Below are 57,671 nucleotides of genomic sequence, written 5' to 3' on the forward strand. Positions count from 1 at the left end.
CGACGGCAGCACCCGCCAGCACGCGGCGCCAGCGGCGCTTTCCGCTCGCCGCCGGGGCCACGGCAACATCGCCCGCTGCCGCCGCGCTACCAATGCTGGTCGTTGCCGTCACCACGGCCGGAAGCGCGGCCGGCGGCGGCACTGCGACGGCGTCGACAAGCCCGGGCGGTGGTTGCAACTGGCCGATGAAGCGATAACCCAGGCCGTGCTGGGTCTGGATATAGCGCGGCTGGTGCGAATCGTCGTCCAGGGCCGCCCGCAGTTGCGCGATGGCCCTGGTCAGCACTCCGGGGGTGACATGCCGGTGTCCCCAGACGCGATCCAGCAGATCATCGCGCTCCAGCAACTCCCCCGGATGCTGCAGCAGGGCCAGCAACACCGCGAACGCCTTGGGCTCCAGGGCCACGGCCTGGCCGTCACGAACCAGGGTATGCGCCACCGCGTCCACCTCCACCCGGTCGAAGTGGAAATGCCGCCGCATCGCGGCCGCCGGGGCCGGCGGGGAGCTGCTGCGGTCGCTGTCGGTGGGCTGCATCGGCAATCCCTCATGAAAACATCACAAACCGCCGCGTTTGGTCGGCAAACGCGGTGCGGCTCCTCATGACCGGCAGTTGGCCTGAAGTCAATCTGTCGCTGCGCCGACCCCCTTGTCCGGCGCTCCCATTCCCTGGAGGCCCGTCATGTATGCACTCAACCCATCGCAATCGCCGTTGCCCGGCATCCTGCAGCAGATGCCCGTCGATGGCTTCCACCGCCGCCGCCGCATCGGCCCGTACCTGTTGGCCAATGCGCGGATGGATCATTTCAACGATCTGCTGGCCCGCCTCGGCCGCACCCAGGCCCCGCTGGACTGCGACCAGCTGGTCACCGCCGCCCGTCAGTTGCTGGACGCCACCGACAGCAATGAGACACCCGCCTGCATCGTGCAACGTATTCGCCAGGTGGAAACGGTCGCCCGAATGATCAATGACGACGAATGGCAACCCGAGCCGGCCGCGGTCCCGGTGGCCAGCCAGCTGCTGGAGTACCTGCGCAGCCGCGAACAGCTGCTGCCGGCCTGGTTGCCGCAGGTAGGCCGGCTGGACGATGCCATCGCCATCGACACCGCCTGGTCGTTGCTGGGACGGGAGGCGGAAAGCTACCGCGACTACCTGCGCCTGCGGCGCCAGCAGGCCCTTAGCCGGGGCTGTGACGAGCACGCGTTGCATTTCGACCGCCACGACTGGCTGGCGGCCCGCCGGATCGAGGCCGAATGGCTGGCACGACAGCGGCAGGTCCGCGATTCAAGCTACGCACCGGCCAGTGCCGCGATGTTCCGCGTCCATTGATCCGGTGGCTGGCTGGCCCAACCGCTGGTCGGATGAACAGACCCCCTGTCCAAGGTCATGGCGACTTCAGGCAGGCGAACCGCATCCCACCCTGGGTGAGGATGCTCATACAAGCAATGGCGGGCGCGCCAGCGCCTGCTTCCCCCGGAGAGGTGTGTCATGGCAAGCAATGCATCAAGACATCATTCGACTCAAACCACAGCGGTCGCGCCGCCGCCATCACTGGATGCCAACCCGGCTCCGGTCTCGTCCATCAATGCCGATCGCCGGCAATGGCTGCAGATGATGGCCGCTGACGAGCAATGGCAATGCAACGAGCAGGTAGGCCAATGCGTGCAGGCATTGCTGCGCGGGGCATCGGCCGGCGGTAGCCAGCGCGGGATACAGGCCGAAACACTGGCCGCGGTGGCGCACGAACTGGACTGCTATCGCGATTTCCGCCGCCTGCGTGCGCTGGAAGCCGGCCTGCGCCACTGCAGCGAACAGGATTTCCCCTTCGACCGCCAGCACTGGCAGCGCGCGCGCCAGGCCGAGCAGGCGCTGCGGGAGTACCACCGGCATGTCCGCGACGAAAGCTTCGTGCTGGCGCCGCCGGATCAGTTCCGGATCCACTGACCCGCATAACTCCAAGGACCGGTCGATGTCACCGGGCTGCCAACACCCTCTCTCGCCGCCTGCCAGGGCGGCGTATTTTTATCTGCCGCGGCGGCCCATCCGCGGCGCTGTCAAGCCTTGTCCGGCCCCGGCCTGGCCGGTACTCTGGCGGGGATTATTTCCGGATTGGCATGTCCCCGCGCTTCGTTCACCTGCACCTGCACACCGAGTTCTCGCTGGCGGATTCCATCATCCGCGTGCCCGAGAAACCGGATCAGGCCGATCCCAGGAAAGCCAAGCAGCCCAACCTGCTCAGCCGCGCGGTCGAGCTGCAGCAGCCGGCGCTGGCGGTCACTGATCGCAACAACCTGTTTGCGCTGGTCAAGTTCTACAAGGCCGCCGAAACCGTCGGCATCAAGCCGATTGCCGGCGCCGACCTGTTTGTTGCCCAGGGCGATGAATCGCCATGGCCGATCACCCTGCTGTGCCGCGATCATGAAGGCTACCTGTCACTGTCACGGCTGCTGACCCGCGCCTGGATGGAAGGCCACCGCACCGACGGTGTCGCCATCCAGCCCGAATGGCTGCAGCAGGATCATGCCGGTCTGTTCGCACTGATGGGCCGCAACAGCCATGCCGGCCGGCTGGCCGGCAGCGGCCGCCATGACCTGGCCGAGCAACACCTGGCCGATTGGCAACGGGTGTTCGACGATGGCCTGCACCTGGAGCTGACCCGCACCCGGCGCGATGGCGAGGAAGCCTTCAACGCGTTCGCGCTGCATGCCTCGGTCAAGCGTGGATTGCCGGTGATTGCCAGCAATGACGTGCGCTTCCTGGCGCCGACCGATTTTGATGCGCATGAAGCACGCGTGTGCATTTCCTCGGGACGGGTGCTGGAAGATCCCAAGCGTCCGCGCGACTACAGCGCCGAACAGTACATGAAGTCATCCGAACAGATGGCCGAACTGTTCGCCGACATTCCCGATGCCATCGACAACACAGTGGCACTGGCGCAGCGCTGCAACATCGAGATGCGGCTGGGGACTTACTTCCTGCCCGCTTATCCGGTGCCGGACAAGGAAACCCTCGACACCTGGATCCGCAGCCAGGCCCATGCTGGTCTGCAGGCACGGCTTGAAAAGAATCCGCTGGCGCCGGGCAAGACCCGCGAGGACTACCTCCAGCGCCTGGATTTCGAACTCGACACCATCATCAAGATGGGCTTCCCCGGCTACTTCCTGATCGTGGCCGACTTCATCCAGTGGGGCAAGGACAACGGCATTCCGGTCGGCCCCGGCCGTGGTTCCGGTGCCGGCTCGCTGGTGGCATGGTCGCTCAACATCACCGATCTGGACCCGCTGCCGTACAACCTGCTGTTCGAGCGCTTCCTCAATCCCGAGCGCGTGTCGATGCCCGACTTCGACATCGACTTCTGCATGGATCGGCGCGACGAAGTGATCGACTACGTCGCCCGTAAATACGGTCGCGACCGGGTCAGCCAGATCATCACCTACGGCACCATGGCGGCCAAGGCGGTGGTTCGCGACAGCGGCCGCGTGCTCGGCTATCCGTATGGCCTGGTCGATGGCGTCGCCAAGCTGATCCCCAACATCCTCGGCGTGTCACTGAAGGACGCGATGGGTGAAGGCAACAGCGAAGCCGCCTCGCAGGAATTGATCGAGCGTTACCATGGCGAAGACGATGTCCGCGACCTGATTGATCTGGCCCGGCAGCTGGAAGACCTGACCCGCAACGCCGGCAAGCACGCTGGCGGCGTGGTCATCGCACCGTCGCCGCTGTCCGACTTCTGCCCGCTGTACGCCGAACATGACGAGGGTGGCCGCGGCAAATCGCCGGTGACCCAGTTCGACAAGGACGACGTCGAAGCGGTGGGCCTGGTCAAGTTCGACTTCCTTGGCCTGCGTACGCTGACGATCATCGACTGGGCGGTTAAGGCGATCAACGTGCGCCGGGCGGAGTCTGGCGAAGCCGCGCTGGATATCGCAACCCTGCCACTGGACGACAAGGCCACCTATGACAAGGTGTTTGCCAACGGCGAAACCGGTGCGGTGTTCCAGTTCGAATCCTCGGGCATGCGCCGGCTGTTGAAGGACGCCAAACCGGACCGGTTCGAAGACCTGATCGCGCTGGTGTCGTTGTACCGTCCCGGACCGATGGACCTGATTCCCTCGTTCGTCGATCGCAAGCATGGCCGCGAGGACGTCGAATACCCCGACCCGCGCGTCGAGCCGGTGCTGCGCGATACCTACGGCATCATGGTGTATCAGGAACAGGTGATGCAGATGGCGCAGATCGTCGGCGGCTACTCGCTCGGCGGCGCGGATCTGTTGCGTCGCGCGATGGGCAAGAAGGTGCCGGCGGAAATGGCCAAGCACCGCGAGATCTTCCGAGAAGGCGCCGGCAAGGACGGCGTCGATGAACGCAAGGCCGATGCGATCTTCGATTTGATGGAGAAGTTCGCCGGCTACGGTTTCAACAAGTCGCACGCCGCCGCCTATGCCCTGGTCAGTTACCAGACCGCGTGGCTCAAATGCCACTATCCGGCCGAATTCATGGCCGCGGTGCTGTCCTCGGACATGGACAACACCGACAAGGTGGTCGGTTTCCTGGATGAGGCACGTGGGCTCGGCCTGGAGGTACTGCGACCGGAAGTGGATCATTCCGGCTACATGTTCGAGGCCACCGACCCGCGCACCATCCGCTACGGCCTGGGTGCGATCAAGGGCGTCGGCCAGGGCGCCTGCGAGGCGATTGCCGCCGAGCGCGCCAGCAACGGGCCGTTCCGGGATTTCCTCGACTTCTGCAAGCGGGTGGACTCGTCCAAGCTCAACCGGCGCGCACTGGAAGCCCTGATCAACGCTGGCGCGCTGGATGCACTGGGCAACAATCGGGCATCGCTGATGCTGCAGTTGCCGGAAGTGATGAAAGCCACCGACCAGCTGGCCAAGGAACGCGCCGCCGGCCAGAGCTCGTTGTTCGGCGGCGCCAACAACGCGCCGGCGCTGGAAGTGGTGCTGCCGCAGGTCGACGAATGGCCGCTGGCGCAGGTCCTGGCCGGCGAACGCGAGACGCTCGGGCACTACCTCAGCGGCCATCCGATGGATCCCTATCGCGACGACCTGCGCGCGCTGGTCGGCAGTGATTTGGGGGACCTGGAGAAGATCTGGAGTTCGCAGCCGGCCGGCGAGAAGAAAGGCTGGCGACCGGAAGTCAACGCGGTGGTGGCCGGCCAGGTGGTCGGCGTGCGCCGCAAGGGTGACAGCCAGGTGTTCGTACAGCTGGAGGATGGCCGCGGTCGCATCGAATGCAGTGCCTTCTCCGATGCGATGGCCGAATTCGGCCCGCTGCTGACCCGCGACCGCATCCTGGTGGTCAAGGGCGGGCTGCGCGAGGACGAATTCAATGGCGGATTCAGCCTGCGCATCCGCCAATGCTGGGACTACGCACAAATCTGCGCCCAGCACACCCAGCGCCTGGCGGTACGTGCCGACCTGCGCGAGCGCGGCCTGTGGCAGCGCGTGCAGGCCTTGCTGGAGCAGCATCGGCCCGGCGCCACCCCGCTGCGGCTGGACCTGCTGATGGCCGGCGAAGACGATGCCACCATTGCCGGCATGCTGGACCTGAACGGCAGCGAGGCGATCCGGGTCGACACCCAGCTGCTGGATGCCCTGCGCGCCCTGCCCGGCATCCGCATGGTCAAGCCGGCGTTCTACCGGCCGTGGACCAACTGAGCGGCCACCACCACCGGCGCTTCCATCGGGCTCGGTATGGTGGAGCCTGCTAAGTTAAACTGGTTCCTTTCCGGCCCACAGCCCACTGATGAATCCGAACTACCTCGATTTCGAACAGCCCATCGCTGATCTGGAAGCCAAGATCCAGGAACTGCGCACTGCCAGCACCGGCCCGGCGGTCAACGTGGACGCCGAAGTGCACGCCCTGCGCGACAAGCTGCGCATCCGCACCGCGCAGATTTTCCGTGACCTCAGCCCTTGGCAGGTCTCGCAGCTGGCCCGCCATCCGGCGCGGCCGTACACGCTGGACTACATCCGCGTGTTCTGCGACGAGTTCCAGGAACTGGCCGGCGACCGCGCCTATGCCGATGACAAGGCCATCGTCGGCGGCCTCGGCCGCATCGCCGGGCGCAGCGTGGTCATCATCGGCCATCAGAAAGGCCGCGACACCAAGAGCAAGATTGCCCGCAACTTCGGCATGCCGCGCCCGGAGGGTTACCGCAAGGCGCTGCGGCTGATGAAACTGGCCGAGCGCTTCAAGCTGCCGCTGCTGACTTTCATCGACACCCCCGGTGCCTACCCCGGTATCGGCGCCGAAGAACGCGGCCAGTCCGAAGCCATCGCCCGCAACCTGCTGGAAATGGCCGAGCTGAAGATCCCGGTGATCTGCACGGTGATCGGTGAAGGTGGCTCCGGCGGCGCCCTGGCAATCGGGGTCGGCGACCGCACCCTGATGCTGGAATACGGCACCTACTCGGTGATTTCACCGGAAGGCTGCGCCTCGATCCTGTGGAAAGACGCCGGCAAGGCCAAGGAAGCCGCAGAGCAGCTGGGCCTGACCGCCAAGCGCCTGCATGGCCTGGGACTGGTCGACAAGGTCGTGCGCGAACCCACCGGCGGCGCCCATCGCAATCCACGGCAGATGGCGACCCGGCTCAAGGCGGTGCTGCTCAATGAGCTGGATGCGCTGGACAAACTGCCGATCGACCAGCTGTTGGCCAAGCGCTACGAGCGCCTGCGTGGCTACGGCGCGTACGAGGCGGCGTAAACCGAGGGAAGCAATCCATCCTCGTCATCGAGGATGGATTGCCCGGCGTTTACTCCGCGCCGTGCGGTTCCAGTTTGAAAATGACCTTGGCGATCATTGCCTGCTGCGGAACGGCGCCGAATATACGACTGTCTTCGCTGCGATCACGGTTGTCTCCCAGCAGGAAGTAGCTCCCATCGGCGACAACATGGCGGGCGAATTCTGTTGAATAGTCTGTCTGCGTGTTCGCCGGCAGCAAGTATGGCTCGGCGACCCTTGTGCCATCGATCAACAGTTGTCCCTGATGGATTTCCAGTTGCTCTCCCGGTAATCCCACCACACGCTTTATCCAGGCGTAGCCGGACCGTGATTCACGAAAGACCACAATATCGCCGCGTTGCGGCCCATGCCTGTCGTTGTAGGCAGTACGCACCACCACGACCTGGTTGGCAACAAATTCCGGCATCATGTCACCTGCAGGTATCCGGTAAACGCTGATACCAAGGATGCGAAGACGCGGATCCAGACTTGGAACATTGCGCGGATTGATCAGATAAATCGCAATCAACCCAACCGGGATCGCCATCAAACCGAGCAGCGCGGCCCGACTCAAGCGTTGTTTCCATTGCTGCATGCAGTCTTCCCCTGCCGTCAACAAAAAGACTAGCCCGGCAAGCGCGGCGAAACCAGCAACATTGGCTACACTGCCCGGATGTTCACCCTGCCTCCCCTCCCCTTGACGTCGGTCACCGACGCGAGCATCTGGCTGGGCTTCAGCGGCGGTCTGGATTCCAGCGTGCTGCTGCATCTGCTGGCCGCCGATCCGCGCTACCGCGCAAGGCTGCGTGCGATCCATGTCCATCACGGCCTCAACCCGGCGGCCGACGACTGGGCGCGGCATTGCCAGGACGCTTGCGCCGCACTCGGTATTCCCCTGGTCACCTGCACCGTGAGCGTGCGCAGAGATGCCGGCCAGGGCCTGGAAGCGGCCGCCCGCCAGGCACGCTATGACGCCTTCAGCGCGTCCATGCGCGCTGGCGACGTGCTGGTGACCGCGCATCATCTGGACGATCAGGCCGAGACCTTCCTGCTGCGCGCATTGCGTGCTTCCGGACCGGATGGCCTGGCCGCCATGCGCGACTGGCGCCCGTGGCAGGCCGGTTGGCACTGGCGACCGCTGCTGGCCGTGGCCCGCGCCGAGCTGCTGGCATATGCCGGTCAGCAGCGACTGCAATGGATCGAAGATGCCAGCAACCTCGACCAGCACCACGACCGCAACTTCCTCCGTCGCCAGGTCATGCCGCTGCTGCAGCAACGCTGGCCGCATGCGCCCGAGGCGTTCGCCCGCGCGGCGCAGCTGACGGCGCAGTCGGTGGAACTGCTGGCGGAGGCGGACAGCCAGGCCGCCGCAAGTGCCGCGACCAGCGACCCACGGCAGCTGCAAGTGCCCGCCCTGCTGGCCTGGCCGGCGGCACGACGGGCGCGGGTGCTGCGGCAGTGGATTGAACGGCTGGGCCTGCCAGCGTTGCCGGCGCACGGCGTCACCCAGGTCGAACGCGATCTGCTTGGCGATTCGCATGACACCCAGGCCTGCTTCCGCTGGCAGGATGCCAGCCTGCACCGCTGGCGTGACCGGCTGTGGGCCGGTCGCGAGCCATCGCCACTGCCACCCGACTGGCAGGCCGACTGGGACGGCGCGTCACCACTGCCGTTGCCGGGTGGCGGGGTCTTGCAACTGCTCGGTGCAGCGGCGCTGCCGTGGGTCGCGCGGGTCAGCGGACGTCGCGGCGGCGAGCGTATCCAGCGGGCTGGCCACCGCCATCGGCATGCGCTGAAGAAGTTGCTGCAGCAGTCGGCGATCCCGCCGTGGCAGCGGGCGACACTGCCTTTGCTGTACGCGCCTGATGGCGCCTTGATGGCCGTCGCCGACCACTGGCTGGCGGACAGCCTGGAAAAGTGGCTGCTGGCTACCGGCGCACGCCTGCAATGGCGACCGCCGTCTGAATCCGCCTCGCCCGCGCGTTGACCTGACGGGCGCAGCTGCCCACACTTGTCACATGGCCAAGAACACTCCCCCCGCACCCTCGCCGGTCGCGCATTTCGAAACCTCGCTGGATGAACTTGAAGCGCTGGTCGAGAAAATGGAACACGGCGACATGAGCCTGGAAGAATCGCTCGCCGCCTACGAACGCGGCGTCGGTCTGTACCGCAGCTGCCAGATCGCGCTGGAACAGGCCGAGCTGCGCGTGCGCCTGCTCAGCGATCCCGAACAACCGGAAAAATCGCAGCCCTTCGCCGCGCTCGGCGATGACGACTGAGGCGCTGTTTGCCGCGTGGGCGGCACGTACCGAACACAGCCTGCAGCAGGCATTGCCAAGCGCCGATCAAGCGCCGCGACGCCTGCACGCGGCGATGCGCCACGCGGTACTGGGCGGCGGCAAGCGCATGCGCCCGCTGCTGGTCTACGCCAGTGGCCACCTGTTGGGAGTGGAAGAATCAGGCGTGGATGCCGCCGCCGCCGCGGTGGAACTGATCCACGCCTATTCGCTGGTCCATGACGATTTGCCGGCGATGGACGACGACGATATGCGTCGTGGCCGTCCGACCGTGCACGTGGCCTTCGACGAGGCCACCGCCATTCTCGCCGGTGACGCTTTGCAGACACGGGCGTTCGAGCTGATCGCGCAGGCCGGGGCCAGCGCCGAACTGCGCCTGCAGTGGTTGCAGCAGCTCGCCAGCGCCAGCGGCGTCGCCGGTATGTGTGGTGGGCAGGCACTGGACATCGATGCCACCGGACAACGGCAAACCCTGGCGCAGTTGCAGCACATGCATGCGCTGAAGACCGGCGCCTTGATCCTGGCGGCGGTACGCATGGGTGTGGCCGCCGGAGCAGCTGATGATGCCCTGCGCGCGAAGCTGGATGAATTCGCCCGCGCACTGGGTCTGGCGTTCCAGATCCGCGACGACATCCTCGATGTCGAGGCCAGTTCCGAGCAGTTGGGCAAGACCGCGGGCAAGGATGTGGCCCAGGCCAAGTCGACCTACCCGGCGCTGCTGGGCATGGACGGGGCCAAGGCGCGCCTGCTCGAACTCGGCCAGCAGATGCAGGATTGCCTCGGCGAGTTCGATGGCGGGCGCAGGCAACCGCTGGCCGAGCTGGCACGGCTGACCGTCAACCGCGGCTCCTGATCACGCTCGCAGTCGTCATTCGCCGCCCGCAAAAAAAATCCCGGCGACATGCCGGGATTTTTTCGTGCTCGTGGCCGATGCCTGCTATTTGATCAGACGCAGCGCGAACGGGTAACGATAGGCCACGCCGTCGTTGGCCTTGACCGCGGCAATGATCGACAGCACCAGGCATGCCAGCCAGGCCAGCATGTTGATCAGCGCACCGATCAGGATGACCGACAGGATGATGCCGATGACGTAGATGATCAGCAGCGTGATCTGGAAGTTCAACGCCTCCTTTGCCTGATCAGTGGCGAAGCTGCTGTTCGGCTTGTCCTTGCTGATCAGCCAGATGATCAGCGGGCCGAGAAAGGACGTGGCGATGCCCAGCAGGTGCGCGACCAGTGCCAGGGTACGGTCTTCCTGCGGCGGATTGCCGCTGGCCGGCGGCGGCGGTGGTGCGGTGACGTTGTCGAATTCGCTCATGTGTTTCCCCTTTTGCAAGCCGATGATTGGATAACCCGCAGAAGCGAACACTGTCGTGATGTATTGCCCCTGTCAAGGACGCAGTCACTCGGCGCCGGCCACCGTCATCCTGCCAACCAGGATCGAGCCGGTGCGTACGTGTGACCGCGGGTCGACATCGCTGCCCACGGCCTGGATGTCGGTGAAGACATTCTTCAGGTTGCCGGCGACGGTGATGCCGTCGACCGGATAGGCGATCTCGCCGTTCTCGATCCAGAAACCACCGGCACCACGCGAATAGTCGCCGGTCACGCCGTTGACGCCCTGGCCCATCAGCTCGGTAACCAGCAGGCCACGGCCCATGCCTGACAGCAGCGAGTCGAGATCGCCGGCATTGGCCTTCACCTGCAGGTTGTGCACGCCACCGGCATTGGCGGTGGTCTGCAGGCCCAGCTTGCGCGCTGAGTAACTGCCCAGCAGATAGCGTTGCAGGACGCCGTTTTCGACCAGGCTGGACCGCCGCGTCGCCACCCCTTCGGCATCGAATGCCGCCGAGCGCAGGCCGCGGCGCAGGTGTGGGAGTTCTTCAATCGAAAACCAGTCCGGAAAAATCTGCTTGCCGGCCTGATCGAGCAGGAAGCTGGCGCGCCGGTACAGCGCCCCGCCGGACACCGCGCCCAGCAGGTGGCCGATCAGCGAGCGCGCCATCTCGGCGGAAAACAGCACCGGATATTCGCCGGTGGCGACGTTGCGCGGCTGCAGGCGGGCAATCGTCCGCTCGGCGCCACGACGGCCTACCGCGGCGGGGTCCTCCAGCTCATCGCGGGACAGGCCTATGGTGTACCAGCCGTCGCGCTGCATGCCATCGCCCTGGCCGGCGATGAAGGCACAGCCCAGTGAGTGCTGGGTTTCGCGCTCGCGGCCGATGAAGCCGTGCGAATTGGCATACACCGAGAGGCTTTCACCACTGCCGACCGAAGCACCGTCGGAATTGGCGATGCGCGCGTCGGCGCGGCCGGCGGCTTCACAGGCCATCGCCATGTCGATCGCTTCGTCGGCCTCCAGCGGCCACGGGTGCCAGGTGTCCAGATCCGGGAACTCGGTCGCCATCAGCCCGGCATCGGCCAAGCCGGAGGCGTCATCGTCCTCGGTATAGCGGGCAATCGCGCAGGCCTGGGCGACGGTCGCCTCCAGGCTTTCCTCGCGCAGGTCGGCGGTGCTGGCGCTGCCTTTGCGCTTGCCGAAGTAGACGGTGACGCCGATTCCGCGATCACGGGTGGATTCAACCGTCTCCACCTCGCCCATGCGGACGTTGACGTTGAGGCCGGTTTCCTCGCTGCAGCTGACCTCGGCCTGGCTGGCGCCCTGCGCCCTGGCCTTGGCCAACAGGTGCCGGGAAAGCTCGGCCAACTTCTCCAGGCGGGCCTGGCTGTCGTCGATACGGGGGGCGGTGATGGCGTTCAATGGCTTATCCTAGTGTCCTGTATGCGAATCCCTTCGCCGGTTTCCCGCCAATCGTGGCCGGATTTCCTGAAGTTGCGATGGTGAAAGCGAGAGTGGAAGTCAATGCGCGGACGCGACCCCGAAACCGATGAATTCCTTGGCCCCAGCCGCACCCAGCAACGCCGGGAGGCGCTGGAAGTGCGCAGTCTTGCCGAACAGCTGGTGGCGCTGACGCCGACCCAGCTGGCCAAGTTGCCGATTCCGGAGGATCTGCTGGCGCACGTGCATGACACCCGCCGGATCACCTCGCACATCGCGCATAAACGGCAGTTGCAGTTCCTGGCCAAGCAGATGCGTCGCGAGGACGACCAGACGCTGGAAGCCATCCGCGACGCGATGGACGACAGTGGCGAGGCCGCGCGCCGCGAAACCGCGTTGCAGCACCGCGTCGAGCAATGGCGCGAGCGCCTGCTGGAAAACGGTGATGCCGCGCTGGCCGAACTGCTGGAGGAATTCCCATCCGCCGAGCGCCAGCGTCTGCGCCAGCTGTTGCGCAACGTCGAACAGGAACGTGCGCGCAACAAGCCGCCGCATGCGTTCCGCGAGTTGTTCCGCGAACTGCGTGAGCTGATGGCCAACGCCAGCGACGAACACGCTGATCAGGTCGACGACGAGGCCGATTGACGCCTGCGCGGCACGCGGCCTGCGCAGGTGACGGAGCGATCCCGGCGAGTGCACGCCTGCCGTCATCCGGCCTGGGTTCCACCCACGGTCAGACCGTCGATCAACAATGACGGCTGGCCAACCCCGACCGGCACGCTCTGGCCATCCTTGCCGCAGACGCCAACGCCCTGATCCAGGGCCAGATCGTGACCGACCATGCGCACCTTCTGCATGGTTTCCGGGCCATTGCCAATCAGGGTCGCGCCCTTCACCGGCGCGGTCACCCTGCCGTCTTCGATCAGGTATGCCTCGGTCGCCGAAAACACGTATTTGCCACTGGTGATATCGACCTGGCCGCCGCCGAAATTGACCGCGTACAGGCCCTTCTTGATCGAACGGATCATCTCTTCCGGATCATGCTGGCCGGCCAGCATGTAGGTATTGGTCATCCGCGGCATCGGCAGGTGGGCGAACGATTCGCGGCGACCGTTGCCGGTCGGCGCCATGCCCATCAGGCGCGCATTCAGGCTGTCCTGCATGTACCCGACCAGCACCCCATCCTCGATCAGCGTGGTGCAATGGGTGGGCGTGCCTTCGTCATCGATATTGAGCGAACCGCGCCGACCCGGCAGGGTACCGTCATCGACAATTGTCACCCCCGGCGAGGCCACCCGCTGGCCGATACGACCGGCATAGACGCTGGTGCCCTTGCGGTTGAAGTCGCCTTCCAGACCGTGGCCCACTGCTTCGTGCAGCAGGACCCCGGGCCAGCCCGGTCCCAGCACCACCGGCATGACCCCGGCCGGCGCATCGATGGCCTCGAGATTGACCAGGGCCTGGCGCAGCGATTCACGGGCCAGTTCTTCCGGCTTGCCGTCGGCAAACAGTTCGGCATAGCTGTAGCGGCCACCCATCCCTGCATAGCCGGATTCACGGCGACCATTCTGTTCCACGATGACCTGTACGTTCAGGCGCACCAGCGGGCGCACGTCGGCAGCCAGCACACCGTCGCTGCGCGCAACCATGATCGTGTCCAGTGCGCCGGACAAGGTCACCGTCACCTGCTGCACGCGCGGGTCGGCGGCGCGGATGAAGCGGTCGACCGCGCGCAGCGCGGCGACCTTGGCGTCGTTGTCCATCGCATCAATCGGATCATCGCCGCGGTACAGCGCGTGGCCGTTGCCGCGGACCAGCGCCCGCGGCGTGTGCGCGGCGCCGTCGCGGGCAATCGCCCGCGCCGAGCCGGCGGCACTCAGCAACGCAGCACTGTTGATGTCGTCGGAGTAAGCGAATCCGGTTTTCTCGCCGGAAATGGCCCGCACGCCGACGCCCTGTTCAATCGAGTGGGCGCCATCCTTGACGATGCCGTCCTCCACGGTCCAGCTCTCTCGGCGGGCATGCTGGAAATACAGATCGCCAAAATCGATACCCGGGCCCAGCAGCGTGGCAAAGGTACGGTCCAGGCCGTGCTGGTCCAGGCCAGCGGGCAACAGCAGGCGGGTTTCGGCGACGGTCAGTGATGTGGAGGTCATGGCACCTTCAGTGGGGGCTTGGCGCGCCTTATACAAGGCGCAGGGGACTGGCGGAACGCCGGCGGACGGGAAAAACCGCGGCGCTCAAGCTCATCGTGCCGGCACGATGCCCGGCTGGGCAATGGTCGAGGATGGCGACGACGCCGATGGCGGTTCCTGCTTCGAGCGCTCGCGACCCATCGTCTCGACCTGCGGATTCTTCCACGGACCGGTGACCCGATAGGTCTTGGCGCCGATTTCGCTCAATGGCTTGCGCAGCACCGCATTGGCCACCGCGCCAACCGCCGCCCCGATCGGGCCGGCGGCGACCGCTCCGACCGCGGTCAGCACGTTGCCGGACTTGGGCAGCACCTCGATGGTCTGATCAAAGCGTTCATTGCGCAGGTCGGTGACCCCGCCAATGCGGATCTCGGCAGCCGGGCCATCGACCACCAGATGATCGCTGCGCGCATTGCCATCGCCCAGCTGCACGCTGCCATCGACCTTGTTGAAGGCAAACCCCTTGGAGAAGAAATCACTGAAATCCAGGGTCAGCCGGCGCCGCACTTCAGCCACGCTCAACAGCCCGAGCACGCGCCCCGCGCCAGGCTCCAGCTCCAGCAGATGACCGTCACGCAGGGCGATGTTGGCCGTGCCATCCAGCGCCGCAAGCTGGAACGCGGCCGGTGAGCCGGGCCAGTGCAGGTCGAGCTTCACGATGCCTTCGCCGCCGCCCAGCTGGCCGGGATAACCGATGCCGGCAAACAGCGCGCCATAGTCGCGGCTGTCGATATGCGCCTGCAGCCGGGTATCGGCATTGGCACCGATGCCGCGCCAACTGCCGCTCAGATCGATGTCCTGCCCTGGCGCACGCATCTGCAGTTGTTCCAGCTGCATGCCGTCGGCCAGCGCACGCGAACGCAGATGGGTCTGACCCAGCGCCAGATCGTTGAATTTCAACTCCTGGATATCCAACGCCAACGGCGGGACGTCGGCCGGGTTGAACGGCGTGGCGTCTGTGTCTGCGTCTGCATCAGCAACGGTTTCGCCATCCGCGCTGCTGCCGGTGGCGGCCTTGCGCCAATGCACCCGCGCCAGCCGGCCACTGATGGCCTCGCCCGATGCCTTGGGAATCAACAGTCCGCCAGCCAGCGCCGGTCCCTCCAGGCTGACCGCCAGCGCCGCTGGCGCCGGTGCCAGTTGCAGGCGTGTCTGCGGAAACGCCGAGCCCAGCAAGAGCAGGCGGTCCGCGAGCACGTCGATATGCTGCAGCGCCAGGCTGCCCTGACCGCCGCCCCGGGTCAGCGCCACCCACTCCATCGCGTCCAGATCGCCGGTATGGCCGGTCACCACCAGGCCTTCCGGCGGCGGCAACTCCTGCACGCTGGCGCTGCCCAGTTCCACCCGTACGCCGGTCTTGCCCGCCTGGCTGCGCGCGCGCAATGCCAGGCGCTCACCAAAAGCAACCTCGGTCACCCCCTGCCCCAGCGGCAGCGCGCTGCTGACCCGGGTCGCCAGCGCCACGGCCTGCGGTTTGTCCAGCGGCGCAGGCAAGGTCAACGCGGTGCCGCGCAGATCCGACTGCAGGGTCAGTTGCACCGGCACCGCGGCGGCTTGGCCGACAACGGCCTCCCGGCCCACTGCAACGGCGACATCCCAGCGCGAGGTGCCATGCGCGTAAGGCCGCAGCCAGGCCATCTCCGGCGCGTGATCCAGCAGTCTGTCGACCGCCACCGGTGCCTGCAACTGGGCTTCGAACGCATGCCGCTGATCATGGGTGTCGTCGCCGGCGCGTAGCGACAACGTACCCGGCAAGCCATCGTGGCTGACTTTCAGTCCCTCGGCATGGAAGCCGTGATCGGAGTACTCGGCATGGCCGCTGACGCCGCTGAAATCCAGGTCCCAGCGTTTTTCACTCAGTCGCGCAGCGCTCAGGTCAAGGTCGCCATACAGCTTTCTGGCGGCCGCCTCATCGGCATGCATTGGCTGCAGCAGGTGGAAACTGGCGCGCACATTGCCGCGCGCCTGCAGGTTGTCCAGCGTGTCGGCGTAGCTTTTCCGCAACGGGCTGTGCTGCAGCAGCGCCAGCAGCGGTGCCGCATCCGAGCGGGTATCGGCATCCACCCGCAGGTGCGCCTGCGAGAACCGCTCGATGCCGGCCTGCAGATGATCGACGTTGACCGCCGCCAGCTTGCCGCTGCCTTCGACGTCGAAACCGGCGCCGATGAAGCGCAACCTGGCATTGAGTTGCTCCATCGCCGGCCAGTCCGGCTGGAACTTGACCTTGCCGCCGTCAATCCGCGCGGTAGCCTCGAAACGGCCGTTGCCGGCAACGAACGGCCAGTCATCCAGATCGCCGCTGACCAGGGCGCGGCCATCACGCACCTGGCCACCCTGCAGCGCGGCATTGAGCCAGTCGACCGCGGCCTTGGGCATGCTGTGGTGGATCCAGAACCCTTTGGCCGCGACCACCGGCGCGTCGTCGACGCGGGCCGCCAGATCCAGCCATGGCCGGCTGCCGTCGCCCTGGAACCACAGGCTGCCACGCGCCTGCAGGCCAACGTCTTCACCCTTGGCCTGCAATTGCGAAGTCGCAATCTGCCAACCCTGCTCGCGGCGCCAACCATTCAGGCGTCCCTGCAAGGCGAACTCGTGGCTCACGCCGAAACCGCTCGGCCAATCAATCCGCACTTTCGATTGCGGATCCAGCTGCAGCTGAAACCCTTCCGAATCACCCTCGAAAGCGCCGGCCAAGCCACTCACACCCGGCGCGTGGCCTACTGGCTGGAAATCCAGTTGCTGCAGGCGACCGCTGCCGCGCATCGCCCCGCCACGCTCGGCGGCCAGGCTCAGGCCGCTCAGGCGCAGACCGGGCCTGGCCTGCAGCAGCCAGCCGCGCAGGCCCGGCGTGAGCCGATCACTCAGGCCCAGCACCGCCAGCAGCGGCGCCGCATCCAACTGCTGCGCGTACAGCGCGTTATGCTGGCCCATCGCCAACAGCAGGCCGTCGAGCTTCTGTGCGCGTTGGCTGTCCTCGACCCGCAGGTACGGTGCATCCAGGCGCCAGCCGCCAGCGATCAAATGCCAGCGCGCACGCGCGGATAACTGCTTGAACTGCACGGTCGGGGTGAAGCTGCGCCCGGCCAACGCCAGCGGCGCGCCGCGCAGGTTGAGATCACGCAGTTGCACGTCGCTGGTCAGCATCACCACCCGATGGCGGTACAAGCGCGCCCAGCCACGCAGGCGGCCACCACCGCGGTCGACCTCGACGCCCCCAAAGCGCAGCAGCGGCGCCCATGCGCCGACATCATCGGCGTCCAGCTCGGCATAGGCGCGACCACCGCCCTGCTGGCGATCAAAATCGACATTGACCCGCAGCGGTGGCGCATCCTTGCGAATCCGGGCCAGGGTCGCCGCACGTACCCGTTGACCATCGACCCGCAGGCGCAGATCGATATCGGGCAGTTGCAGCTTCCAGTCCAGACTCGGGGCCAGGATCGACAGGCTGCCGTCGATCACCTGCAACTCGCCCAGTCCTTCCAGGGTGCGCAACGGATCGCCTCCACGCTGGCCCGGCAGACCCTGCACCGACCAGCTGCCGTCGGCGGCGCGGACCAGGGTCAGCGCCAGCTGCCGCAGGCGCAACTCGGTGAACGAACGTCGCGGCAGCAGACCGCCATACATCGATACCAGCATCTCCGCCTGGCCGATGCGTACCGCCTGCGCACCGCTGCCGATGCGCAGCCCCTGCATCTGCAGCAGCGGACCCCGACGCGTCCATTCGGTGGTCAGGGAATCAAATGCAATCGGCCGCCCGGCACGCTGGCTCAACCAAGCGGCCACCTGCTCCGGATGGCGTTCAACCGCTGGCAGCAGCTGGCTGGCGATGCCCAGCACCAACGCCATGCAGACCAGGGTCAGGGCCACGCCGTAGGCAATGCCACGACGAGCCAAACGCAAGCGTCGGCGCAACGGGGTCGGCATCAGCGGCGAGCGCGGAACTGGACGGACAGGCCGGCCGGACCGTAGCGGTCGTCCAGCTCTGCAGTATCCGCAGGCAGTGCGCGCGGGTTACAGCAGGACCACATCAAACTGCTCCTGCAGGTATTGCTCGTCGGCTTGGAACCGAATCGATTTGCCGAGGAACTCTTCCAGCTCGGCCACCGCCGCGGACTCCTCGTCAGTGATCCGCGTCACCACCTGCGGCGATGCGATCACCAGCAGCCGTGCGGCCTCGAACTGGCGCACCGCGCGGGTGATTTCGCGGAAGATTTCGTAGGTTACGGTTTCGGCGGTCTTGATGGTGCCGCGGCCGCTGCATTCCGGGCACGGCTCGGACAGCTGCCGTTCCAGACTCTCGACGGTGCGCTTGCGGGTCATCTCGACCAGTCCCAGCGGCGAGAAATCATAGACCGTGGTCTTGGCGTGATCCCGGGCCAGGGCTTTTTCCAGCGTCCGCAGCACCTGTCGCTTGTGCTCGGTATCGGTCATGTCGATGAAGTCGATGATGATGATGCCGCCGAGATTGCGCAGCCGCAGCTGCCTGGCCACCGCCTGCGCGGCTTCCAGGTTGGTGCGGTAAACGGTTTCTTCGAGGTTGCGCTGGCCGAGGAACGAGCCGGTATTGACGTCGATGGTGGTCATCGCCTCGGTCTGGTCGATGACCAGATAACCGCCCGACTTCAGCGGCACGTCCTTGACCAGCGCACGGCCGATTTCATCCTCGACCCCGTACAGATCGAAGATCGGCCGCTCACCGGAATAGTGCTCGATGCGCTCGGCCAGCACCGGCATGTACTTGGCCGCGAATGCCTGCAGGCGCTCGCTGGTTTCGCGCGAATCGACCTTGACCTTCTCGACGTCGCGGCGCATCAGGTCGCGCACCGCACGCAGCGGCAAGGTCAGGTCTTCATAGATGCAGGCACCGACGGCGGACTCGCGGCTGCGTTGTTCGATCAAGGCCCAGACCCGGGCCAGATAGGCGACATCCTCGGCCAGTGCTTCGGCCGGTTGGCCTTCGGCATTGGTGCGGATGATGTAGCCATGGCCGCCATGCTGGGTCGACAGCTCGGTGACCAGCGACTTCAGCCGCTGGCGTTCGCCCTCGTCCTCGATCCGGGCCGACACTCCGACCACCCTGGACTGCGGCAGCAGCACCAGATAGCGCGAAGGAATACTGATCTGGGTGGTCAGCCGCGCGCCCTTGCTGCCAATCGGATCCTTGACCACCTGGACCACGACATCCTGGCCGTCGCGCAGCAGATCCATGATCGGCACCGACGGCGGTGATGGTGCCGGCAACAGCGGTGCCTCTTCGCTTTCGCCACTGACCACCGGGGTCGGCCGGACAATGTCGTTGGCGTGCAGGAAGGCGGCGCGATCCAGGCCGACTTCGATGAAAGCCGCCTGCATCCCCGGCATCACCCGCTGCACCTTGCCCTTGTAGATGTTGCCGACCACGCCGCGACGCCAGCCGCGTTCGATGTGCAGTTCCTGCAGCATCCCGTTTTCGATCACCGCCACCCGGGTTTCGCGCGGGGTCACGTTGACCAGGATTTCCTCGGACATCAATGCACCCCGAACTGCCGCAGCAGCTGCATGGTCTGGTAGAGAGGCAGGCCCATCACCCCGGAATAACTGCCGGACAGATGCACGACAAAACGTTCCGCACCGCCCTGGATCGCGTAGCCGCCAGCCTTGCCCATCGGCTCGCCGCTGGCCACGTATTCGTCGATGTCAGCCGCGTCGATCTCGGCAAAGCGCACTTCCGACATCGATACCGCCTGCGCTTCGCGACCGGCATCGACCAGCGACACCGCCGAGATGACCCGGTGGGTGCGCCCGGACAGGCGTCGCAGCATCGCCGCCGCATCGGCCTGATCGACCGGCTTGCCGAACACTTCGTCGTCCAGCACCACCTCGGTATCGGCCCCAAGCACGCAGGCGCTGGCATTGCCCTGCACCGCCAACAGCCCGGCCCCGGCTTTTTCGCGCGCGACCCGGCGCACGTAATCCTCCGGCGCTTCGCCGGGCTGGCGCACTTCCGGGATGTCGATGTCCAGCAAGCCGAACGGCTGGCCGAGGCGGGTCAGCAGTTCAGCGCGGCGGGGGGATTTGGAAGCCAGATAAATCATCTGTTAAAGAATAACCCGCCACGCCTGACTGAATGCTTCTTGAGCCGGCACTTTGCCCCGGCAACCCCGCCCGGCCTCACAGCGCGTTCATCGTTTACTGAACAGGCTGGGCCATCATCGCCCGGCTTGAACGCCCCTACCGGCCACAAGGAGCCACCATGCATTCCACGTTGCGTCCCATCCTGCTCGCCCTGTCCCTTGCTCTAGGAGTCGCCCACATGCCTGCCCAGGCCCAGACCATGCCCAGCTACGCGGTATCCGCCGACGGCACGCTGTTGAATGTATCGGCGCAGGCCGAAGCCTCACGGGTGCCGGATGTGGCCACGCTGTCGGCCGGCGTGGTCACCCAGGCCGCCGACGGCAACGCCGCGATGCGCCAGAACGCCGAACAGATGAGCCAGGTCACCGCCGCCATCAAGAAGGCCGGCATCCCCGACCGCGACGTGCAGACCAGTGGCGTCAACCTCAACCCGCAATACCGCTACGCCGACAACGAGGCACCGAAAATCACCGGCTACCAGGCCAGCAATACGGTCAACCTGAAAGTCCGCGACGTGACCAGGCTGGGCGAAGTACTGGATGCACTGGCGGCGGTCGGCGCCAACCAGATCAACGGCCCCAGCTTTGAAATCGACAAGCCGGAGCCGGTCTATGACGAAGCGCGGCTGGCCGCGCTGGAGAAAGCACAGGCACGCGCGCAGACCTATGCCAGGGCGCTTGGCCTGCGGGTGCGCCGCATCGTCAGCATTTCCGAAGGTGGCGGCGGTGGCTTCCAGCCGCGTCCGATGATGATGGCCAAGGCCATGGACCGCGCCGAATCGACGCCGGTGGCGCCGGGCGAAACCACCTTGTCGGTCAACCTCGACGTGGTTTTCGAACTGGGCAAGTAAGCCGGTCCTGCGTGTTTCACTTCACAACGGCACCTGCGGGTGCCGTTGTTGTCTATGCTGTCGGCCGGGCCGCTACCAGCGGTCTGACTTGTACAGGCGCCGGCACAGGCGCAATCTGGGCTGGCGGCGGCTGCGCCCAACCCCATTGGTCGCACTGGCGCGTTGGCAAGACCATGAGCGTGATGCGCACGCTCTATCTACAACGGAGGTGGACCATGGTTCGTGCATTGCCTTTCGATTCCGAGACCCGCGTCAATCCCGGCCGCGTAATGGCCATCTTCACCGCCATCGCGGTGCATGTCGCCGCACTGCTGATGTTGCTGGTGCCGCTGGCATCGGTGCCGCCGGACATTACGCCGCGACCTGACAAACCAACCATTCGTTTCTACACCCGCCCGCTGCCACCACCGGTGGTCCCGGTGGCGCCGGCGACACCCAGACCAGTGCAGCCGGTCACCGTCGAACGCACGCAGGCCGCCACGCCGAAGCCGCCGGCGATAACGGTCAACCCAGCGGTTTCACCTGTTTTCGATGCCCGCGCGATTGATCTGCCGGCGCAGGACCCGGTCGCCGATGCCGGCCCCGAAGCGCCGGTAAGCAGTGGGCCGATAGCCGCGGGCCAACTGCAATACGTCAGCGCACCGGCGCCGGGCTATCCCCGCGATGCCCTCCGCGATCACGCGCAGGGCACGGTGATGCTGAGGGTGCTGGTGGACAGTGACGGCACGCCGCTGGAAGTCAGCATCGAAACCAGCAGTGGCAACCGCTCACTGGATCGCAAGGCACAGCAGCAGGTGCTGAAGCACTGGCGGTTCAAGCCAGCCTTCAGCAATGGACAGGCCGTGCAGTCCTACGGACTGGTGCCGATCCAGTTCAGCCTGCAATAGCCGCAATGACTGCAGGAAAAAACAAAACCCGCCGCTGGCGGGTTTTGTCCTGTATGGCTGGTAGCGAAGACACGCGCCGCGGGTGCGGGCTACGCGCGATGGTAGGGGTGGTTGGCCAGCATCGCCGCGGCCCGGTAGACCTGCTCCACTACCACCAGCCGCGCCAGCATGTGCGGCAACGTCAACGGCCCCAGCGACCAGGTTTCATGCGCGCTGGCGAGCACATCCGTGGCATGGCCTTCTGGCCCGCCAATCAGGAACGCCAGGTCACTGCCCAGACTGCGCCAGTGTTCGAGACGCTGCGAGAGTTGTTCGGACGAGTGTTGCTTGCCGGTGACTTCCAAAGCGATGACGTGTGCGTTCTTGGGCAATGCCGCCAGCACCCGCTTGCCTTCCTCATCGATGGCGCGCTGGCCATCGCGGCCTTTGCCACGCAAGCCGGGCTGCACTTCCACCAGCTCGAACGGCAACCAGTGCGAGAGGCGCTTCTGGTAGTCGGCAAATCCCTGAGCGACCCAGGCCGGGGCGCGTTCGCCAGTGGCAATCAGGCGCGCTTTCATCGTCGGCCTGCGTTCACCCCGGCGACTTACAACCGGGATTCGTCGGCGGTTTCCAGATCGTCCGGATCCTGATCACCGACCGTCCACAGACGCTCCAGCGCGTAGAACTCGCGCACCCGTGGCAGCATGATGTGGACCAGCACGTCGCCCAGATCGACCAGTACCCATTCGGCTTCGCGTTCACCTTCCACGCCCAGCGGCATGACGTCCAGCTTCTTGGCGAACTTGACCACCTCGTTGGCAATCGACTTGACGTGGCGGGTCGAGGTACCGGAGGCAATCACCATGTAATCGGCGACGCTGGACTTGCCGCGCACATCGATTTCAATCACGTCCTTGGCCTTGAGCTCGTTGACGGCGGCATGCACCGTGGCCAGCAGTTCGGGCAGCGCTGGCGGAGGACTGGGAAGACGGGTCTTGATGACGTGGGCTTGGCTGGACAAAGGCTTATCGGCTCTGGGAATGCGCGTCGATTATAACGGACTAGGATTGCGCCGACGTGAGGTAGAGCCGGTGCTGGCGGATGTAGGCGGCCACCGCTGCCGGCAGCAGCTGCTCCCAGCCTTGCCCGGCGGCGATCCGCCGGCGCACCTCGCTGGCCGATTCCGGCTGCAGCGGCTGGTGCAGGCGGTACACCCCGCCGGCCGCGGATGCCAGCAGCGCCGTCGGCGAGCCAAGCCATCTACCGTCCAGCTGCTGTTGCAGCGGCGGCCGCAGCTCACCGTCCAGCGGCGAGCCCGGCCGTGGCGCGACCACGAAATGGGTCAGGTCGAACAAGGCCCGCCACTCACGCCAGTCGGGCAGGCCGATCAGGCTGTCGGCGCCAATCAACAGTGCAATCGGTACCCGCGGTCCGACTTCGTGGCGAATCTGCCGCAGCGTGTCGATGCTGTACGAAGGCATCTGCGGCTGCGCATCGGCGCGTTGCAGCTCGCGTCGATCCAGCACCAGCCCATCGATGCCCGCGATCGCCAGCGCCACCATTTCGGCGCGCTGGCCGGCGTCGGCGCCCGGCGCTGGACGATGCGGCGGATCGGCGGCCGGCATCAGCCGGATATCGGCGCCCAGCTCGTCGCGGGCGGCGCAGGCAATCGCCAGGTGACCGTCATGGATCGGATCAAAGGTACCGCCGTAGAAGATCTGCAACGGCGATGGCCCGCGCATCGCTCAGGCCACCAGCAGGCGCAGGGCCTTGGCATCGGCCACCGCCAGCAGCAGCCGCTCCATCGCCACCCAGGGGTCTCCTGCGGCGCGGCCCTTGGCCATCCGATCCACCCGCGAGGCCTCGGCGACGAAGCGGTCCCAGCGCAGCGGGTTGGCATGTCGTTGCAGCGCGCGCTTGAACGGTGCCTGGCGGCTTTCCCAGATGCCCTGCGCCTTCATTTCCGCGCCGAGATTGCCACCGCTGGCCTGGCAGCGCGCCAGGGCGGCGGTGCGCAGCAATTCCTTGCTGATCATCGGCATCAGGCCGGCGACCATGTCGCCTTCGGCACGCAGGCCCTGGATGATGCGTGACACCTGGCCGCCCTGCCCGGCCAGCATCGCGTCGGTCAACCGGAACACGTCGTAGCGCGCGGCATCGGCGACCAGCGATTGCATCGCCTCGGCATCCAGGGTCTGTTCGCCGGCCAGCAGCGCCAGCTTGTCGATTTCCTGGGCAGCGGCCAGCAGGTTGCCTTCGACCCGTTCGGTCAGCACCAGCGCCGCCTCACGGTCGGCACGCACGCCGCGGCTGCGCAACCGGCTCTCGACCCAACCCTGCAATTCGTGTGGTTTGATCGCCCATGCCACTGCAATCACGCCGATGCGGGCGATGGCGTCGGCCCATTTGCCGTGATGGGCCTTGCTCCATTCGCCGGCGGTAATCAGCAGGATCACATCGGGTGGCGGATTGGCGCAGAAACGGCTGATGACATCGGCACCGTCCTTGCCCGGCTTGCCGGTCGGCAGGCGGATTTCGACCAGCCGCTGGCTGCTGAAAAGACTCGGTGCGTTGAAGGCCTGGTCGAGCTGGTTCCAGTCGAAATCGCGTCCCGAGGCGTCAAACACCTCGCGCTCGCTGATGCCCTGGGCACGCGCCAGGTTGCGCACGCCGTCGGCGGCTTCCAGCACCCGCAAGGTCTCCGGGCCTGCGATCAGGTAGACCGGATGCAGTGCTTCGGTTGCCGCGCGAGCTGCCAGTTGCTCGGGTTTGAGTTCCACTCAGGTCGGGTCGTCGCTGTGGGCCGGTTCAACCGCGGGGCTGGCTTCCACCGGCGCCGGCATGGCCTCGCTGGCCGCCGGCGGCTGCGCTTCCAGCTGCAGTGAGGCCGGGGCGTCGCCATCCTGCGCCGGTGCCGGCATCGTCATCTCTTCGCTGTCGCTGGTGCTGGTGCTGGTGGGAGCCGCCGGATCCTGGACCGGATTCTGCAGGCGCGCACGCACCACGCTGTCGACCCGGCGCAGGATAGAGGCGGCCATTTCGCGGCGCAGCTCTTCGGCCAGGATTTCGCGCTCGGTATCGGTACCGGTCGCGTTCTGCGGCGGCGACACGTAGTCACGCGACAGTTCAATCACCTGCTGTGGCACCAGCACGCTGCCATCGGCACGGGTCAGCATGAAGATGGCGGCGAAGCGCAGACTGTATTCCTGGGCACGGCCATTGGCGTCGATGGCAATCGCGCGATTGCCCCAGCGTTCGGAAATGATGCTCAGCGCGGCCACGTCGGTGGCGTCTTCCGGGGCGATGCTGGCACCGGAGGCGCGCAGGCCGTTGGCGACCTGTTCGGCCAGGGTGCTGTATGACGTGCGCGAGGTCACCTGCACCGGGCCGACGTCGGCCGGCAACATGATGCGGCTGCGCAGATGGAAGCCGCAACCGCTGACGATGGCGATCAGCGCGGCGAGCAGGGAAATTCGGAATAGGGTCATGGGCGAAGTCTGGACGAGCCCGGCGTGGGCGGCAAGGGCGGGAGATGTGACGGCACTGCCAGCCTGCCCGAAAGTGCGTGAACGTGGCTTGAGAGTCGCGTTCCGCACCGTCTGGCCGCCCGGCATCATGCTCACCCGGCGGCGACGATATTGACGATCTTGCCCGGCACCACAATCACCTTGCGCACGGTCAGTCCTTCCAGGAACTTGGCCGTGTTCGGTTCGTTGCGGGCCAGCGATTCGACGGTTTCGCGCGAGGCGTCGGCGGCGACCTCGATGGTACCGCGCAACTTGCCGTTGACCTGCACCGCCAGGGTCAGCGAGTCACGCACCATCGCCGCCGGGTCGGCCTGCGGGAACGGCACGTCTTCGAGCAGGGTTTCGGGGTGGCCCAGGCACTGCCACAAGTGGTGGCTGGCGTGCGGGGTGATCGGGTTCAACAGCAACACCGCCGCTTCCAGTGCTTCCTGGCGCACCGCGCGTGCCTGCTCGCTGTCGTCCTCGAACTTGGCCAGCGCATTGGACAGTTCCATCACCGCGGCGATGGCGGTATTGAAGCTGTGGCGCTTGCCGTAGTCGTTGCCGACCTTGTCGATGGTCTCGTGGGTCTTGCGCCGCAGCGCTTTCTGATCGGCATTCAGCGCGCCGATGTCCAGCGTGACCACGCTGCCCTCTGCCACATGCTTGTTGACCTGCACCCACAGCCGGCGCAGGAACCGGGCCATGCCTTCGACCCCGGCCTCGTTCCATTCCAGCGACTGCTCCGGCGGCGCGGCGAACATCGAGAACAGGCGCACGGTGTCGGCGCCGAACTTGTCGACCATCGCCTGCGGGTCGACGCCATTGTTCTTCGACTTCGACATCTTCTCGCTGCCGCCAACCAGCACCGGCTGGCCGTCGCTGCGCAGGGTCGCGCCGATGACGCGGCCCTTGTCATCGCGCTGGACGTCGACATCGGCCGGGTTGAACCACTCCTTGCCGCCAGCGCTGCCGTCTTCGTTATGCACTTCGCGGTAATAGGTATCGGCGATCACCATGCCCTGGCACAGCAGGTTGAGCGCCGGCTCATTGCTGTCGACCATGCGCGCGTCGCGCAACAGCTTGTGATAGAAGCGGAAATACATCAGGTGCAGGATGGCGTGCTCGATGCCGCCGATGTACTGATCAACCGGTAACCAGTGATTGCCGCGCTTGTCGACCATGTCGCGGGCGCCGGGCGAGGTATAGCGGGCGTAGTACCAGCTCGATTCCATGAAGGTATCGAAGGTATCGGTCTCGCGTTCGGCGGCGCCGCCACATTCCGGACAGGTGGTCTTGCGCCATTCCGGATCCGCCTTGATCGGCGATTTGACCCCGTCCAAAACTACGTTTTCCGGCAATACCACCGGCAGTTGCTCTTCCGGCACTGGCACCGCGCCACAGCTTTCGCAATAGATCACCGGGATCGGACAACCCCAGTAACGCTGGCGGCTGACACCCCAGTCACGCAGGCGGTAATTGACCCGGCGCTGGCCGCGGCCCTGGCGCTCGAAACGCTCGGCGAAGGCTTCAAATGCGCCCTGGTAATCGAGGCCATCAAACTCGCCGGAATTGACCAGCTGCAGATCCTTGCGGGTCTTGTCGGCGTACCAGTCGTGCCACTGGTCGGGGTCGTAGTTCCGCTCTTCCTCGTTCTGTGGCGAGGTCAATGCAATCACCTGCCGGATCGGCAGCTGGTATTTGTGTGCGAATTCGAAATCGCGCTGGTCATGGCCCGGCACCGCCATCACCGCGCCGGTGCCATAGCCCATCAGCACGAAGTTGGCGACCCACACCGGGACCTTGTCGCCGGTAACCGGATGGATGGCTTTCAGGCCGGTGTCCATGCCGCGCTTTTCCTGGGTTTCCAGCTCGGCCTCGGAGACCCCGCCCTGCTTCAGCTCGGCCAGGAAGCTGGCCAGTTGCGGATTATTGGCGGCGGCCTTGTGCGCCAGCGGATGTTCGCCGGCAATCGAGACGAAGGTGACCCCCATCAGCGTGTCAGGACGGGTGGTGAATACGTTCAGCACGTCGCTGCCGCCTTCCACCGCGAAGCTGATTTCCAGGCCTTCGGAACGACCAATCCAGTTGCGCTGCATGGTCTTGACCGAGTCCGGCCAGCCGTGCAGTTCGTCCAGGCCGTCCAGCAATTCCTGCGCATAATCGGTGATGCGCAGGAACCACTGCGGGATCTCGCGCTTTTCCACCAGCGCGCCACTGCGCCAGCCACGTCCGTCGATGACCTGCTCGTTGGCCAGCACGGTTTGATCCACCGGGTCCCAGTTGACCACCGAATTCTTGCGATAAGCCAGGCCCTTGCGCATCAGCCGGGTGAACATGCGCTGCTCGTGCACATAGTATTCCGGGGTGCAGGTGGCGAATTCGCGCGACCAGTCGATGGCGTAACCCAGCGACTTGAGCTGGCTGCGCATGTGTTCGATGTTGGCGTAGGTCCACTTGGCCGGCGCGGTCTTGTTCTTGATCGCGGCATTTTCGGCCGGCAGGCCGAAGGCGTCCCAGCCCATCGGCTGCAGCACGTTCTTGCCGGTCATCCGCTGGTAGCGGCTGATCACATCGCCAATGGTGTAGTTGCGCACATGGCCCATGTGCAGCGCGCCGGATGGATACGGCAGCATCGACAGGCAATAGAACGTCGGCTTGGCCGATGTTTCGTCCACCTCGAACGCCTTGCGCCCGTCCCAGAAGGACTGGGCAGCGGATTCAATGGCTTGCGGGTCGTAGGCGGGGATTTCGGCGGCAGCGGACATGGGGGCGGGCAACGTTACGGCAGCAAAGCCTGCAAGGTTACCGCAGCGCACCACGCGCCGCCATGGATAGGCAGTACGATGGCCCGCATGTCAATCGGGGAATCGCATGTCAGCACGCCTTGTCGCCCTTGCCCTGGCCTGTCTGGCCCCGCTGCCGGTGATGGCCGCCGAAACGGCCGCGCCGGCCACCGTGGCCCTCCATTGCGAGAGGCTGTTCGATGCCCGCAGCGGCCGCATTCTCGGCGAACACACCGTGCTGGTGCGTGATGGCCGCATCGCCGAGGTGCTGCCGGGCCGGGCCAAACTGGCCGCTGCCGAGTCGGTGGTCCTGGCCGGCCACACCTGCCTGCCCGGCTGGACCGACCTGCACGTGCACCTGGATGGCGAATCCAGCCCGCAGAGTTACTCGGAGGGTTTCCGGCTGGATCCGGTGGATTTTGCCTATCGCTCGGTCGGCTACGCCGAAAAGACCCTGCTGGCCGGGTTCACCAGCGTGCGCGACCTCGGTGGCGAGGTGACCCTGCATCTGCGTGACGCGATCAACCAGGATCTGGTGACCGGTCCGCGCATTTTTGCCGCCGGTACCGCGATCGCCACCACCGGCGGCCACGCCGACCCGACCAATGGCTACAACACCCACCTGTCGCACCTGATTGGACCGCCCGGCCCGACCGATGGCGTGATCAACTCGGTCGACGAGGCCCGGCAGGCCGTGCGCCAGCGCTACAAGGACGGCAGCGACGTCATCAAGATCACCGCGACCGGCGGCGTATTGAGCTATGCCAAATCCGGCGATGCGCCGCAGTTCACCCTCGATGAAATCAAGGCCATCGTAGATACCGCCAACGATTACGGTTTCCGGGTCGCCGCGCATGCGCACGGCAGCGAAGGCATGAAGCGCGCGGTACTGGGCGGGGTGACCAGCATCGAGCACGGCACCTACATGAGCGATGAGGTCATGCGGCTGATGAAGCAGCACGGCACCTGGTACGTGCCGACGCTGTATGCCGGACGCTTTGTCGCCGACAAGGCCAAAGTGGATGGCTACTTTCCGGCCGTGGTCCGGCCCAAGGCCGCGCGTATCGGCGCGCAGATACAGGACACCGCCGCCAAGGCCTACCACAACGGGGTCAAGATCGGCTTCGGCACCGATATGGGGGTTGGCCCGCATGGCCAGAACGCACACGAATTCCTGTACATGGTTGAAGCAGGCATCCCTGCCGCCTATGCGTTGCAGTCAGCCACCGTGCACGCGGCCGAGGTACTCGGGGTGGATGATCAGGGCGCGCTGGAAGCCGGCATGCGCGCTGACATCATCGCCATGCCCGGCGACCCGGTGGCCGATATCAATGCGGTGCTCGGCGTCGATTTCGTGATGAAGGACGGCAAGGTCTATCGCCGCCCCGAGGCCAGTCCTGGGGCCGAATAAGCCGCCAGTCGCCATGCCGCGACGGCTTCGTGTGTCGGTGTCAACGCGCCGCCCGCGCTGCCACGCAAAGCCATAGCAGCCATAGCCCGTAGGCCAGCCGTTGGGCGATGCCACCGGGCAGGAACGAAACCCCGAACAGCACCATCACCAGTACGCCCAGCGCGGCAACCCGGCTGATCGCCGCCAGCAAGGTCCATTGCGGTTGCCCGCGCAGGCCCCAGGCCAGCAATCCAGCGCCGGCGACGAACGCGACCCACCACAACATCCAGGCGGTGGCATGCAGGCGGCTGGCGTGGTTGTTGAGATCTTCGATGTCCAGCGGCAACAGGCCCAGGGCAATGAAGCCCAGCGCCGACAGGAACAGCAGCTGCGCGCCAATCTTCACCGTCCACGGCGCCGTGTGTGGCAGGCGCCGGCGCAGATCCATCGCCACCACCCCGGCCAGCACGCCCGGCAGCACCAGTCCCAGCAGGTTGAATGCCAAGCCGTGCGGCAGGCCGATGCCACCAAGCAGATCAACCGGGTGCAGGACGTGCGAGTAGCCCTTCAACGCGGCGCCGAAGCCCACCGCGCTGGCAATGAACACCACGGTGGCGGCCAGGCCGAGATGTTTGAGTGCGTGATTGATCCTTGGGTCCACCGTGTCCGCCGTTGCCTGGATGAAGAGAGTTGCGTCGCCTTGCGGCGATTCGCCAGCCGCCATGATAGTGGCTGCGCGGCGTCCGCCGCTGAGCGATCAACACCCGGCGGAGGCGGAGCGATGCCCGCGGGCCACCGGCAACTTGACTCTGGCCCCTGCCGCCACCATGTATGCCGGCAACCACCGACAGGTAAATTCCATGAGCGAACTTCCCCACGTTTTCGACGCCACCACCGAAACCTTTGAGGCCGACGTCCTGCAGAAGTCGTTGCAGGTGCCGGTGCTGGTGGATTTCTGGGCTACCTGGTGCGGGCCGTGCAAGACGCTGGGGCCGATCCTGGAAAAACTGGCGGGTGAATACCACGGTGCGTTCGAGCTGGCCAAGGTCGACGTCGACAAGGAGCAGCAGATCGCCGCCGCGTTCCAGATCCGCTCGGTGCCGACCGTGTTCCTGGTCAAGGATGGACAGATCGTCGACGGCTTCCCCGGCGCCCTGCCGGAAGGCCAGCTGCGCGAATTCCTGTCCAAGCACGGCGTGCTGCCAGCCGCCGCAGCCAATGACGAGGCGCCGGTCGAAGCGGCACCGCTGGACCCGCATGCCGAAGTCCTGCGGCTGCGCGCGGCGGTCGAGGCCGAGCCGGACAAGGACGACCTGAAACTGGATCTGGCGCTGGCGCTGCTGAAGACCGGCGCCATCAGCGAGGCCGACAAACTGCTGCAGGCCCTGCCAGCCAACCTGGCCACCGACGAACGCGCGGTACGCGCCCATGCCCGGCTGGCGTTTGCCAACGCGGTCAAGGATGCGCCGCCGGTGGAAGTGCTGGAAGCGGCCATCGCCGCCGATCCGAAAGATCTGCGCGCGCGCCATCTGCTTGGCGTACAGCACCTGGTTGCCGGCCGTTCGCAGGCCGCACTGGATCAGTTCCTGGAGATGCTGCGGCTGGATCGCGGCTTCGAGGAAGGCTTGCCGCGCAAGGCACTGGTCGATGCGTTCCTGGTCATCGAAGACGACGCACTGGTCAGCAACTACCGGCGCAAGATGTCCTCGCTACTGTTCTAAGGTAGAGCGGAGCTTGCTCCGCTGCCTCCTACGCTCCGCTGTCCGCACGCTCCGCTATCCGCTGGAGGCTCCGCTGCCTCTCCGCTGACTCCGTTGTTTGCGACGACATCCGCGTCCTTACCGCATGACCGATGCGCCAGCGGAGCAAGCTCCGCTCTACGGGAGGGGAGCCACATACGGGTGCGTAGGGTATCCTGCGCATCCGCTTCATCCCTCCGCCGCCAGCCATGAAACCCTCCCGCCTGCGCCATCTGTTCAATTTCTGGCCACCGTTCCTGTTCACCGGCATCCATGTCACCGAACTGGCCGACGACTGGCGCCAGGCGCGGGTCGAGCTGCGGATACGGCCGTGGAACCGGAACTATGTCGGCACCCATTTCGGCGGCAGTCTGTTCGCGATGACCGACCCGTTCTGGATGATCATGGTCAAGGAGTGCCTGGGCCGGGACTATTACGTCTGGGACAAGGCCGCCGAGATTGAATTCGTCAGCCCCGGCCGCGGCACCCTGCATGCGCAGTTCCGCGTCGACGCCGAACTGCTCGAATCCTTGTGTGATGCCGCTGCCGCCGGCGACAAGGTCCTGCGCTGGTTGCCGGTCGACGTGCTCAACGAGCGCAGTGAAATCGTCGCCCGCATCCGCAAGCAGATCTATGTGCGGCTGAAACCGGAAAAACGTCCCTCGCCCAGCGCTTGAGGCAGCGTTGGACAAGTCCGGCAAGCCTTACAATGGCGGCATGTCCAATCCCTCCCCCGCCCCCCGTACGTCCCTGCAGAAGCTGTTCCTGACAGGCCTGTTGACCCTGCTGCCCATCTGGCTGACCTGGGTCGTGGTCAAGTTCGTGTTCGTGCTGCTGTCCGATGCCAGCAAGCCCATCGTCGGTCCGCTGTCACAGGAAATCGCCGCCTCGTTCCCACAGTCGCTGGGCTGGATCAGCGCGTTGTGGGTGCAGAACACCATCGCGATGGTGGCCACGGTCGGGGTGATCCTGCTGGTCGGCTTCCTCGCCCGCCGGGTCATCGGCCAGCGCATCCTCGGCTGGTTCGAACTGCTGATCTTGCGGGTGCCGCTGGCCAGCACCATCTACACCAGCGCGCGCAAACTGCTGGACATCCTGCAGACCAAGCCGGGCAGCACCCAGCGCGTGGTGCTGGTCGACTTTCCGCATCGCGAAATGAAGTCGGTGGGCCTGGTCACCCGGGTCATGCGCGAGGAAGGCAGCGGTCGCGAGTTGGCCGCAGTCTATGTGCCGACCACGCCCAACCCGACCTCCGGCTACCTGGAAATCGTGCCGGTGGAACTGCTGACGCCGACCGACTGGAGCGTCGACCAGGCGATGAGTTTCATCATCTCCGGTGGCGCGGTGGCGCCGGAAAGCATGCCATTCACCCGCGCCGGCGAACGCTGACACGATGGCGGCCGTGCGTCCGTTGAATGATCGCGCGACCCGCCTGTTCATCGCGCTGGCGGCGTTCTTCTGCGTCAACGCGGTGCTGGCCGAATTCATAGGCGTCAAGATTTTCGCGCTCGAGGACACCCTTGGCATCGCGCCGCTGGAATGGAACCTGTTCGGGCGCAGCGGTTCGCTCAATTTCACCGTCGGCACCCTGCTGTGGCCGTTCGTGTTCGTGCTGACCGATACCGTCAACGAATTCTTCGGTCGCCGTGGGGTGCGCTACGTCTCGTGGCTGGCGGTGGCGCTGATCATCTATGGCTTCCTGTTCGCTTTCCTGGCCATCGCCGCGGCACCGGCCGGCTGGTGGGTGGAAGCCGCCCGTGAGCAGGGCGTGCCGGATTACCAGGCCGCCTTCGCCGCGATTTTTGGCCAGGGCATGTGGTCGATTGGCGGTTCGATCGTGGCGTTCCTGGCGGGCCAGCTGATCGACGTGTCGGTATTCCACCGCATCCGCGCGGCCACCGGCGAACGCTGGGTATGGCTGCGCGCGACCGGCTCGACCGCGGTCTCGCAACTGGTCGACAGCTTCGTGGTCATCTATGTGGCGTTCGTGCTCGGCCCGCAGCACTGGCCGACGGATCTGTTCCTGGCGGTCAGCAGCGTCAACTACATCTACAAGATGCTGGCGGCGCTGGCGATGATTCCGCTGCTGTATTTGATGCGTCACGGCATCCGCCGTTACCTGGGCGACGAACGTGAACGGCAGCTGCGACTCGACGCCGCAAGCGATTGAATTTGATGGTTAAATCCTGATCTGTTCACGTTTCCAGCAGGCCGCTGCCTTAGCATTGCGTGATGAAATATTTCCTCGTCTCCCTGTTGCTGGCCCTGACCGGCGCCAGCAGCGTGGCCGCGCACGCGCCAGAGCGCGCGGCCAGGCGCCTGGCCAGCAATGCCTCGCCAGCCGCCCCCACCCAGGCCAATACCGCGCCAGAAGCTGCGCCGCCAGCGGTTTCATCGCCGCTGTCTTCGCTGGCGCCGGCCGCCGATCCGCAGGTGCTGGCGCTGGGTCTGTCGGCGATGCAGTGCGCGCAGGCACACGGCACCGGCGTCAATGCCACCCGCCTGGCGATCATCGATTACAGCCGCTCGTCACTGACGCCGCGGCTGTGGGTGTTCGATCTGGCCCGGCAGAAGCTGCTGTACCACGAACTGGTCGCGCACGGACAAGGCTCAGGCGGCGACATCCCGACCCGCTTCTCCAATGACGAAGGCACCCACGCCTCCAGCCTCGGGCTGTTCTATACCCAGGGCACTTACCAGGGCCGCAACGGCTATTCACTGCGCATGCAGGGGCTGGACCCCGGCTTCAACGATGCCGCGCTGGCGCGGGCCATCGTGATCCACGGCGCCGACTACGTGAATGCCGACAACGGCAAGCGGATGGGCCGGCTGGGCCGCAGCTGGGGCTGCCCGGCGCTGCGCAAGGCGGTGGCCAAACCGATCATCGATGTATTGAAAGACGGCCAGTTTGTGTTTTCCTATTACCCGCAGCAGGCCTGGCTGACGCGCTCGTCGCTGGCCCAGTGCGCGATGGCACGTGCACAGCTGGCGCCGGTTGCCGGAAGGCTCTCAAGCCTGCACTGATCCCTCTTTCAAAAAAGGAAGCCCGCGTATGCGACGTTTGGCCCGTTTATCGAGTGTATTGCTGGGCGTGTTGCTGGGCGTGGGAATGGCGGGCAATGCCGCCGCGGTTCCGTTCTGGGGTGCCAAACAGTCCAGCCCGGTCGATACCCATGCCAGCGAGCTGAAGCCCGGCGAGTGGTTCTGGGCTGGCGACGACAAACAGGCCGGGCCGATGGCGGTGGTGGTCAGCCTGACCGAACAGCGCGCCTACGTGTATCGCAACGGCATCCTGATCGCGGTGTCGACGGTCAGCACCGGCAAACCGGGTCATGAGACGCCGACCGGTGTGTTCACCATCCTGCAGAAGGACAAGGACCACCACTCCAGCATCTACAACTCGGCACCGATGCCCTACCAGCAGCGGCTGACCTGGGGTGGCGTGGCACTGCATGCGGGTGGCCTGCCCGGCTATCCGGAATCACACGGCTGCGTGCACCTGCCGACCGCGTTCGCGCAGCATCTGTTCGAAGCCTCCAACATGGGCATGACCGTGGTCGTCGCCGAGGAAGGTTCGGCGCCGGTCAACGTCGTCCACCCGGGACTGGTCAGCCCGATCAATCCCGACACCGGCGCCGATGTGGTGATACCGCTGCTGGAAGACGGCACTGCCTGGCGTTGGGACGGCGACTCGGCCGACCCGGTCGTGCTGGCCGCCGACGGTGGCGTCGTGTCCACCAGCGCGTCCACCAGCGCGGCGCCCGCCGCTCCCACTGCGGCCCAGGGCAAGCCGGCGACCGCCAAGGAAGGTCCGATTTCGATGGTGCTCAGCCGCAGCGACCGCATCCTGTTCGTCTATCGCAACGGTGTCGAAGTCGGCCGCAGTCGCATCGCCCTGCGCGGCGCGCCGACCCGGATGGGTACCCATGCCTATATCGTTTCGGCCGGTTTCCAGCCGCCGGCCGCTGGCTCGGACATGCGCCAGGCACGGATGCCGGAATGGATTGCCATCGGCATTCCCGGTCGCGAGGGCGAACAGGGGGTGCCGGTGCCGACCGCCGAAAGCAGCCAGTTCGACATCCCGCCCGGCTTCATCGCCAAGGTATTGCCACTGGTACGACCAGGCACCGTGCTGGTGGCCACCGACGGCCAGATCATGCCGCAATCGACCGGCCCGCAACTGCAGGTAATCAACGCCGATCCGCCCCCAGGCCACGACCCGGCGACGCGCTGAAGCGCGCTTGCATGATCGCTGGCTGGCGACTGGCGTCAGCCCAGATCCTGGATGATGGCCCGGGCGGCATTGTGGCCCGGCGCGCCGGTCACGCCGCCACCGGGATGGCTGCCGGCGCCACACAGGTACAGGCCGTCGACCGCGCCGCGGTAGTCGGCCTGGCCGAGCACCGGGCGCGCACTGAACAACTGGTTGAGCGACAGCGCGCCGTGGAAGATGTCGCCGCCCAGCAGGCCGAACGTCCGCTCCAGATCCAGCGGACTCATGATCTGCCGGCCCAGCACCTGCGCGGCAAAGCCCGGCGCATAGCGATCAACGGTGGCGATCATCAGGTCGGCGACCGTTTCCCGATGGTCATCCCAGTGGCGGCCACCGGACAGCTGCGGTTGCACGTGCTGGCAGAACAGGCTGGCCACGTGCTGGCCAGCCGGCGCCAGGCTGTCATCCAGGGTCGAGGGAATCAGCATCTCGACAATCGGTTCGCGCGACCAGCCTGATTCGCGCGCGTCGCGGTAGGCGCGATCCATGTAATCCAGCGACGGCGCCAGGATGATGCCCGCGGTCAGGTGATCGCCCGGCCCTGGCAATGCGCTGAAACTGGGCAGCCCGGACAAGGCGACGTTCATACGGAACGTGCCCGAGCCGCAGCGCCAGTGGCGCATGCGTTCCCGGGTCGCCTGCGGCACCGTGTCCTCGGCCATCAGCTGCTGATAGAGCAGTTTCGGGTTGACGTTGGAGACCACGGCGCGGGCACGCAATGTCTCGCCCTCCGTGGTGACCACGCCCACCGCACGGCCTGCCTCGACCAGCACCTGTCGCACTCCGCAGCCGGTGCGCAGGGTCACGCCTTCGGATTCGGCACTGCGCGCCATCGCCTGGGTGATCGCGCCCATCCCGCCAATTGCGTGTCCCCAGGCCCCTTTTACCCCGTTGACCTCGCCGAACACGTGGTGCAGCAACACGTACGCAGTGCCGGGTTCGTAGGGGCTGGCGAAATTGCCTACGATGCCGTCGAAGCCGAACAATGCCTTGACCGGATCGCTCTCGAACCAGCGCCCGAGATATTCGGCAGCGGAGATGGTGAACAGATCCAGCAGCTCCTGACGCAGTGTTTCATCCAGCCGGTGCAGGCGCCGGGCCAGTCCGGCCGCGCGCATCAATTCCGGCAGCGCCTGCCACCAACGGCCATCGGTGATGTTGGGCGGTGCCTGCAGCACCAGAGCGCGCAACACGTCGGCCAGTTGTTCCAGCCGCGCTTCGTAGCCATCGAGGCGTTCTGCATCGGCGCTTGAGAAAACCGCAAACGAACGCCGGCTGTCACCACCACCGGTCAGCAGATACCGGCCATCGGGCAGTGGCAGGAAGTTGTTGCGCCTGCGTTCGACGATGCGCAGACCATGTTGGTGCAGCTGCAGGTCGGCGATTATCTTCGGCTGCAGCAGCGATACCGTATAGGACGCAACCGAATTGCGGAACCCGGGATAAAACTCTTCGGTGACGGCGGCGCCGCCGACGACATCCCTGCGTTCCAGGACCGTAACGTTCAACCCTGCCCTGGCCAGGTAATTCGCACAGACCAGCCCGTTGTGCCCTGCCCCAATGAGAATCACATCATAATTGAGTCGTTGCTTTGGCATGGTCGGCCGGTTTTCCTGACAGTGGGGAGCCCATCACAGTATGGCGCAGCCTATAATCGCTCGAATGTCTTTCTACGGTTGCAGTATGCGCACCAAGCATCGCCCCGGGCACACGCCGCGCAGCGGCCTCCTGCTGCTGCCACTGTTGGTTCTTTTCTGGCTCAGCCCGCCGGCGTCGGCGGAAGACTGGGTATACCGGGTCAAACCAGGCGACACGCTCTGGGATCTGGCCGGTGAATATCTCAAACCCGGCATCCGCTGGCAGCGTCTGCAGCGCCACAACCACATCGGCAATCCGCGCCAGCTGCCACCCGGCACGTCGCTGCATTTTCCATTGCAGTGGCTGCAGCAGGAACCGGCAGTGGCCAGCGTGACCGCGGTGGCCGGCACCGCGACCTACCGGCCTGCCGACGGCCAGCCCGCGCAGCCGGTCATCGAAGGCATGCAACTGCAGGTCGGCGCCATGCTGCAAACCGCTGCACAAGGCTCACTGAGCCTGAAGTTCGCCGACGGTTCGCGCATGCAGTTGCGCAGCAACAGCGAGTTGCACCTGGACCGCATGAGCCGTTACGGACGTAAAGGCATGTCCGATACACGCATGCGCCTGCAGCGCGGTCGCATCAACAACGATGTTGCTCCGCAGAAAGGCGGCAATGCCAGTTTCATCGTCGAGACCCCGTCGGCGACCTCATCGGTACGCGGAACCCAGTTCCGCATTGATGCCGCGACCGGCAGCACCGATACCGAGGTACTGCACGGCAGCGTGATGGTCGAAGCCGCCGGCCCGGGTACCGTGCTGCCGGAAGGCATGGGCGCCAGCGTCGCCCTCGGCCAGACCACGCCGCCACGTGCACAGCAACTGCTGCCGGCACCGGATCTGTCCGCTATCGACAAGCGTTACCTGGCCGGCGAGACGAAACTGCAATGGACGCCACTGGAAGGCGCAACCGGATACCGGCTGTTGCTGAGTACCGACCCGGACTTCCGCACCACCCAGCTGGATACCACTGTCGTGACCGCCGGCATCGACCTGCGTGACCTGCCCGAAGGCGACTATCACCTGTTGCTGAGTGGCATCAAGCAGTCACTCGAGGGCCGCGAGGCGCGCGCGGCGTTCGTCGTCGACGCCACTCCCAAGCCGCCGTTCGTGCTCAGTCCGCAACCCGGCAGTGCGGTCTATTCACCCTTGGCATTGGCTTGGGCGCAATCGGACGGCGCGTCCGCCTACCGGTACCAGATCGCCAGCGATGAGGACTTCAGCAGCATCGTGCTGGAGGCCGACGGCATCGCCGATACCCGGGTCGTACTCCCCGACCAGTTGGCCCCCGGCAGCTACTACTGGCGGGTAGCCGGCCTTGATGAGCAGGGCCAGCGCGGACCCTATGGCGACCCGGTGGGTTTCCGGCTGCGTGATGGCAATGCCACCCTCGACATGAACGTCAATGCCGCACGCGAGGTCAGTTTCCACTGGAATGCTGAAAAGGACGCGCAGGGCTACGAATTCCAGCTATCGCGCTATCACGATTTCCGGGTCATCAAGGAAGCCAGGCAGGTCGACAAGCCCTCGGTGACCCTGGGCAAACTGGCGCCGGGCAACTGGTATGTGCGCGCCCGTGCGCTGGATGCCGGTGGCGGCAATGGCGAATTCCCGCCTGCGCAGAAAATCAGGGTGCCGTGGGGGTTCTTTTCCTCCGCGCCCTGGCACCCGTGATCAGTGGAAGGTCGATACAGACATTGAACGCACTCAAGCCCAATCATCGCCTGCTGTTGACGGTCGCGGCCGTCGCCCTGGTCCTGCTGTTGAGCATGGCCGGCCGTTCCGGCTGGCTGGCCGGCACCGACAACTGGATCTATGACCGGCTGGCCGCCGGCATGGCCGACGAAGCCGATCCGCGCATCGTGCTGGTCACGATTGACGAGAAGAGCCTGTCCGAACTGGGCCGCTGGCCGTGGTCGCGGCGCACGCATGCGCAACTGATTGACCAGCTCGGCCAGATCGGGGTCCAGGGTATCGCCCTGGACCTGCTGCTCAGCGAGCCGGCGCTGTACGATCCGGAGGGCGACGCGCTGCTGGCCCGCTCGCTGAACCGCAGCGGCAAGGTGGTGCTGCCGGTGTATGCCGAGCCGCGCCAGCAGAACAGTCCCGCGGTCGAGTTGCTGCCAATCCCGGAATTCTCCGCTTCAGCGGCCGCGCTCGGGCACGCCGACATGGCCATGGACGAAGATCGCGTGGCACGCAGCAGCTTCCTCTATGCCGGCCTGGGATCGGCGCGCTGGCCGGTGCTGGCACTGGCGCTCTATCAGCTGGGCAGTGATGCCGAACAGATGCGCATGCCGGGCGAACGCGCGCCGCGCGGCATCGAACAGTCGCCTTATCACTGGCTGCGCGACTATCGGGTGATGGTGCCGTACGCGCGTCCTGCCAACAGCTTCCAGCATGTGTCCTATGTCGACGTGCTGAAGAACCGGGTGCCGCATTCATTGCTGGCCGGCAAATGGATCCTGGTCGGCGTCACCGCCGCCGGCATGGGCGATCACGTGCGGGTACCGCTGGACAACAATCCTTCCGGCATCGCCGGCGTGGTCTACCAGGGCAACCTGCTGAACATGCTGCTGCACGGCAGCGCGGTCAGCCCCTTGCGTCCGTGGCTGCAGGTGTTGCTTTCGGTACTGCTGGCAGCGCTGCCATTGACCCTGGCCGGACGCGCCGGCATGCGCCGGTTCTGGCGGCCGATCGCATTGACCACGGTGCTGACGTTGCTGGTGCCCTATGTCGGCATGCGCGTCTGGCATGTCTGGTTTGCGCCCAGCGCCACGCTGCTGGTGCTGGCCCTGGGTGCCAGCCTGGCGATTTACCGGTTGTTGCGGCATACCTTCCAGCAGGCGCAATCGGATGCGTTGACCGGCCTGGCCAACCGCAACCGTTTCGACCGTGCGCTGGAACAGGAGACCCGCGACGTGGTCCGCTCCGGCCAGCCGCTGTCGCTGCTGCTGCTGGATATCGACCACTTCAAGCAGCTCAATGACAGCCATGGCCACAGCGGCGGCGATGCGGTGCTCCGTTCACTGTCCAAGGTGCTGCTCAGCCGCGCCCGGCGACCGCGCGATCTGGTGGCGCGGCTGGGCGGTGATGAGTTCGCGGTGCTGCTGCCGGAGACGTCGGCGCAGGCGGCGGCGACCATCGCCACCACCATCCATGTGGACCTGGCCAACATCTCGTCGCGGGCCGAAGGCGAGGGCCCGTGCCCGCCGTTCACCGCCAGCATCGGCATCCACACCGCGCTGGCGGCCGATGCGCTGGAAGCCAACCAGCTGTTCGACCGCGCCGACACCGCGCTGTACCGCGCCAAGCAAAGTGGACGCAACCGCAGCAGCCATCTGGACAGTCCGCTGGAGACCGGCCCATCTGCCCCATGACGCAACAGGGTGCCACCTGCGGGCGGTGCGCCATGACTGATGTAAAAAATGGGTTCATGGCCCGCCATGACCTTCGACACCCCCGCCCCGTCATGCAGCAGCGTAGAGTCGCTGCCACGCCCTGACGGGCATCTTTCTTGATCATTGCCCTCTGGGGCCGGAGTTAATCGTGAGCGTTAGCAAACCCAAATTGCTGTTACTTTCCCTGGCCGTGGCCAGCACCCTGGCTGCCTGCAAGAAGGGCGATGAAGCGCCCGCCGCAGCTGCTGACAGCACCGCCAAGGCCGACAGCCACGCGCTGACGCTGGACGAGAGCAAGCTGCCGGGCGTCAACCGCTTCCAGCTCAGCGATCTGGACAGCAGCAAGAATGCCTGTACCGATTTCAGTGGCTACGTCAACGGCAAATGGCTGGCCGCCAACGAGATCCCGGGCGATCGCACCAGTTGGGGTGCGTTTGAAATGCTCGACGAGCGCTCCACCGCGGTCCAGCGCCAGCTGGCCGAACAGGCCGCCGCCGATGCCGATGCCACCGGCGTCGAGAAGATCGTCGGCGACTTCTGGGCCACCGGCATGGACAAGGACAAGATCAACCAGCAGGGCGTGAGCCCGCTGAAGTCGCACCTGGACGCCATCGCCGCGCTCGACAGCCAGGACAAGATTGCAGAATACCTGCGCAGCAGCGCCGCCAAGGGCGAGAACTTCCTGTTCGGTTTCGGCGCCGAGGCCGATTTCAAGGACTCGCAGAACAACATCGCCTACGCCAGCCAGGGTGGCCTGGGCCTGCCTGATACCACCTACTACTTCGATGCCGACAAGAAGGACAAGCTGGAGGCCTACCAGGCCCACGTAGCCAAAGTCCTGGAATTGTCCGGCGTGGCCGCGGCCGATGCCGCCGCCCAGGCCAAGGACGTGGTCGCGTTCGAAACCCGCCTGGCCAAGGCCTCCAAGTCCAAGGTCGAGATGCAGCGCGACGTGTCGCTGTTCTACAACCCGGTGAGCCCGGCCGAAGCCGACAAGCTGACCCCCAACTTCCCGTGGACCAAGTTCTTCGAATCGCAGGGCGTGGCGGTGCCGAAGATGTTCTCGCTGGCCATCCCCGCCTTCCATGAAGAAGTCAGCAAGATGCTGGCCGACGTGCCGGCGCAGCAGTGGCAGAGCTACCTGCGCTTCCACACCGTGGACGGCGCCGCGCCGTACCTGTCGGATGACTTCGTCGAAGAGAATTTCAACTTCTACAGCAAGACCATGCGTGGCCAGAAGGATCTGAAGGAACGCGGCAAGCGCGTGCTGGACGTGATCGAGAACGAAGCCGGCGAAGCCCTTGGCCAGATGTACGTGAAGGTCGCATTCCCGCCCGAATCCAAGGCCAAGATGGAAACCCTGATCCAGAACCTGCGCGACGCACTCAAGGTGCGTATCGAGAACCTGGCCTGGATGAGCGACGAAACCAAGCAGAAGGCAATGGAAAAATGGGCCGCCTTCACTCCCAAGATCGGTTACCCCGACAAGTGGCGTGACTGGGCCGGTCTGGAAACCAGCCGCGACAGCTACATCGGTAACGTGCTGGCCGCCAACCAGTTCAACTACCAGTGGAACCTGGGCAAGATCGGCAAGCCGGTCGACAAGACCGAATGGGGCATGCCGCCGCAGATGGTCAACGCCTACTACAACCCGCTGCAGAACGAAGTGGTGTTCCCGGCCGCGATCCTGCAGCCGCCGTTCTTTGATCCCAATGCGGACGATGCGCTCAACTATGGCGGCATCGGTGCGGTGATCGGCCACGAAATGACCCACGGCTACGATGACCAGGGCAGCCGCTTCGGGCCGACCGGCAACTTCGAGCAATGGTGGACCGATGCCGACGCCAAGGGCTTCACCAGCCGTACCGACAAGCTGATCAACCAGTTCGACGGCTACGAGGCCGCGCCGGGCATGAAGGTCAGCGGCAAGCTGACCTTGGGTGAGAACATCGCCGATCTCGGTGGCCTGGCCACCGCCTACGACGCGATGAAGAAAGCCGCTGGCGACACCCCGGACCCGATGATCGATGGCTTGAGCCGCGACCAGCGCTTCTTCCTCAACTGGGGTACCGTGTGGCGCCGCAACTTCACCCCGGATGAGCTGAAGCTGCGCGTCAACACCGACGAACACGCACCGGCCAACTTCCGCGCCATCGGTGCGCCGTCCAACCTGCCCGCCTTCGCGGCCGCCTTCAGCTGCAAGGCCGGTGACCCGATGGTGCGTAGCGAAGACAAGCAGGTGGTCATCTGGTAAGTCCACGACAGCCGTAGCACCCTGCGCAAAGGCCCGGTCTGACCGGGCCTTTGCCTTTTGGCGGGCATGCTTCCGTCGTCCTCGAACGTGCTTGTCGAAATAGGCCTGCCGTGCACTGTATGACAACGCAGGCTTGCTAGAATCAGCGTCTTCCGCATTCCATGGACAGTCCCCTGATGCCCCAGCTTCGCGCCATCGTCGTCAAACCCGCTGCCCTCGCCTTCGCGCTGGTCATCGCCCTCGGTGCCAGCACCGATGCCCAGGCGGCGAAGAAGAAAAAGTCCAAGGCACCGGCGGTGCCTGCGGTTTGCAGCGACTTCTACAGCAGCGCCAACGCCGATTGGCTGAAGGCCAATCCACTGGGCGCCGACGTCGCTTCGATCAGCGCCATGGGCATGCTGCGCGAGCGCACCCAGCAACAGCAGCGCGACCTGCTGGACGCGGCAATGAACGCGCCGCAGGGCAAGGTGCAGAAACTGCTGGGTGACTTCTGGGCCAGCGGCCTGGACGAAGCGGCGGTGGAAGCCGATGGTTCGCAGCCGATCGCACCGCTGCTGGATCGCGTCAACGCCATCCGCAAGGCCAAGGAGATCCCGGCCGCCATCGCCGCCCTGCACCAGGTCGGCATCCCGGTGGTGTTCAATTTCAGCCCGGACGTCGACCTGCGCGCACTGGACCGCCACATCGGCTACTTCACCCAGGGCGGCATGGGCCTGCGCGACCCGGCCTTCTACACCCGCACCGATGCACCGACCCGCGAACTGATGGGTCGCTACCTGGCCTACGTCAAGCAGATTCTCGCCCTCACCGGCACCCCGCAGGACAAGCTCGATGCCGACGCCCAGGCGGTCATTGATCTGGAAACCCGGTTCGCCCAGGTTTCCAAGCCGCTGGACCAGTTGAACGATCCGTTCGCCAACTACACCGTGGTCGGGGTCAAGGAACTGGGCAAGCAGTACCGCAACCTGCAACTGCCGGAATTCCTCGAAGTCCAGGGCGTGAGCGACAACGAAGTGTCGATGGCCGACCCGCAGTTGTTCCAGCAGATCGATGCACTGGTCAAGTCGCTCAAGCCTGAGCAGTGGAAGGCCTATCTGCGCTGGCGCATCGGTGACTCGATGGCACCCTACCTGGCCAAGTCGTTCCGTGATGCCGAATTCAATTTCCGTGGCCAGACCCTGCGTGGCCAGACCACGCCACCGCCGCGCTGGCAACAGGTGCTGGATGCCATCAACCAGGCCGCCGGGCCGATGCTGGGCAAGGAATACGCGGCCCGCTACCTGCCCGACAGCAACGACCAGCGCGCCGAACAGATTGCCGGCCAGATCCGTGATGCGATGGGCCGCGGCATCGAGCGCAACAGCTGGATGAGCGCCGAAGCCAGGACCGAAGCCAAGGCCAAGCTGGACAAGCTGAAGATCGAAGTCGGCACGCCACGCCGTGACATCGACTACAGCGTGCAGCCGATGGGCCGCGGCAGCTTTGGCGGCAACATGCTGATCGCGTCGACCTGGCGCCATCGCGAGGAGATGAAGCGCATCGGCAAGGGCAACGCGGATCGTCGCTGGGATGTGCTGCCACAACAGCCAGCACTGGCCTACGACCTGGCCCAGAACCGCCTGATCGTCACTGCCGCGGTGCTGCAGCCACCGGTATTCGATACCGCCCAGCCGTCGGCGGCGCTGTACGGTGCCTATGGCGCACTGGTCGGCCACGAGCTCAGCCGCGGCTTCGACAACAAGGGCCGCATGGTCGATGCACAGGGCAAGTTGCGCGAATGGTGGACACCGGCCGATCTAGCCGCCTGGAATGCACTGGGCGCGCGCGTCAGCAGCCAGTACGGCAGCTATCCGTATCCGGGGCTGACCGGGATCAAGCTCAACGGTCCACTGACCCAGGACCAGAACCTGGCCGATCTGTCAGGCGTGGAACTGGCGTGGGATGCCTACCTCAACGCCGAGCCGAACGCCGACAAGGCCGGCAAGGAAGCCTTCTACAAGGCCTGGGCGGGGATGTGGGCACAGCAACTGTCCGAGTCGCAGGCCGCGCAGATGGCCAACAGCGACGTCCGCGCACCGGGCCAGTGGCGCGCCAATGGCCCGCTGGTCAACCAGCCGGCATTCGGCGAAACCTTCGCCTGCAAGGCCAGCCAGCCGATGCAGGTCAAGGAAGGCGAGGACATCCGCATCTGGCGTTGAAGCCGGCACAACATTGCCGGCCATGCGGGTCGCGGTCGGGATGACAACGTTGCAATGACAAAGGGCAGGATCGCGATGATCCTGCCTTTTTTCATGTCATTGATGGGCGCCGAAACCAGTGCCGCGGTGCCGGTCGCGGCTATTTGACGATGCGCATCCGTGGTCCACCGCCACGGCCGCCGAACGGCGACTGTCCGCGCCAGTAGCGGATCAGCAGCCAGCCAAACAGCATGCCGCCCAGATGGGCGAAATGGGCCACACCGGGTTGCCAGCCAGTGAAGCCGAGCAGCAACTCGGCCGCGCCATACAGAATGACGAAAGTGCGCGCCTTCATCGGGATTGGCGGGATCAGCAGCATCACCCGGTGGTTGGGGAACAACATGCCATAGGCCAGCAGCAGGCCGAACACGCCGCCCGACGCACCCACCGTCGGATAGGCGGTACCGCCGTTGGACATTACCCACCAGCCGACGATCAACTGCAGCAACCCGGCGCCGACGACGCAGACGAGGAAATAGGTCAGGAAGCGCTTCTCGCCCCAGGTCTGTTCCAGCGGCGCGCCAAACATGTACAGCGCCAGCATGTTGAAGAACAGGTGGGAGAAGCTGCCGTGCATGAAGCCGTAGGTCAGCAGTTGCCAGATCTCGAAACCCGGCTGGTCGCTGCTGTACAGGCCACTGTTCGGCGGCCACAACATGAAGTTGGCCAGTGCGAAATCGCCCAGCGACTTCTGCAGCAGAAACACCACCACGTTGGCAATCAACAGTGCCTGGGTGACCTTGGGAAGGCGCGGAAACATGCAAACCCCTTGCTGGATGGAACGTGCATGATAACGGCGCATCCGCGACCGCGCTGAACGGAGCCGCCGGCAGCCGTCAGCGGCGCTTGCCGTTCGCTGGCGCAGGCCCCCAGATCTGCGCATCGAGGAGCTGTTCGCGCGAGGGCATGCTGACCCGGCCCCGCGTGACCTGCACGCCTTCGGCCCGCAGCCGCTGGCTCTGTTCGCGATAACCCCGCGAACCTTCCGGCAGCGCGATCCGTCCGTCGGCGCGCAGCACCCGGTGCCAAGGCAACAGCGGGTCGCTGTTGTGGCTCAGCACGCGCGCAGCCAGGCGGGCGCGGCCGGGCAATCCGGCGCGACGGGCGACATCGCCATAACTGCTGACCTGCCCGGCCGGTATCGCGCGCACCGCCGCCAGGATTCGTGCTTCATCCGTCATCTCCGCCATCGCGCTACCATACCGGTCCTGTCGTACCGGAGCACATCATGCAGAACTTCGAGCGGATCCGCAGCCACCTGCATACCGCTGGCTACAAGGTCACCATGCAGGATCCCTATGTGGCCTGCGTGGAACTGTCGCTGGCCAACGGTGCCCGCCACCAGGCAATTTTCCTGTCCGAACTGGGCAATGACGACGAACGCGGCTATCTGCGCGTCAGCACCGTCATCGCCCCGATCACCGGCATCGACGCCAAGCGTGCACTGGCTTTCAACTGGCAGAGCAGCGTCGGCTACCTGGCCTTGGGTGACCTCGACGGCGTGCCCTATCTGCAACTGTGCGAAAACCGTCCCTATGAGGGCCTGACCGCGGCGGAAGTGGATCGATTGATCATCGAGATTGGTGGCCTTGGCGACAGCATGGAGCGTGCGCTGTCAGCCGACGGCGACCTGCTGTAGGCCAGGCCTGCGCCGTCCCAACGTGCCGGCCACGGTGGCAGCCGCGCAAAATCCAGACAAATAGAAACGCCGGGACATTGCCCGGCGTTTCTATTTGCTTTGCCATCGACGGCGGCGAAGAATGCCTGCCTTACGCCCAGCCCAGCGCTTCCAGCAGACGCAGCAGACCGTAGGCGATGCCGCCGGCGGCGGGAATGGTCAGGATCCAGGCCCAGACGATGCGTTCGATGACGCTCAGTTTCAGCGCGCGCGGGTTCTTGGCGTAGCCCACCCCCATGATCGCGGTCGAGATGCTGTGGGTGGTCGACACCGGCATGCCGAAGTGCGCGGCCACGGTGAGGATGGTGGCCGAGCTGGTTTCGGCGGCAAAGCCGTGGATCGGATGCAGCTTGACCATCTTGTGGCCCAGCGTCTTGATGATCTTCCAGCCGCCCGAGGCAGTACCCATTGCCATCACCACCGCGCAGGTCAGCACGATCCACAGGGCAATGTCCTGGTCGCCACCGTTGCCCGGGTGCATGAATGCCAGCCACGAAGGCAGATCATCGAGGGCGCCGGTGGCCTGGGCACCGAACAGGGTCAGGGCGATGATGCCCATGGTCTTCTGCGCATCGTTGTGGCCGTGGGCGTAACCCATGAAGGCAGCCGAGGCAATCTGCGCCTTGCCGAAGAAACCATTGACCAGCCGTGGCCGCGCCAGCCGCGCCAGCCAGCCGCCGGCCCGCGACATCAGCGCGATCAGACCCCACAGCAGCATCATCATCACCACGCCCATCAGGAAGCCGGCGATCGGTGAGCTGACCATCGGCAACACCACTTTCCACAGGATGCCCTGGTTCTTGGTCCAGTCACCGACGGTCTGCGACCAGATCAGCGAACCCCAGTCATTGTGGCCGGCCGCCAGCGCGGCACCGCACAGCCCACCGATCAACGCATGCGAGGATGACGACGGCAGACCTTTCCACCAGGTGATGAGGTTCCAGATGATGCCGCCCAGCAGCGCGCACAGAATGACCTGCGAGGTGACCTCGACCACTTCGGTGTTGACCAGGCCGGTGGCGATGGTCTTGGCCACCGCGGTACCGGTCAGCGCGCCGACCAGGTTCATGATCGCGGCCAGCATCACCGCCTGCCCGGGGGTCAGCACCTTGGTCGCGACCACGGTGGCGATGGAGTTGGCGGTGTCGTGGAAGCCGTTGATGAACTCGAACACCAACGCCGCCAGGATGACCACCAGGACCAGAGTAAGCATGGGCTTTCCTTAGCTGTTCTTGAGCACGATCTGGTAAGCCACCACGCCGGCTTCGCGGCAGCGGTCGATGGCTTTTTCCAGGATCTCGAAGAACTCCTTCAACAGGAACATCTGCAGGTTGTCCAAGCGTCCGGAATAGATGTCGCGATACAGCTCAAGCATCAGCCGGTCGGCTTCGTTCTCGATCGCGCGCAGTTTCTCATTGAGCGCGGTCATCCGGTCGATGTTCATCTTCGGCAGTTCCTTGACCATGTCCACCACCACCGCGGCAGCCTGCTCCAGCATCGCCGCGCGCGGCGCGAAGTCGATGTGTTCCAGGTGCTGGGTGGCCAGCGAATAGCGGTCGGCGAACTTCTCGACCTGCTTGGGAATCTTGTACAGGGCCGACCCCAGCGATTCGATGTCCTCGCGCTCGATCGGGGTGATGAAGCTGTCGACCAGCGCCTGGCCAATCTTGTCCGAAGCGGTGCGTTCACGCTGGCGGGCCAGCTTGAAGGCATCCAGCGCCGGCTGGCGGTCGCTCTCGCGCATCATCACGTGGAGAGCCTGGGTGCTGTCGTAGGCGGCTTGGGCGGCTTCGTCCAGCAAGGTGTAGAACTGCTGGCCGGAGCCAAAAATCGTCTGCAACGAGAACATCTGGGTCATCCTGCCGTCTCGGGACGGACGGCTACAGGTGCGGAATTATGACGGTTTCGTGACCCGAGGTCACAGCCCCCCGCCCCGGCGGACGCCCCGGCACCGGTCCGTGGCCTTTCCGCGGGCGCCAGGTTTGCTAAACTCCGTCGGCGCCCGGAAGGGCGCAACCTATGGAAGACGACCCTTACTCCCCCGCCCGTTACCGCTCGCAGCGCCCGTGCCTGCCCGCCCCCGCGCCCGTCAACCGGGAGGTGCGCCGTGCTTGAACTGGCCATCGTCGCCGCCCTGATCCTGCTCAACGCCTTCTTCGCATTGTCGGAAATGGCCTTGATGACCTCGCGCAAGCTGCGGCTCAAGCAGATGGCCCAGACCAGCCGTGGCGCGCGCGCCGCGTTGACCCTGGCCGAGCACCCCGACAATCTGCTGTCCACGGTCCAGGTCGGCATCACCCTGATTGGCGTGCTCACCGGCCTGTTCGGCGGCGACGCGATCGGGGCCATGATCGCCGAATGGCTGGCCGACATCTGGCCCAACGCCAGGGAATACAGCCACGCCATCGGCATCGGTACCGCGGTCAGCCTGATCACCGCCGGCCAGGTCATCTTCGGCGAACTCATCCCCAAGCGCCTTGCCCTGACCAACCCCGAGCAGATTGCCGCGGTGGTGGCGATGCCGCTGTACTGGCTGTCGCGCGCCGCGCGACCGGTGGTGATGGTGCTGGGCGCGATCAATCGCGGCGTCCTGCGCCTGCTGGGCATCCGCGACGACAACCGCAACGCCATCAGCGAAGAGGAAATCCGCCTGCTGGTCAGCGAGGGCCACGAGCAGGGCGTCATCGACGCCGATGAGCGCAACATGATGAACCGCGTGCTGCGGCTGGGTGATCGCACCGCCGACAGCCTGATGACGCCACGCAAGAAGGTCATCTGGCTGGACGCCGCCGCCAGCTACGACGACAACGTCGAGGTCATGCGCGAATCGCAGTTCTCCCGCTTCCCGGTCTACCGTGGCAACGACCAGGACGTGGTCGGCGTGCTTGAGGTCAAGACTCTGCTGGACCGGTTTGCCGACCCGCAGCCGGAAATCTTCCGCAACCTGCGCGAGCCGCTGTTCGTGTCCGAATCGACCCACGCGATGAAGCTGCTGGAAATCTTCCGCGAAGAGCACCAGTCGCTGGCGCTGGTGGTCGACGAATACGGTGAAATCCAGGGCCTGGTGACCCTGAGCGACCTGATGGGCGCGGTCGTCGGCCGCCTGCAGGCCGCCGAGAACACCGACGAGGACGCGCTGGTGGTGACCCGCGCCGACGGTTCGCTGCTGGTCGATGGTTCGTTGCCCAACGATGACCTGCGCGAGCTGATCGGCGGCGTCGACCTGCCCAACGACGAGGAATACAACACCGTCGCAGGCTTGATGATCGATCGCTTCGGGCGCATCCCGCATGTCGGCGAGTTCATCGAATGGGCCGGTTGGCGGTTCGAGGTGGTCGACCTTGACGGCGCCCGCATCGACAAGCTGCTGCTGCAGAAACTGACGGAAGATGAAGGCGATGACATCACCGCCTGAGCATGCGCCGCCGCCCCATGTCACCACGAGACAACTGCTGGACGAGTTCGCGTTGGGCGCTCCCGACGACGTGCTGCGGCTGGGAGACCTGCTGAGCGGTTTCGGCCAGAGTTGCTTCGGCCTGTTGCTGTTCCTGGCGGTGATTCCCGCCTTCATTCCCATCCCCGGCGTCGGCGGTGCGATCAGTGGGCCCCTGGTGGTGCTGGTCGGGGTGCAATTGCTGCTGGGCCTGTCGCAGCTGTGGCTGCCGGCATTCGTCAAATCGCGCGGGCCGCATCGCAGCACGATGGAGCGTTTCCGTACTTCGATTTCGCCATGGCTCAAGCGACTGGAAAAACTGGTCAGGCCACGGTTGTCGGGCCTGCTCAACAATCGGCTGGCGTTGTCCTTCACCGGGCTGTTGCTGGTGTTGCTGGGCATCCTGCTGGCGTTGCCGATACCGTTTACCAACTACCTGTTCGCGGCCATGCTGCTGCTGTTCGCGCTGGCCCTGCTGGAACGCGACGGCGCGTTGTTGCTGGTGGCGTGGCTGGTCGGTGGCGTGGCGGTGGTGGTGTTCGGATTCCTGTCCGGCAACCTGCTGCAGGCATTGAGCGGTCTGCTGTCGCGCTGGATGTAGCGCGCCACGAACCTCCGGCGCTGCCTGTCTCCAGAAATCAGCCCGAACAGCCCGCTTGAACAGTCCACTTGGAAATCATTTCGAAATGGGCACTGCCGGCCGACAGGCATCGGACGGCGGCGAACAGCGGCGCCAACGCCGCGCCAGCTCGTCGGCATCAGCCGGTCAGCTGGCCATCTGGTTCAATTCATGCGCGCTGACCGGATAGCCCAGCCAGTAGCCCTGCGCCAGATCGCAGCCACGTTCGCGCAGCAGATCCAGCTGCCCTTCCTGCTCGACGCCTTCGGCGACCACGGTGATGCCGAGTGAATGGGCCATCGCGATAATCGCGGTGGTCAGCGCCAGATCATCCGGATCGCGCAACATGTCGGCGATGAAGCTGCGGTCAATCTTGACCCCATCGACCGGTACCCGGCGCAGATGGCTCAAGCCGGAGAAGCCGGTGCCGAAATCATCCAGCCAGACCTTGACCCCGGCCCGGTGCAAAGTCGACAGCAGCGCGCTGGCATGGGCTTCGTCGCTGATCACCGCGGTTTCGGTCAGCTCCAGATGCAGGCGCCCCGGCGCCAGACCGGTTTCGCGCAGGCACTCGGCCACGGTTTCCGGCAGGTCACCGCTGCGCAGCTGGCGTGGCGAGACGTTGACCGAAATGAACGGCTTTTCCAGGGTATCGTCCTCGAAACCCCAGCGTGCCGCCGCCGCACAGGCCGCACGCAGCACGCGCGGTCCAATGACTTCGATCAATCCGCTCTGCTCGGCCACGTCGATGAACACCGAAGGCGCGACCATGCCCAGTTCCGGATGCTGCCAGCGCAGCAAGGCCTCGGCACCGACCAGCTTGCCATCGCTCAGCCGCACTACCGGCTGGTAGACCAGGCTCAACTCGCCGCGCTCCCAGGCACCACGCAGTTCCTGCTCCATGCGCACCCGGCGCTCGACCGCCTGATCCATCGCCCGGCTGTAGAAGCGATAGCAGTTCTTGCCGGCGACCTTGGCCTGGTACATCGCGATGTCGCCATTCTTCATCAACGCCGATGCGCCGGCCGCGTCCTCCGGGAACAGGGTGATGCCGATCGAGGTGCCGAGGAATACCTGGCGGTCCTGGATCAGCAAGGGCCGTGACAGCTCGGCAACCAGGTTTTCCGCCAGTTGGGTGGCCCTGGCCCGGACATCGCCATCCTGGATCAGGATCACGAACTCGTCACCGCCAAAGCGCGCCAGCAAGGCATCGTCGCCGCCCAGCAACTGCACCGACTCGTTGATGCGGTTGGCGAACTGCAACAGCACCTCATCACCGGCCTCGTGGCCGAGGGTGTCGTTGACGCGCTTGAAATCATCGATGTCGGCGAACAGCAGGGCCAGGTGGCGGCCGGCACCACGCACCATCATCAGGCGATGGTCCAGGCTTTCGCGAAACGCCAGCCGGTTCGTCAGCCCGGTCAGTGAATCGGTATAGGCCATCCGCCGCACATCGCGGTCGTGGCGGGCAATGCTCTCGCTCATCGTGCTGAATCCGCGCATCAACTCGCCCAGCTCGTCGCGGCGATGGCTGACCATGCGCCCGCTCTCATAGTTGCCCGCCTCGATCGCGCGCGCGGCGGCGGCCAGATCCCGGATCGGACGCACCAGTGTGCGCTGCATCAGCACCACCACCACCACGCAGGTCGCCATCAGCGCGGCCAGCAGCGCGCCGACCAGCAGCAGGTGGCGTTGGCCCAACGCGTCCAGGCGCTGCTTCGCTGCCGCCAGTGCCGAGGTTTCGTGGGCGCGCACCGAGGCGATCGAATAGCCGACGCGGACACCGCCCAGGCGTTGCTCGCCAACCATGATCGGCTCGGATACATCGACGACGTCCGCCGACCACTGGGTGGTCAGCTTGTCGCCATTGATCGCCTCGTAGGCCAGCGGGTCGCTCATCTGGCGGCCGTAGGAGGCGATCTCGTCGGTGCCATCGTGGATGATGCGGCCCTGCGCGTCATAGACCAGCGCGTAGCTCACGTCCGGCGCTTTCTGCGCCGAACGCAGCACGCTTCCGATTTCCTCCAGATCGAAGTAATACAGTGGGTTGGCCAGCATCTCGGCAAGCTGTTCGACCGCCGCCTCGCCCTGCCGCTGCAGGTTTTCCTCGACCATGCCATGCATTGCCTGGCGGCCCAGTTCGGCAACCTCTGCCTGCATCGTCGACTGGCGATGCAACAGGGTCGCCAGCAACGACAGCACGACCACCATCATGATCGCCATGGCAATGGCGAACTTGGCCTGCAGTCCGGACACCAGCGGCCTCATTCCAGCTTCTCGCGGACCATGCCGACGCCTTGGCGCAGGTGGTCAAGGGATTGCTGCGAGGCCGCGTCCACCGGCAGGAAGCGGGTGGTACGGAAGAACTGGTCCAGCGCCTGTTTGGCCTGCGGGTCCTGCGATGCCTGCAGCAGGACTTCGCGCAGTCGCTGCTCGACCTTTGCCGGCATGTCGCCGCGTACCATTTCCAGCGCGCGCGGGTAGTCGGGCGTGCGATGGATGATGCGGAAATCGCGTTTGAAGGCGCTCGGAATGCGCAGCGGATTGTCCCAGTCCAGGTTGCTGACCACGCCGGCATCGACCAGCCGCTTGTGGACCCAGGTACCAATGTTGACCTCGGAACGGGCAAACACGTAACCGACGGAATCGGGACTGGGCCGGTCCATCGGCGAGAGCAGGATTTCCATCTTCAGGCCGTTGTCCAGCAACGACACCGACGGCGCGAAGTAGGCGCTGGTCGATGCCGTGTTCTGGAACGCCACCGCGTGCCCGGGCAGGTCCTTCAGGGTCTGGATCCGACTGTCGCGGCGTACGAAGAACAGTCCGTGGTACCGGCTGACCCCGCCACGCTCGGTCAGCAGCAGCGGCTTGGCACCGGCGCGATCCTGCAGGCGCATGGCGGTACCGGCGGTCTCGGTGACCCAGTCGACCCGGCCGCGGCGCAGGTAGCTGGCCATCTGCTGGGCATCGCGCGCCATCAGGATCCGTCCCTCGCTGATGCCGACATCGCGCATCCGTGGGATCACGTAATCCAGTAGCGGCTTGAGCTGTTCATAATGGGCACGCGGGTCGTCACTGATGCGGCCGAGCACCAGCACGTGATCACCCTCATCGGTATCCAGCGTCTGCGCCTGCAGCGACCACGACACTGCGCCAAACACCACCAGCCACAGCACGAGTCGAAACATTCGCAACTCGCCCTTCCCCTTGTTCGAATCCAGCGAGACTAGCCGAATTTGCCACGTCTGGACAGACGGCAACAGGCCGCGCATTTTCCGCTGAATGCAGAAACGTCGCAGCCGGCCCGGCCGTTCAGTCTTTGCCCGCCAGTCGTGCCATCCGTTGGGCATCGGCGAGAATGCCGCGCAGCAAGCGGACTTCCTGCTCACTGGGTTGTGCGCGCAGGAACAAACGGCGCAACTTGCGCATCGCCGAATCCGGCGCGCGCCCCTTGTGGAAGTCGATGTCGTCCAGGGTCTGGCCAAGTTGCTGGAAGAAGCCCTCCATCTGCGCATGCGCGGCCGGCATCTGGTTCGGATATTGCGGCGGCGCTGTCGGTGCCGGCTCGCCAAGCATGCACAGCCGCAGCTCATAGCACAGCACCTGCACCGCGGCGGCCAGGTTGAGCGAGCTGTATTCGGGATTGGCCGGGATATGCACCGCGGCATGGCACAGCTGCAACTCCTCGTTGGTCAAACCGGTGCGTTCGCGGCCGAATACCAGCGCTACCGCGCCGCTGGCAGCCTGGGCCACGGCCAGCGCGGCCGCCTGCCTGGGCAGCCATTCGTCGAGCTGCACGCGGCGGCTGCGCGCGGTACAGCCGAGTACGTACTGGCAGTCGGCCACCGCCTCGGCCAGGGTCGCCACCACCCGGGCCTCGGCCAGCAGGTCATCGGCCCCGGCCGCCCGGCGGTAGGCCTCGTCGCTGGGGAAGTCCTCCGGGGCGACCAGCACCAGTTGCGACAAGCCCATGGTCTTGAGGGCACGGGCGGCGGCGCCGATGTTGCCGGGATGCTGGGTGCCGACCAGCACGATGCGCAGCTGCGAAGCCGGCACCGGGGCCGCTGGTTGAGGAGGGGACGGCTTGGATGGGGAATTTTCAGGCGTGTTCATGGGTGCAGATGTTAAACTGTGCGGGCCGGTCATCGAACCGTGCTGCTCTTTTCCTTCGTTCGCCCCCTGTTGCCTGTCCCGAGGTCCGTTAGCCATGCAGAAACCCGTCGTCACCGTCATGGTCAAGGCCGCCCGCCTGGCAGGCAATGTCCTGTTGCGCAACATCAACAAGCTGGACAGCCTGAACGTCATCCAGAAGGACCGGATGGATTATGCGAGCGAAGTCGACGCCGATGCCGAAAAGGTCATCATCAAGGAACTCAAGCGCGCCTACCCCGAATACGCCATCGTCGGCGAGGAAGGCGGGCCGCAGGGCAACGGCCGCCATACCTTCATCATCGACCCGCTCGACGGCACCAGCAATTACCTGCATGGCATCCCGCACTACTGCGTGTCGATTGCCCTGTGCGAGAACGGCGAACCGACCGACGCGGTGATTTTCGACCCATTGCGCAATGAACTGTTCACCGCCAGCCGTGGCTCGGGTGCCCAGCTCAATGAGCGCCGCATCCGCGTCACCGATCGCAAGGAACTGGCCGGCACCCTGATCGGTACCGGTTTCGCCCCGCGCGAGCGCGCCCGCGTCGGTGCCCAGCTGGAATGCGTGCGCGAGCTGCTGGTCCATGCCGAAGACGTCCGCCGCGCCGGTTCGGCGGCCCTGGACCTGGCCTATGTCGCCTGCGGTCGCCTGGATGCCTATTTCGAGGCCGGCGTGCGCGACTGGGATATCGCCGCCGGCATGCTGCTGGTCCGCGAAGCCGGCGGCAAGGTCAGCGACTTCAAGGGCGGCCCGCTGCTGAAGATCGATGGCCGCGGCGCACTCAGCCGCCAGATCGTCGCCGGCAACCTGCGCGTCTGCGAGGCGACCCAGAAAGTCATCGTCTCTTCCGGCTACGCCAAGACCTTCAGCTGAAACAGTGGGCCCGGCAGCGCGGCAACTGTCGCGTCTGCCGCAGCAGTTGCCACGCCCACAAAAAAGCCGCGCTTCCGCGCGGCTTTTCTATTATCTGCCTGATGGCCTACCGGCTCAGGGACGACGCGCCAGTGCGGCCTCGTCCTTGGCCTTGGGCATCAGGTCCTGCTTGGTGACCTTGAGGAAGCCGATGGTCAACAGCGGGCAGGCGATGAAGATCGACGACAGGGTACCGGTCACAGCGCCAATCATCTGGGTCAGCGCCAGGCCTTCCAGCGAGCCGCCGCCATACAGGTACAGCGCCAGCACCGACAGGAAGAACACCAGCGAGGTGATGATGGTGCGCGACAGGGTCTGGTTGATCGACTGGTTCATCACTTCCATCGGGCCGGCACGCATGCCGCGGAAGTTCTCGCGGACGCGGTCGAATACGACGATGGTGTCGTTGATCGAGAAACCCATTACCGACAGCAGGCCGGCCAGCACGGTCAGGTCGAAGTCGGCCCCGGTCCAGGCAAAGTAGGCCGCCGACAGCAGCACGTCGAACAGCGTGGTCAGGGTGGCCACCACCGCGAACTTCCATTCGAAGCGGAAGCCGATGTAGATCAGGAAGCCGACCACCACGAAGATGGCCGCATACAGGCCATTCATCGCCAACTCCTTGCCGACCTGCGGACCGACGAATTCGTTGCGCAGCAGGGTCGCCTTGTTGTCACTGGTGCCGACCGCGGCCAGCACTTCCTGGGCGGTGCGGTTGTTGGCGTCGGTCGAGGTCACCCCGTCACGCGGCTGCAGCCGCACCAGGATGTCGCTGCCACTGCCGAAGTTCTGCACCTGCGCGCCTTCGTAGCCGGCCTTGCCGAGCCGCTCGCGCACCTGGGCCACGTCGGCCGGACGCTCGAAGCGGACTTCGACCACGGTACCGCCGGTGAAATCCAGGGCGTAGTTGAAGCCCTTGCCGATGATGCCGCCCAGCGCCGCCAGGAACAGCAGGCCGGCGACGGTCAGCGCGACCCCGCGCATGCGCATGAAGTCGATGCGGGTATCGTTGGGAATGAAAGTAAACGGAAAGATGTTCATGTTGTCGTTCGTTCCCTTAGATGGCCACGGACTTGAGCTTCTTGCGACGCCCGTAGATCAGCACCGCCAGTGCGCGTGAAACGGTGATGGCGGTGAACATCGAGGCCAGGATGCCGATGACCATGGTGATCGCGAAGCCCTTCAGCGGACCGGTACCGAATGCCATCAAGGCCACGCCCGCGATGATGCCGGTCAGGTTGGCGTCGAGGATGGTGCCGCCGGCCTTCTCGTAACCGCTGGCAATCGCGGTCTTGGGCGGCACGCCAGCGCGCAGCTCTTCGCGGATGCGCTCGTTGATCAGCACGTTGGCATCGACTGACAGGCCGATCGACAACGCCAGGCCGGCGAAGCCAGGCAGGGTCATGGTCGCGCCGAACAGCGACATCACCGCGACCACGATCAGCAGGTTAAGCAGCAGGGCGATGCCGGTGATCACGCCGAACATGCGGTAGTAGATCGAAAAGAACACCAGGGTGAACACGAACGCGTAGACCACCGCGGTGACGCCGCGTTCCACGTTTTCCTTGCCCAGGCTGGGGCCGACGATGCGTTCTTCGACGAAGTCCATCGGCGCGGCCAGCGAGCCGGCGCGCAGCAGCTTGGCCAGTTCATCGGCTTCGGTCTTTTCCAGGCCAGTGGTCTGGAAATCCTTGCCGAATACGCCATTGATGTTGGCCACCGAGATCACTTCTTCCTTGACCCGGGTGGTACGGACTTCCTTGCCGTCGACGATGTCGACCTGCGGAATGCGCTCGATGTAGACCACCGCC

49 protein-coding genes and 1 pseudogene (2 of these 50 running past the window's edge) are annotated in these 57,671 nt (G+C 65.5%); 25 read left to right on the plus strand and 25 right to left on the minus strand.

Annotated features, from left to right (window positions below; translation table 11 throughout):
* On the minus strand, window positions 1-535 hold the 5' portion of the coding sequence (locus ABB29_RS11460; protein WP_057659110.1) for a winged helix-turn-helix domain-containing protein. Its footprint begins 1,691 nt before the window's first position; the window shows 535 of its 2,226 coding nt (coding positions 1-535); it begins with the start codon at window positions 533-535; its stop codon lies beyond the left edge, outside the window.
* A 145-nt stretch (window positions 536-680) separates the two neighbouring features.
* Here ABB29_RS11460 and ABB29_RS11465 point away from each other — a divergent pair, with 145 nt between their 5' ends.
* The 4 genes from ABB29_RS11465 (at window position 681) to ABB29_RS11480 (ending at window position 6,722) form a co-directional block, all read left to right on the plus strand.
* A complete protein-coding gene (locus ABB29_RS11465) occupies window positions 681-1,328 on the plus strand; it encodes a hypothetical protein (protein WP_057659111.1) in 648 nt (215 codons plus the stop codon).
* A 159-nt stretch (window positions 1,329-1,487) separates the two neighbouring features.
* Entirely contained in the window at window positions 1,488-1,943 is a 456-nt protein-coding gene (locus ABB29_RS11470; RefSeq protein WP_057659114.1) for a hypothetical protein, read from the plus strand.
* A 170-nt stretch (window positions 1,944-2,113) separates the two neighbouring features.
* Window positions 2,114-5,674, plus strand: a complete 3,561-nt coding sequence (dnaE, locus tag ABB29_RS11475) for a DNA polymerase III subunit alpha (RefSeq protein ID WP_057659116.1) — start codon at window positions 2,114-2,116, stop codon at window positions 5,672-5,674.
* Window positions 5,675-5,762: 88 nt separating this feature from the next.
* Entirely contained in the window at window positions 5,763-6,722 is a 960-nt protein-coding gene (locus tag ABB29_RS11480; RefSeq protein ID WP_057659117.1) for an acetyl-CoA carboxylase carboxyltransferase subunit alpha, read from the plus strand.
* Window positions 6,723-6,771: 49 nt separating this feature from the next.
* On the opposite strand, the gene lepB is transcribed toward ABB29_RS11480, so the two are convergent.
* Window positions 6,772-7,335: a signal peptidase I gene (gene lepB / locus ABB29_RS11485; RefSeq protein WP_170185870.1), complete on the minus strand. Its 564-nt coding sequence runs from the start codon at window positions 7,333-7,335 to the stop codon at window positions 6,772-6,774.
* A 78-nt stretch (window positions 7,336-7,413) separates the two neighbouring features.
* On the opposite strand from lepB, the gene tilS reads away from it, so the two are divergent.
* From tilS to ABB29_RS11500, 3 genes are read left to right on the plus strand one after another with little or no spacing between them, the layout of a single operon-like run.
* Window positions 7,414-8,727, plus strand: a complete 1,314-nt coding sequence (gene tilS, locus ABB29_RS11490; RefSeq protein WP_057659121.1) for a tRNA lysidine(34) synthetase TilS — start codon at window positions 7,414-7,416, stop codon at window positions 8,725-8,727.
* A gap of 31 nt (window positions 8,728-8,758) precedes the next feature.
* Window positions 8,759-9,019, plus strand: coding sequence for an exodeoxyribonuclease VII small subunit (locus ABB29_RS11495; protein ID WP_057659123.1), 261 nt, complete (start codon window positions 8,759-8,761; stop codon window positions 9,017-9,019).
* On the plus strand, window positions 9,009-9,890 hold the full coding sequence (locus tag ABB29_RS11500) for a polyprenyl synthetase family protein (RefSeq protein ID WP_057659126.1): 882 nt from the start codon (window positions 9,009-9,011) through the stop codon (window positions 9,888-9,890). The genes ABB29_RS11495 and ABB29_RS11500 overlap by 11 nt, the downstream gene beginning before the upstream one ends.
* Window positions 9,891-9,974: 84 nt before the next feature.
* Here ABB29_RS11500 and ABB29_RS11505 read toward each other — a convergent pair whose 3' ends face one another.
* Window positions 9,975-10,355, minus strand: a complete 381-nt coding sequence (locus ABB29_RS11505; RefSeq protein WP_057659128.1) for a DUF4870 domain-containing protein — start codon at window positions 10,353-10,355, stop codon at window positions 9,975-9,977.
* An 84-nt stretch (window positions 10,356-10,439) separates the two neighbouring features.
* Complete coding sequence (gene pmbA / locus ABB29_RS11510) at window positions 10,440-11,798, minus strand: metalloprotease PmbA (RefSeq protein ID WP_057659129.1); 1,359 nt, start codon at window positions 11,796-11,798, stop codon at window positions 10,440-10,442.
* Window positions 11,799-11,900: 102 nt separating this feature from the next.
* Here pmbA and yjgA point away from each other — a divergent pair, with 102 nt between their 5' ends.
* Window positions 11,901-12,461 (plus strand): ribosome biogenesis factor YjgA, encoded by a 561-nt coding sequence (yjgA, locus tag ABB29_RS11515; RefSeq protein ID WP_057659131.1) that lies wholly within the window; start codon window positions 11,901-11,903, stop codon window positions 12,459-12,461.
* Between the two features lie 62 nt (window positions 12,462-12,523).
* Here yjgA and tldD read toward each other — a convergent pair whose 3' ends face one another.
* The 4 genes from tldD to ABB29_RS11535 all read right to left on the minus strand — a co-directional run bounded on the left by tldD (window position 12,524) and on the right by ABB29_RS11535 (window position 20,085).
* A complete protein-coding gene (gene tldD, locus ABB29_RS11520; RefSeq protein WP_057659134.1) occupies window positions 12,524-13,972 on the minus strand; it encodes a metalloprotease TldD in 1,449 nt (482 codons plus the stop codon).
* A 90-nt stretch (window positions 13,973-14,062) separates the two neighbouring features.
* A complete protein-coding gene (locus tag ABB29_RS11525) occupies window positions 14,063-17,935 on the minus strand; it encodes a YhdP family protein (RefSeq protein WP_057659136.1) in 3,873 nt (1,290 codons plus the stop codon).
* An 87-nt stretch (window positions 17,936-18,022) separates the two neighbouring features.
* Window positions 18,023-19,519 carry a ribonuclease G gene (gene rng / locus ABB29_RS11530; RefSeq protein WP_057659138.1) on the minus strand — a complete coding sequence of 499 codons (1,497 nt, stop codon included), beginning with the start codon at window positions 19,517-19,519 and terminating at the stop codon, window positions 18,023-18,025.
* Window positions 19,519-20,085, minus strand: coding sequence for a Maf family nucleotide pyrophosphatase (locus tag ABB29_RS11535; RefSeq protein WP_057659141.1), 567 nt, complete (start codon window positions 20,083-20,085; stop codon window positions 19,519-19,521). The genes rng and ABB29_RS11535 overlap by 1 nt, the downstream gene beginning before the upstream one ends.
* A 158-nt stretch (window positions 20,086-20,243) precedes the next feature.
* On the opposite strand from ABB29_RS11535, the gene ABB29_RS11540 reads away from it, so the two are divergent.
* Both ABB29_RS11540 and ABB29_RS11545 read left to right on the plus strand, forming a co-directional pair.
* A complete protein-coding gene (locus ABB29_RS11540; protein ID WP_057659143.1) occupies window positions 20,244-20,975 on the plus strand; it encodes an SIMPL domain-containing protein in 732 nt (243 codons plus the stop codon).
* Between the two features lie 215 nt (window positions 20,976-21,190).
* On the plus strand, window positions 21,191-21,862 hold the full coding sequence (locus ABB29_RS11545; protein WP_083487827.1) for an energy transducer TonB: 672 nt from the start codon (window positions 21,191-21,193) through the stop codon (window positions 21,860-21,862).
* Between the two features lie 89 nt (window positions 21,863-21,951).
* Here ABB29_RS11545 and rlmH read toward each other — a convergent pair whose 3' ends face one another.
* The 6 genes and pseudogenes from rlmH to leuS all read right to left on the minus strand — a co-directional run bounded on the left by rlmH (window position 21,952) and on the right by leuS (window position 28,118).
* Entirely contained in the window at window positions 21,952-22,422 is a 471-nt protein-coding gene (rlmH, locus tag ABB29_RS11550; protein ID WP_057659146.1) for a 23S rRNA (pseudouridine(1915)-N(3))-methyltransferase RlmH, read from the minus strand.
* Window positions 22,423-22,448: 26 nt separating this feature from the next.
* Window positions 22,449-22,865, minus strand: coding sequence for a ribosome silencing factor (gene rsfS / locus ABB29_RS11555; protein ID WP_057659148.1), 417 nt, complete (start codon window positions 22,863-22,865; stop codon window positions 22,449-22,451).
* Between the two features lie 40 nt (window positions 22,866-22,905).
* Window positions 22,906-23,586 (minus strand): nicotinate-nucleotide adenylyltransferase, encoded by a 681-nt coding sequence (gene nadD / locus ABB29_RS11560; RefSeq protein WP_057659150.1) that lies wholly within the window; start codon window positions 23,584-23,586, stop codon window positions 22,906-22,908.
* Between the two features lie 3 nt (window positions 23,587-23,589).
* Window positions 23,590-24,624, minus strand: coding sequence for a DNA polymerase III subunit delta (gene holA, locus ABB29_RS11565; protein ID WP_057659152.1), 1,035 nt, complete (start codon window positions 24,622-24,624; stop codon window positions 23,590-23,592).
* A 75-nt stretch (window positions 24,625-24,699) separates the two neighbouring features.
* Window positions 24,700-25,332: pseudogene (locus ABB29_RS11570) on the minus strand (LPS-assembly lipoprotein LptE); the annotation flags it as partial.
* A gap of 131 nt (window positions 25,333-25,463) precedes the next feature.
* Entirely contained in the window at window positions 25,464-28,118 is a 2,655-nt protein-coding gene (gene leuS, locus ABB29_RS11575) for a leucine--tRNA ligase (protein WP_057659153.1), read from the minus strand.
* 106 nt (window positions 28,119-28,224) lie between these two features.
* Between leuS and ABB29_RS11580 the strand changes: the two genes are divergently transcribed.
* Window positions 28,225-29,547 carry a metal-dependent hydrolase family protein gene (locus ABB29_RS11580; RefSeq protein ID WP_057659155.1) on the plus strand — a complete coding sequence of 441 codons (1,323 nt, stop codon included), beginning with the start codon at window positions 28,225-28,227 and terminating at the stop codon, window positions 29,545-29,547.
* A 40-nt stretch (window positions 29,548-29,587) separates the two neighbouring features.
* Here the strand turns inward: ABB29_RS11580 and ABB29_RS11585 are convergent, their stop codons facing one another.
* Window positions 29,588-30,187: a DUF998 domain-containing protein gene (locus tag ABB29_RS11585; RefSeq protein WP_245622608.1), complete on the minus strand. Its 600-nt coding sequence runs from the start codon at window positions 30,185-30,187 to the stop codon at window positions 29,588-29,590.
* A gap of 199 nt (window positions 30,188-30,386) precedes the next feature.
* On the opposite strand from ABB29_RS11585, the gene trxA reads away from it, so the two are divergent.
* The 6 genes from trxA to ABB29_RS16720 all read left to right on the plus strand — a co-directional run bounded on the left by trxA (window position 30,387) and on the right by ABB29_RS16720 (window position 35,499).
* Window positions 30,387-31,247 carry a thioredoxin gene (gene trxA / locus ABB29_RS11590; protein WP_057659483.1) on the plus strand — a complete coding sequence of 287 codons (861 nt, stop codon included), beginning with the start codon at window positions 30,387-30,389 and terminating at the stop codon, window positions 31,245-31,247.
* Window positions 31,248-31,474: 227 nt separating this feature from the next.
* Window positions 31,475-31,942, plus strand: a complete 468-nt coding sequence (locus ABB29_RS11595) for a DUF4442 domain-containing protein (RefSeq protein ID WP_057659157.1) — start codon at window positions 31,475-31,477, stop codon at window positions 31,940-31,942.
* Between the two features lie 40 nt (window positions 31,943-31,982).
* A complete protein-coding gene (locus ABB29_RS11600) occupies window positions 31,983-32,654 on the plus strand; it encodes a DUF502 domain-containing protein (RefSeq protein ID WP_057659485.1) in 672 nt (223 codons plus the stop codon).
* A 4-nt stretch (window positions 32,655-32,658) separates the two neighbouring features.
* A complete protein-coding gene (locus ABB29_RS11605; RefSeq protein ID WP_057659159.1) occupies window positions 32,659-33,435 on the plus strand; it encodes a queuosine precursor transporter in 777 nt (258 codons plus the stop codon).
* Between the two features lie 62 nt (window positions 33,436-33,497).
* Window positions 33,498-34,289, plus strand: coding sequence for a murein L,D-transpeptidase catalytic domain family protein (locus ABB29_RS11610; RefSeq protein ID WP_057659160.1), 792 nt, complete (start codon window positions 33,498-33,500; stop codon window positions 34,287-34,289).
* 28 nt (window positions 34,290-34,317) lie between these two features.
* A complete protein-coding gene (locus ABB29_RS16720) occupies window positions 34,318-35,499 on the plus strand; it encodes a L,D-transpeptidase (protein ID WP_057659164.1) in 1,182 nt (393 codons plus the stop codon).
* Between the two features lie 35 nt (window positions 35,500-35,534).
* On the opposite strand, the gene ABB29_RS11620 is transcribed toward ABB29_RS16720, so the two are convergent.
* The gene (locus tag ABB29_RS11620; protein ID WP_057659167.1) at window positions 35,535-37,136 is read right to left on the minus strand and encodes a phytoene desaturase family protein; all 1,602 of its coding nucleotides are present in this window, start codon (window positions 37,134-37,136) and stop codon (window positions 35,535-35,537) included.
* Window positions 37,137-37,221: 85 nt separating this feature from the next.
* Here ABB29_RS11620 and ABB29_RS11625 point away from each other — a divergent pair, with 85 nt between their 5' ends.
* From ABB29_RS11625 to ABB29_RS11640, 4 genes are all read left to right on the plus strand, one after another.
* Window positions 37,222-38,847, plus strand: a complete 1,626-nt coding sequence (locus ABB29_RS11625; protein ID WP_057659169.1) for a FecR family protein — start codon at window positions 37,222-37,224, stop codon at window positions 38,845-38,847.
* Window positions 38,848-38,870: 23 nt separating this feature from the next.
* The gene (locus ABB29_RS11630) at window positions 38,871-40,553 is read left to right on the plus strand and encodes a CHASE2 domain-containing protein (RefSeq protein ID WP_057659172.1); all 1,683 of its coding nucleotides are present in this window, start codon (window positions 38,871-38,873) and stop codon (window positions 40,551-40,553) included.
* A gap of 193 nt (window positions 40,554-40,746) precedes the next feature.
* Window positions 40,747-42,828, plus strand: a complete 2,082-nt coding sequence (locus ABB29_RS11635; RefSeq protein ID WP_057659487.1) for a M13 family metallopeptidase — start codon at window positions 40,747-40,749, stop codon at window positions 42,826-42,828.
* Window positions 42,829-43,004: 176 nt separating this feature from the next.
* The gene (locus ABB29_RS11640) at window positions 43,005-45,026 is read left to right on the plus strand and encodes a M13 family metallopeptidase (protein ID WP_057659489.1); all 2,022 of its coding nucleotides are present in this window, start codon (window positions 43,005-43,007) and stop codon (window positions 45,024-45,026) included.
* A gap of 139 nt (window positions 45,027-45,165) precedes the next feature.
* Here ABB29_RS11640 and ABB29_RS11645 read toward each other — a convergent pair whose 3' ends face one another.
* Both ABB29_RS11645 and ABB29_RS11650 read right to left on the minus strand, forming a co-directional pair.
* Window positions 45,166-45,825, minus strand: a complete 660-nt coding sequence (locus ABB29_RS11645) for a rhomboid family intramembrane serine protease (RefSeq protein ID WP_057659173.1) — start codon at window positions 45,823-45,825, stop codon at window positions 45,166-45,168.
* Between the two features lie 76 nt (window positions 45,826-45,901).
* Window positions 45,902-46,255: an MGMT family protein gene (locus ABB29_RS11650; protein WP_083487834.1), complete on the minus strand. Its 354-nt coding sequence runs from the start codon at window positions 46,253-46,255 to the stop codon at window positions 45,902-45,904.
* A 38-nt stretch (window positions 46,256-46,293) separates the two neighbouring features.
* On the opposite strand from ABB29_RS11650, the gene ABB29_RS11655 reads away from it, so the two are divergent.
* Window positions 46,294-46,704 (plus strand): type III secretion system chaperone family protein, encoded by a 411-nt coding sequence (locus tag ABB29_RS11655; RefSeq protein ID WP_057659175.1) that lies wholly within the window; start codon window positions 46,294-46,296, stop codon window positions 46,702-46,704.
* Between the two features lie 130 nt (window positions 46,705-46,834).
* On the opposite strand, the gene ABB29_RS11660 is transcribed toward ABB29_RS11655, so the two are convergent.
* Both ABB29_RS11660 and ABB29_RS11665 read right to left on the minus strand, forming a co-directional pair.
* Window positions 46,835-47,956: an inorganic phosphate transporter gene (locus ABB29_RS11660; RefSeq protein ID WP_057659177.1), complete on the minus strand. Its 1,122-nt coding sequence runs from the start codon at window positions 47,954-47,956 to the stop codon at window positions 46,835-46,837.
* Window positions 47,957-47,965: 9 nt separating this feature from the next.
* Complete coding sequence (locus tag ABB29_RS11665) at window positions 47,966-48,592, minus strand: DUF47 domain-containing protein (RefSeq protein WP_057659493.1); 627 nt, start codon at window positions 48,590-48,592, stop codon at window positions 47,966-47,968.
* 258 nt (window positions 48,593-48,850) lie between these two features.
* Here ABB29_RS11665 and ABB29_RS11670 point away from each other — a divergent pair, with 258 nt between their 5' ends.
* Both ABB29_RS11670 and ABB29_RS11675 read left to right on the plus strand, forming a co-directional pair.
* The gene (locus ABB29_RS11670) at window positions 48,851-50,158 is read left to right on the plus strand and encodes a hemolysin family protein (protein WP_057659179.1); all 1,308 of its coding nucleotides are present in this window, start codon (window positions 48,851-48,853) and stop codon (window positions 50,156-50,158) included.
* Entirely contained in the window at window positions 50,142-50,777 is a 636-nt protein-coding gene (locus tag ABB29_RS11675; protein WP_057659495.1) for an exopolysaccharide biosynthesis protein, read from the plus strand. The genes ABB29_RS11670 and ABB29_RS11675 overlap by 17 nt, the downstream gene beginning before the upstream one ends.
* Before the next feature lie 165 nt (window positions 50,778-50,942).
* On the opposite strand, the gene ABB29_RS11680 is transcribed toward ABB29_RS11675, so the two are convergent.
* The 3 genes from ABB29_RS11680 to ABB29_RS11690 form a co-directional block, all read right to left on the minus strand.
* Window positions 50,943-53,063, minus strand: a complete 2,121-nt coding sequence (locus ABB29_RS11680) for a putative bifunctional diguanylate cyclase/phosphodiesterase (RefSeq protein WP_057659181.1) — start codon at window positions 53,061-53,063, stop codon at window positions 50,943-50,945.
* Window positions 53,060-53,983, minus strand: coding sequence for a phosphate/phosphite/phosphonate ABC transporter substrate-binding protein (locus ABB29_RS11685; RefSeq protein ID WP_083487835.1), 924 nt, complete (start codon window positions 53,981-53,983; stop codon window positions 53,060-53,062). The genes ABB29_RS11680 and ABB29_RS11685 overlap by 4 nt, the downstream gene beginning before the upstream one ends.
* A 124-nt stretch (window positions 53,984-54,107) precedes the next feature.
* The gene (locus ABB29_RS11690; RefSeq protein ID WP_057659183.1) at window positions 54,108-54,851 is read right to left on the minus strand and encodes an RNA methyltransferase; all 744 of its coding nucleotides are present in this window, start codon (window positions 54,849-54,851) and stop codon (window positions 54,108-54,110) included.
* Window positions 54,852-55,002: 151 nt separating this feature from the next.
* On the opposite strand from ABB29_RS11690, the gene ABB29_RS11695 reads away from it, so the two are divergent.
* On the plus strand, window positions 55,003-55,821 hold the full coding sequence (locus ABB29_RS11695; RefSeq protein WP_057659186.1) for an inositol monophosphatase family protein: 819 nt from the start codon (window positions 55,003-55,005) through the stop codon (window positions 55,819-55,821).
* Between the two features lie 114 nt (window positions 55,822-55,935).
* Here ABB29_RS11695 and secF read toward each other — a convergent pair whose 3' ends face one another.
* The gene (gene secF / locus ABB29_RS11700; protein ID WP_057659188.1) at window positions 55,936-56,901 is read right to left on the minus strand and encodes a protein translocase subunit SecF; all 966 of its coding nucleotides are present in this window, start codon (window positions 56,899-56,901) and stop codon (window positions 55,936-55,938) included.
* 16 nt (window positions 56,902-56,917) lie between these two features.
* Window positions 56,918-57,671, minus strand: partial view of a protein translocase subunit SecD gene (gene secD, locus ABB29_RS11705; RefSeq protein WP_057659190.1) — the final stretch only. 1,148 nt of this gene lie beyond the right edge of the window; only the last 754 of its 1,902 coding nucleotides appear in the window; its start codon lies off the right edge, out of view; the stop codon is at window positions 56,918-56,920.

The organism is Pseudoxanthomonas dokdonensis (assembly GCF_001431405.1).
Classification (GTDB): domain Bacteria; phylum Pseudomonadota; class Gammaproteobacteria; order Xanthomonadales; family Xanthomonadaceae; genus Pseudoxanthomonas_A; species Pseudoxanthomonas_A dokdonensis.

Excerpts from the sequence above, each read along its gene's own strand:
- ABB29_RS11465 (WP_057659111.1), top strand. The coding sequence starts at position 681 with ATGTATGCACTCAACCCATCGCAATCGCCGTTGCCCGGCATCCTGCAG.
- ABB29_RS11470 (WP_057659114.1), top strand. The coding sequence starts at position 1,488 with ATGGCAAGCAATGCATCAAGACATCATTCGACTCAAACCACAGCGGTC.
- dnaE (WP_057659116.1), top strand. The coding sequence starts at position 2,114 with ATGTCCCCGCGCTTCGTTCACCTGCACCTGCACACCGAGTTCTCGCTG.
- ABB29_RS11480 (WP_057659117.1), top strand. The coding sequence starts at position 5,763 with ATGAATCCGAACTACCTCGATTTCGAACAGCCCATCGCTGATCTGGAA.
- lepB (WP_170185870.1), bottom strand. The coding sequence starts at position 7,335 with ATGCAGCAATGGAAACAACGCTTGAGTCGGGCCGCGCTGCTCGGTTTG.
- tilS (WP_057659121.1), top strand. The coding sequence starts at position 7,414 with ATGTTCACCCTGCCTCCCCTCCCCTTGACGTCGGTCACCGACGCGAGC.
- ABB29_RS11495 (WP_057659123.1), top strand. The coding sequence starts at position 8,759 with ATGGCCAAGAACACTCCCCCCGCACCCTCGCCGGTCGCGCATTTCGAA.
- ABB29_RS11500 (WP_057659126.1), top strand. The coding sequence starts at position 9,009 with ATGACGACTGAGGCGCTGTTTGCCGCGTGGGCGGCACGTACCGAACAC.
- ABB29_RS11505 (WP_057659128.1), bottom strand. The coding sequence starts at position 10,355 with ATGAGCGAATTCGACAACGTCACCGCACCACCGCCGCCGCCGGCCAGC.
- yjgA (WP_057659131.1), top strand. The coding sequence starts at position 11,901 with ATGCGCGGACGCGACCCCGAAACCGATGAATTCCTTGGCCCCAGCCGC.
- tldD (WP_057659134.1), bottom strand. The coding sequence starts at position 13,972 with ATGACCTCCACATCACTGACCGTCGCCGAAACCCGCCTGCTGTTGCCC.
- ABB29_RS11525 (WP_057659136.1), bottom strand. The coding sequence starts at position 17,935 with ATGCCGACCCCGTTGCGCCGACGCTTGCGTTTGGCTCGTCGTGGCATT.
- rng (WP_057659138.1), bottom strand. The coding sequence starts at position 19,519 with ATGTCCGAGGAAATCCTGGTCAACGTGACCCCGCGCGAAACCCGGGTG.
- ABB29_RS11535 (WP_057659141.1), bottom strand. The coding sequence starts at position 20,085 with ATGATTTATCTGGCTTCCAAATCCCCCCGCCGCGCTGAACTGCTGACC.
- ABB29_RS11540 (WP_057659143.1), top strand. The coding sequence starts at position 20,244 with ATGCATTCCACGTTGCGTCCCATCCTGCTCGCCCTGTCCCTTGCTCTA.
- ABB29_RS11545 (WP_083487827.1), top strand. The coding sequence starts at position 21,191 with ATGGTTCGTGCATTGCCTTTCGATTCCGAGACCCGCGTCAATCCCGGC.
- rlmH (WP_057659146.1), bottom strand. The coding sequence starts at position 22,422 with ATGAAAGCGCGCCTGATTGCCACTGGCGAACGCGCCCCGGCCTGGGTC.
- nadD (WP_057659150.1), bottom strand. The coding sequence starts at position 23,586 with ATGCGCGGGCCATCGCCGTTGCAGATCTTCTACGGCGGTACCTTTGAT.
- leuS (WP_057659153.1), bottom strand. The coding sequence starts at position 28,118 with ATGTCCGCTGCCGCCGAAATCCCCGCCTACGACCCGCAAGCCATTGAA.
- ABB29_RS11580 (WP_057659155.1), top strand. The coding sequence starts at position 28,225 with ATGTCAGCACGCCTTGTCGCCCTTGCCCTGGCCTGTCTGGCCCCGCTG.
- trxA (WP_057659483.1), top strand. The coding sequence starts at position 30,387 with ATGAGCGAACTTCCCCACGTTTTCGACGCCACCACCGAAACCTTTGAG.
- ABB29_RS11595 (WP_057659157.1), top strand. The coding sequence starts at position 31,475 with ATGAAACCCTCCCGCCTGCGCCATCTGTTCAATTTCTGGCCACCGTTC.
- ABB29_RS11600 (WP_057659485.1), top strand. The coding sequence starts at position 31,983 with ATGTCCAATCCCTCCCCCGCCCCCCGTACGTCCCTGCAGAAGCTGTTC.
- ABB29_RS11605 (WP_057659159.1), top strand. The coding sequence starts at position 32,659 with ATGGCGGCCGTGCGTCCGTTGAATGATCGCGCGACCCGCCTGTTCATC.
- ABB29_RS11610 (WP_057659160.1), top strand. The coding sequence starts at position 33,498 with ATGAAATATTTCCTCGTCTCCCTGTTGCTGGCCCTGACCGGCGCCAGC.
- ABB29_RS16720 (WP_057659164.1), top strand. The coding sequence starts at position 34,318 with ATGCGACGTTTGGCCCGTTTATCGAGTGTATTGCTGGGCGTGTTGCTG.
- ABB29_RS11620 (WP_057659167.1), bottom strand. The coding sequence starts at position 37,136 with ATGCCAAAGCAACGACTCAATTATGATGTGATTCTCATTGGGGCAGGG.
- ABB29_RS11625 (WP_057659169.1), top strand. The coding sequence starts at position 37,222 with ATGCGCACCAAGCATCGCCCCGGGCACACGCCGCGCAGCGGCCTCCTG.
- ABB29_RS11640 (WP_057659489.1), top strand. The coding sequence starts at position 43,005 with ATGCCCCAGCTTCGCGCCATCGTCGTCAAACCCGCTGCCCTCGCCTTC.
- ABB29_RS11645 (WP_057659173.1), bottom strand. The coding sequence starts at position 45,825 with ATGTTTCCGCGCCTTCCCAAGGTCACCCAGGCACTGTTGATTGCCAAC.
- ABB29_RS11650 (WP_083487834.1), bottom strand. The coding sequence starts at position 46,255 with ATGGCGGAGATGACGGATGAAGCACGAATCCTGGCGGCGGTGCGCGCG.
- ABB29_RS11655 (WP_057659175.1), top strand. The coding sequence starts at position 46,294 with ATGCAGAACTTCGAGCGGATCCGCAGCCACCTGCATACCGCTGGCTAC.
- ABB29_RS11660 (WP_057659177.1), bottom strand. The coding sequence starts at position 47,956 with ATGCTTACTCTGGTCCTGGTGGTCATCCTGGCGGCGTTGGTGTTCGAG.
- ABB29_RS11665 (WP_057659493.1), bottom strand. The coding sequence starts at position 48,592 with ATGTTCTCGTTGCAGACGATTTTTGGCTCCGGCCAGCAGTTCTACACC.
- ABB29_RS11675 (WP_057659495.1), top strand. The coding sequence starts at position 50,142 with ATGACATCACCGCCTGAGCATGCGCCGCCGCCCCATGTCACCACGAGA.
- ABB29_RS11680 (WP_057659181.1), bottom strand. The coding sequence starts at position 53,063 with ATGAGGCCGCTGGTGTCCGGACTGCAGGCCAAGTTCGCCATTGCCATG.
- ABB29_RS11685 (WP_083487835.1), bottom strand. The coding sequence starts at position 53,983 with ATGTTTCGACTCGTGCTGTGGCTGGTGGTGTTTGGCGCAGTGTCGTGG.
- ABB29_RS11695 (WP_057659186.1), top strand. The coding sequence starts at position 55,003 with ATGCAGAAACCCGTCGTCACCGTCATGGTCAAGGCCGCCCGCCTGGCA.
- secF (WP_057659188.1), bottom strand. The coding sequence starts at position 56,901 with ATGAACATCTTTCCGTTTACTTTCATTCCCAACGATACCCGCATCGAC.